The sequence below is a fragment of the Mangrovimonas sp. TPBH4 genome (assembly GCF_001280505.1).
Taxonomy (GTDB): Bacteria; Bacteroidota; Bacteroidia; order Flavobacteriales; family Flavobacteriaceae; genus Mangrovimonas_A.
This window is the reverse complement of sequence record NZ_LBIO01000044.1, coordinates 1-57,671: the sequence shown is the minus strand read 5'-3', so window position 1 is coordinate 57,671 and position 57,671 is coordinate 1. Positions and strand designations below refer to the sequence as shown.

Annotated in this window: 44 protein-coding genes (1 of these 44 running past the window's edge); 10 read left to right on the top strand and 34 right to left on the bottom strand. The window is 39.8% G+C overall.

Annotated features, from left to right (window positions below):
- Window positions 1–323, top strand: the final stretch of a protein-coding gene (locus ZA05_RS08300) for a LamG-like jellyroll fold domain-containing protein (RefSeq protein WP_053991233.1). 931 nt of this gene lie to the left of the window's left edge; only the last 323 of its 1,254 coding nucleotides appear in the window; the start codon falls outside the window, past its left edge; it ends in the stop codon at window positions 321–323.
- A 76-nt stretch (window positions 324–399) separates the two neighbouring features.
- On the opposite strand, the gene ZA05_RS08295 is transcribed toward ZA05_RS08300, so the two are convergent.
- A complete protein-coding gene (locus tag ZA05_RS08295) occupies window positions 400–1,119 on the bottom strand; it encodes a septal ring lytic transglycosylase RlpA family protein (protein WP_053991232.1) in 720 nt (239 codons plus the stop codon).
- A gap of 245 nt (window positions 1,120–1,364) precedes the next feature.
- On the opposite strand from ZA05_RS08295, the gene ZA05_RS08290 reads away from it, so the two are divergent.
- Entirely contained in the window at window positions 1,365–2,615 is a 1,251-nt protein-coding gene (locus ZA05_RS08290) for a LamG-like jellyroll fold domain-containing protein (protein WP_082333721.1), read from the top strand.
- Window positions 2,616–2,707: 92 nt separating this feature from the next.
- Here the strand turns inward: ZA05_RS08290 and ZA05_RS08285 are convergent, their stop codons facing one another.
- From ZA05_RS08285 to uvrA, 9 genes are all read right to left on the bottom strand, one after another.
- Window positions 2,708–3,184, bottom strand: coding sequence for a hypothetical protein (locus ZA05_RS08285; RefSeq protein ID WP_053991230.1), 477 nt, complete (start codon window positions 3,182–3,184; stop codon window positions 2,708–2,710).
- Window positions 3,185–3,197: 13 nt separating this feature from the next.
- Window positions 3,198–3,470: a DUF202 domain-containing protein gene (locus ZA05_RS08280; protein WP_053991229.1), complete on the bottom strand. Its 273-nt coding sequence runs from the start codon at window positions 3,468–3,470 to the stop codon at window positions 3,198–3,200.
- Window positions 3,467–3,850 carry a DoxX family protein gene (locus ZA05_RS08275; RefSeq protein ID WP_053991228.1) on the bottom strand — a complete coding sequence of 128 codons (384 nt, stop codon included), beginning with the start codon at window positions 3,848–3,850 and terminating at the stop codon, window positions 3,467–3,469. The genes ZA05_RS08280 and ZA05_RS08275 overlap by 4 nt, the downstream gene beginning before the upstream one ends.
- 7 nt (window positions 3,851–3,857) lie before the next feature.
- On the bottom strand, window positions 3,858–5,468 hold the full coding sequence (locus ZA05_RS08270) for a class I SAM-dependent methyltransferase (protein ID WP_053991227.1): 1,611 nt from the start codon (window positions 5,466–5,468) through the stop codon (window positions 3,858–3,860).
- Window positions 5,469–5,554: 86 nt separating this feature from the next.
- The gene (locus ZA05_RS08265) at window positions 5,555–7,966 is read right to left on the bottom strand and encodes a thiamine pyrophosphate-dependent enzyme (RefSeq protein WP_053991226.1); all 2,412 of its coding nucleotides are present in this window, start codon (window positions 7,964–7,966) and stop codon (window positions 5,555–5,557) included.
- 155 nt (window positions 7,967–8,121) lie between these two features.
- Window positions 8,122–10,881, bottom strand: coding sequence for a metalloprotease (locus tag ZA05_RS08260; protein ID WP_231632471.1), 2,760 nt, complete (start codon window positions 10,879–10,881; stop codon window positions 8,122–8,124).
- 308 nt (window positions 10,882–11,189) lie between these two features.
- The gene (locus ZA05_RS08255) at window positions 11,190–11,876 is read right to left on the bottom strand and encodes a TIGR00730 family Rossman fold protein (RefSeq protein WP_053991225.1); all 687 of its coding nucleotides are present in this window, start codon (window positions 11,874–11,876) and stop codon (window positions 11,190–11,192) included.
- Between the two features lie 221 nt (window positions 11,877–12,097).
- A complete protein-coding gene (locus ZA05_RS18200) occupies window positions 12,098–12,265 on the bottom strand; it encodes a lmo0937 family membrane protein (protein ID WP_157514619.1) in 168 nt (55 codons plus the stop codon).
- 117 nt (window positions 12,266–12,382) lie between these two features.
- Complete coding sequence (gene uvrA / locus ZA05_RS08250) at window positions 12,383–15,214, bottom strand: excinuclease ABC subunit UvrA (protein ID WP_053991224.1); 2,832 nt, start codon at window positions 15,212–15,214, stop codon at window positions 12,383–12,385.
- A gap of 266 nt (window positions 15,215–15,480) precedes the next feature.
- On the opposite strand from uvrA, the gene ZA05_RS08245 reads away from it, so the two are divergent.
- Window positions 15,481–16,008 (top strand): hypothetical protein, encoded by a 528-nt coding sequence (locus ZA05_RS08245; RefSeq protein ID WP_053991223.1) that lies wholly within the window; start codon window positions 15,481–15,483, stop codon window positions 16,006–16,008.
- 2 nt (window positions 16,009–16,010) lie between these two features.
- Here the strand turns inward: ZA05_RS08245 and ZA05_RS08240 are convergent, their stop codons facing one another.
- From ZA05_RS08240 to ZA05_RS08230, 3 genes are all read right to left on the bottom strand, one after another.
- Entirely contained in the window at window positions 16,011–16,712 is a 702-nt protein-coding gene (locus tag ZA05_RS08240; RefSeq protein ID WP_053991222.1) for a hypothetical protein, read from the bottom strand.
- 157 nt (window positions 16,713–16,869) lie between these two features.
- Window positions 16,870–18,558: a gamma-glutamyltransferase gene (gene ggt / locus ZA05_RS08235; RefSeq protein WP_053991221.1), complete on the bottom strand. Its 1,689-nt coding sequence runs from the start codon at window positions 18,556–18,558 to the stop codon at window positions 16,870–16,872.
- Window positions 18,555–19,163: an ACP phosphodiesterase gene (locus tag ZA05_RS08230; RefSeq protein WP_053991220.1), complete on the bottom strand. Its 609-nt coding sequence runs from the start codon at window positions 19,161–19,163 to the stop codon at window positions 18,555–18,557. Before ZA05_RS08230 ends, ggt begins: the two co-directional genes overlap by 4 nt.
- A gap of 89 nt (window positions 19,164–19,252) precedes the next feature.
- Between ZA05_RS08230 and glmM the strand changes: the two genes are divergently transcribed.
- Window positions 19,253–20,641 carry a phosphoglucosamine mutase gene (gene glmM, locus ZA05_RS08225; RefSeq protein ID WP_053991219.1) on the top strand — a complete coding sequence of 463 codons (1,389 nt, stop codon included), beginning with the start codon at window positions 19,253–19,255 and terminating at the stop codon, window positions 20,639–20,641.
- A gap of 53 nt (window positions 20,642–20,694) precedes the next feature.
- Here glmM and ZA05_RS08220 read toward each other — a convergent pair whose 3' ends face one another.
- The gene (locus ZA05_RS08220; protein ID WP_053991218.1) at window positions 20,695–21,588 is read right to left on the bottom strand and encodes a lysophospholipid acyltransferase family protein; all 894 of its coding nucleotides are present in this window, start codon (window positions 21,586–21,588) and stop codon (window positions 20,695–20,697) included.
- A gap of 62 nt (window positions 21,589–21,650) precedes the next feature.
- On the opposite strand from ZA05_RS08220, the gene ZA05_RS08215 reads away from it, so the two are divergent.
- Entirely contained in the window at window positions 21,651–22,298 is a 648-nt protein-coding gene (locus tag ZA05_RS08215; protein ID WP_053991217.1) for a rhomboid family intramembrane serine protease, read from the top strand.
- 54 nt (window positions 22,299–22,352) lie between these two features.
- Here ZA05_RS08215 and ZA05_RS08210 read toward each other — a convergent pair whose 3' ends face one another.
- Window positions 22,353–23,492: a TlpA disulfide reductase family protein gene (locus ZA05_RS08210; RefSeq protein WP_053991216.1), complete on the bottom strand. Its 1,140-nt coding sequence runs from the start codon at window positions 23,490–23,492 to the stop codon at window positions 22,353–22,355.
- Window positions 23,493–23,635: 143 nt separating this feature from the next.
- On the opposite strand from ZA05_RS08210, the gene mnmE reads away from it, so the two are divergent.
- Window positions 23,636–25,024 (top strand): tRNA uridine-5-carboxymethylaminomethyl(34) synthesis GTPase MnmE, encoded by a 1,389-nt coding sequence (gene mnmE / locus ZA05_RS08205; protein ID WP_053991215.1) that lies wholly within the window; start codon window positions 23,636–23,638, stop codon window positions 25,022–25,024.
- A gap of 141 nt (window positions 25,025–25,165) precedes the next feature.
- A complete protein-coding gene (locus ZA05_RS08200) occupies window positions 25,166–25,477 on the top strand; it encodes a hypothetical protein (protein ID WP_053991214.1) in 312 nt (103 codons plus the stop codon).
- Window positions 25,478–25,802: 325 nt separating this feature from the next.
- On the opposite strand, the gene eutB is transcribed toward ZA05_RS08200, so the two are convergent.
- From eutB to ZA05_RS08145, 11 genes are all read right to left on the bottom strand, one after another.
- Entirely contained in the window at window positions 25,803–28,121 is a 2,319-nt protein-coding gene (gene eutB, locus ZA05_RS08195) for an ethanolamine ammonia-lyase subunit EutB (RefSeq protein ID WP_053991213.1), read from the bottom strand.
- Window positions 28,122–28,188: 67 nt separating this feature from the next.
- Window positions 28,189–28,662 carry a hypothetical protein gene (locus ZA05_RS08190; RefSeq protein ID WP_053991212.1) on the bottom strand — a complete coding sequence of 158 codons (474 nt, stop codon included), beginning with the start codon at window positions 28,660–28,662 and terminating at the stop codon, window positions 28,189–28,191.
- Between the two features lie 71 nt (window positions 28,663–28,733).
- A complete protein-coding gene (locus ZA05_RS08185; RefSeq protein ID WP_053991211.1) occupies window positions 28,734–31,448 on the bottom strand; it encodes a phosphoenolpyruvate carboxylase in 2,715 nt (904 codons plus the stop codon).
- Window positions 31,449–31,714: 266 nt separating this feature from the next.
- Entirely contained in the window at window positions 31,715–32,896 is a 1,182-nt protein-coding gene (locus ZA05_RS08180; protein ID WP_053991210.1) for a TlpA disulfide reductase family protein, read from the bottom strand.
- A 130-nt stretch (window positions 32,897–33,026) separates the two neighbouring features.
- Entirely contained in the window at window positions 33,027–34,046 is a 1,020-nt protein-coding gene (locus ZA05_RS08175; RefSeq protein ID WP_053991209.1) for a TQO small subunit DoxD, read from the bottom strand.
- Between the two features lie 10 nt (window positions 34,047–34,056).
- Complete coding sequence (locus ZA05_RS08170; protein WP_053991208.1) at window positions 34,057–34,479, bottom strand: DsrE family protein; 423 nt, start codon at window positions 34,477–34,479, stop codon at window positions 34,057–34,059.
- Window positions 34,480–34,653: 174 nt separating this feature from the next.
- The gene (locus ZA05_RS08165) at window positions 34,654–35,040 is read right to left on the bottom strand and encodes a hypothetical protein (protein WP_053991207.1); all 387 of its coding nucleotides are present in this window, start codon (window positions 35,038–35,040) and stop codon (window positions 34,654–34,656) included.
- Between the two features lie 165 nt (window positions 35,041–35,205).
- Window positions 35,206–37,362, bottom strand: coding sequence for a S46 family peptidase (locus ZA05_RS08160; protein WP_053991206.1), 2,157 nt, complete (start codon window positions 37,360–37,362; stop codon window positions 35,206–35,208).
- Window positions 37,363–37,616: 254 nt separating this feature from the next.
- A complete protein-coding gene (locus ZA05_RS08155; protein ID WP_082333720.1) occupies window positions 37,617–38,663 on the bottom strand; it encodes a PepSY domain-containing protein in 1,047 nt (348 codons plus the stop codon).
- A gap of 97 nt (window positions 38,664–38,760) precedes the next feature.
- The gene (locus ZA05_RS18540; protein WP_082333719.1) at window positions 38,761–41,112 is read right to left on the bottom strand and encodes a TonB-dependent receptor; all 2,352 of its coding nucleotides are present in this window, start codon (window positions 41,110–41,112) and stop codon (window positions 38,761–38,763) included.
- A 146-nt stretch (window positions 41,113–41,258) separates the two neighbouring features.
- Window positions 41,259–43,040, bottom strand: coding sequence for an ABC transporter ATP-binding protein (locus ZA05_RS08145; RefSeq protein WP_053991288.1), 1,782 nt, complete (start codon window positions 43,038–43,040; stop codon window positions 41,259–41,261).
- Window positions 43,041–43,294: 254 nt separating this feature from the next.
- On the opposite strand from ZA05_RS08145, the gene meaB reads away from it, so the two are divergent.
- Complete coding sequence (gene meaB / locus ZA05_RS08140; RefSeq protein WP_053991203.1) at window positions 43,295–44,314, top strand: methylmalonyl Co-A mutase-associated GTPase MeaB; 1,020 nt, start codon at window positions 43,295–43,297, stop codon at window positions 44,312–44,314.
- Between the two features lie 160 nt (window positions 44,315–44,474).
- Here the strand turns inward: meaB and scpA are convergent, their stop codons facing one another.
- The 8 genes from scpA to mce form a co-directional block, all read right to left on the bottom strand.
- Window positions 44,475–46,604 (bottom strand): methylmalonyl-CoA mutase, encoded by a 2,130-nt coding sequence (scpA, locus tag ZA05_RS08135; RefSeq protein ID WP_053991202.1) that lies wholly within the window; start codon window positions 46,602–46,604, stop codon window positions 44,475–44,477.
- A 37-nt stretch (window positions 46,605–46,641) separates the two neighbouring features.
- A complete protein-coding gene (locus tag ZA05_RS08130; RefSeq protein ID WP_157514616.1) occupies window positions 46,642–48,450 on the bottom strand; it encodes a methylmalonyl-CoA mutase family protein in 1,809 nt (602 codons plus the stop codon).
- A gap of 34 nt (window positions 48,451–48,484) precedes the next feature.
- Window positions 48,485–49,795: an acetyl-CoA hydrolase/transferase family protein gene (locus ZA05_RS08125; protein ID WP_231632470.1), complete on the bottom strand. Its 1,311-nt coding sequence runs from the start codon at window positions 49,793–49,795 to the stop codon at window positions 48,485–48,487.
- Window positions 49,796–49,840: 45 nt separating this feature from the next.
- A complete protein-coding gene (locus ZA05_RS08120; RefSeq protein ID WP_053991199.1) occupies window positions 49,841–51,157 on the bottom strand; it encodes a sodium ion-translocating decarboxylase subunit beta in 1,317 nt (438 codons plus the stop codon).
- A gap of 67 nt (window positions 51,158–51,224) precedes the next feature.
- Complete coding sequence (locus ZA05_RS08115) at window positions 51,225–51,650, bottom strand: biotin/lipoyl-containing protein (RefSeq protein ID WP_053991198.1); 426 nt, start codon at window positions 51,648–51,650, stop codon at window positions 51,225–51,227.
- Between the two features lie 21 nt (window positions 51,651–51,671).
- Complete coding sequence (locus ZA05_RS08110; RefSeq protein ID WP_053991197.1) at window positions 51,672–52,040, bottom strand: OadG family protein; 369 nt, start codon at window positions 52,038–52,040, stop codon at window positions 51,672–51,674.
- Window positions 52,041–52,042: 2 nt separating this feature from the next.
- Complete coding sequence (locus ZA05_RS08105; protein WP_053991196.1) at window positions 52,043–53,602, bottom strand: acyl-CoA carboxylase subunit beta; 1,560 nt, start codon at window positions 53,600–53,602, stop codon at window positions 52,043–52,045.
- Window positions 53,603–53,639: 37 nt separating this feature from the next.
- Complete coding sequence (mce, locus tag ZA05_RS08100) at window positions 53,640–54,047, bottom strand: methylmalonyl-CoA epimerase (RefSeq protein WP_053991195.1); 408 nt, start codon at window positions 54,045–54,047, stop codon at window positions 53,640–53,642.
- Between the two features lie 481 nt (window positions 54,048–54,528).
- Between mce and ZA05_RS08090 the strand changes: the two genes are divergently transcribed.
- Window positions 54,529–57,030, top strand: a complete 2,502-nt coding sequence (locus ZA05_RS08090) for a heavy metal translocating P-type ATPase (RefSeq protein WP_053991193.1) — start codon at window positions 54,529–54,531, stop codon at window positions 57,028–57,030.
- A gap of 160 nt (window positions 57,031–57,190) precedes the next feature.
- Window positions 57,191–57,637 (top strand): hypothetical protein, encoded by a 447-nt coding sequence (locus tag ZA05_RS08085; RefSeq protein ID WP_053991192.1) that lies wholly within the window; start codon window positions 57,191–57,193, stop codon window positions 57,635–57,637.
- Window positions 57,638–57,671: the final 34 nt, after the last annotated feature.

The window sequence follows — 57,671 nt, the reverse complement described above, 5'->3', positions numbered from 1 at the left end:
TTACCGTTGGGGGATGTGTGGAAATGTCTGTGACGGTTTATTATGAAAATGATTCCTTAGGGATAGATGATGAGGTTTTTGCACAAGGTTTACAATTGTATCCTAACCCAACCTCAGGGGACTTAAATGTTTCTTTAAATGGTGTTTACCAAACCGTAGAGGCACAATTGGTGTCTATTACAGGGAAAGTAGTTGGACAATACCAATTCAGCAATACCAATGGTTTTTCCTTGGATCTTAGCAATGTTAATTCAGGAGTGTATTTCTTGAATTTAAAGGCGGGGCAATTGGAAGGGGTAACCATGAAAGTTGTTAAAATGTAGTTGAGAGAATTTACATTTAATAAAGAAGCCAATGCGTTTGCATTGGCTTTCTTTTTTTGTATGTTGAATATATGCTCTATGATGTGGTAAGATTCACGATAAAACAGTCGGGGTATCTCTCCTCAACACGATCTCTAAAATGTTCCGCTTTACTACGGGTGTTGAATTTTCCAAGAATCAGGGAATAGATTTTTACACCATTAATGGTTTTTACCTGAACGGTAACTTCTTTTTGATAACTTACCTTTAAGTTATCTGCCAAACGAATAAGATTGGCCAGCTCTTGGAAACTGCCTATCTGTACACCAATCCAATCTGGTTTTACTCTGTCAATCGTAAGTTCGTAAAACTCCGATTCTATGGGGGCTGCTGTTATTGGATTAGAAATCGTGGAAGTGTTTTCTGGTGCTGTACTAACAGTTGCTTCTGAATTTGGTGTAGACAAATCTCCCGCGTCCAATACTTCTATAACTACATCGGCTACTCCGGCGGCTACAAAATCCAATTTTTCAGCGATAGACTTTGACAAATCAATAATGCGGCCACTTACAAAGGGACCTCTGTCATTCACCTTGACATAGGCCGTTTTGTTGTTGGCAAGGTTGGTGACTTTTAACATGGTGCCAAAAGGCAAACTTCTATGGGCTGCCGTAGCATTCTTGTGGGAATAGGGCTCTCCACTTGCCGTTAAGCGTCCTTCAAACTTATCGCCGTAAAATGAGGCTTTACCAGTCTGTACCTGAGCGGTAAGGACTGTGGAGAACATAGCAAGTGCTAATAAAATAATAGGTTTCATGGGGTTTAGGGGCATTGATTAGTTAAACTGACCGGCAATATACAGAAAGTTGATAAGAAAATTCAAGCAGAAATTATAAGATTGTTTTAAAGAAATATCAAGAAATTCATAGAATAAATTTTTTAAATCGAAATGGTCTATAGCCTAGGAAATTTGCAAGGTTAAATAAGGGTTAATCGGTTTGTTCGAAGCTTTTCTATAGGGAGGAAAGTACTTCTTTTGCAAAAAAAATAACACTCCAAATTATGATGAAACAATTACACAAGAAATTAGCGATGTCTGCTTTTGTTGCGGGCTCGTTTTTAATGTCGAATGCACAAACAGGAATCCATTTTGATGGGGTTGATGATTATATTCAAGGACATGTAATTCCGGTAACAGCTACCAATCCTAGAACTGTTGAAGTGTGGATTAGAACCACTAAGAACTCGGAGGGTAATCAAAGTGTGATTAGCGATTGGGGTAAGAATAATGCAGGGAATCGGTTTACATTTAATATAAGAGATAATAATGCTTTAAGGCTTGAAGTTGGAGCGGGGGCTGTAAATGCCGTCACTGCTGTAAATGATGGCGTTTGGCATCATGTGGCTGTAGTTTTTGAATCTTTTACTTCGACCGAGCATTCTGTTAAATTTTATGTGGACGGAAATTTGGATGCAGAAGCCACTTTAAGTAAATATGCCTATATCCTTTCGACAAGCGATGATCTTAGAATAGGTGATAAGATAACAGGAGGCAAGAATTTTGAGGGTGATATGGACGAGTTCAGAATTTGGAACAGAGTATTGACACAAGAGGAAATTCAAAGTAGAATGTATACAAAACTTTGTGGGGATGAAGCAGGCTTGGTGGCGTATTATCCTTTTAGTGTAGGAACTCCTAACGGTGATAATACTGGTGTTGTGGATGCTATCGATGAAAGCCCTACAGGAGATTTAGGGACCTTAACCAATTTTGCTTTAACAGGAACTACTTCAAACTGGGTAATCGGTCATAGTGTATTGAGTTTGGATGGAACTACTTTAACGGCGACTCAAGAAAATGATGAAGATACTACTCCTGCGGAGTTGTTGGCGACATATCAATGGGTTGATTGTGATAATGGAAATGCAACTATAGAAGGGGCTACTGAACGAACTTTTACTCCTGAATCCTCCGGTAACTATGCTGTAGAAATTACCGTGGCAGGTTGCGTTACGACTTCAGAGTGTATGGAAGTTGACATTAATGCGTTAAGTATTGAAGATAACCTAATGGACAGTTTGAAGGTGTACCCAAACCCAACTTCAGGAAACTTAAATGTTGCTTTAAACGGCGTTTATCAAACAGTAGAGGCACAATTGGTATCTATTACAGGAAAAGTGGTAGGGCAATATCAATTTAGCAATACTAACGAGTTTCAAATTGAATTGAACCAGTTCAATTCTGGAGTATATTTCTTGAATTTAAAGGCAGACCAATTGGATGCCGTAACAATAAAAGTTGTTAAGTTGTAATCGAAAGATTACGCCTTTAGTGATGAAGCCAGTGCAATTGCATTGGCTTTTTTTGTTTGTGGATTTAAATTGAAAGAATAATTGGTATTGAATCATTCCATTAACGCTTCCAATTCTAAAGTGTAGTCGTATTGCAGGTCTTCGTGCAAAACGGAAATTTTCTTTTTGAGCCCATTGATTTGTCTTTCGAATAGATTGTTTAAGGTGACGTTTTCAAATATAGAAGGGCTAAAGTCCTTTAGTTTATGGCAGAAATACAGCAGTAATTCTACTTCGGTTTCTTTTTTAAGGGAATAGCGAATATACTTCTGAACACTTCTTAAAATTTTGCGCACGCTTTTTTTTATGTAGAAATAACTGTTGGTGTTGATCTGTTCAAATTGGGTGTCCATATCCATTTTTACAGCATTGATATAGCCCTGTTCGTCATGCGATTCAAAAAGCAGGTAGGTCAGTAACTCTTTATTCTCCTTTTTAAAGCGGGCTAAACGAAGGCATAGGTTGGTAAGCTCTTCATGGCTTCGGTGCTGCAATTCTTTTTTGATGTTTGAAACGGTTTCAGTGTGCATAAATAATCTTTAATCAAACATTGTAGTGTTTTCTAATCAATCGCCTTACATAAATTAGGCGGACAATCCCAATAGTAAGGATTATAGGTGCAACAGTAATAAGGATGATGCCAAAGGGCTTCATGCTATTGAACAGTTCAATCTTCAAAATGGTAATGCCTGTTCCCAAGAACACGATTGCGGTCCTGAAATAAGCCAAAAAGGTGCGCTCATTGGCAAGTTTGGTACGCTCAATGGCCAGCCAGTCACGAGTGATCAATTTTGGTGTGTTGTCGGGAGTGCTCATTTTTTCAATTGGTTATCTAATGAATATTTGCCAGGTCCTATTAAAAATATCACGATATAGGCGGTAAGATACAATAAGGCCTTTTCCTTGTTGCCAATAGGATCTTGCAAATGCACAATAAAGGCGGCAACCGCCATTGTGATGATTATAGGGATACTACTTAGTTTAGTTTTGAAACCTAAAATAACAAATATTGGGGCGAGAACTTCGGCTATCAAGGTCAATATTAGGGAAGTGGTGGCTCCCAAACCTATCGGGTCCGCAAATTCAATGGGTGAGGCAAATAACCTAGGAATCTTTGGAATACCATGGGTAAGCATTAACCCTGAAAATACGACTCTTAAAATTAATGATGCAAGGTCTAATTGTGGTTTCTTCATAAAAAACTCAGGACGAAACGCCTTTAAATAAATTAATACTAACGGTTGCTAACTCGTTATTTGGATATTTTGAGGCGTATTGTGCAACCGGAATCAATCCCGCCTCCTTTGCCAATGCCATAAAGATATCAATTTCCAAAATATATTGATCGCTATAGCCATGAGTGGCATCATATGCTGTTGCAGGAGTTTTACCTAAGTTTTTAGCAATCAATTTTGGAGCGATGGTGTGCAATTCTATAATGAGAAGCCCAAAACGTTCCACATAGGGTTTCCAACGTTGAAAATGTTCCAAGAGTGAATCTTCCACTAGGCTATTTTCAAGGCGTTCGCCTCTGTAGGCAAAGGCACCCGAAGAAGAGCTGGTTCTTTGGGTGGGATGTTGTGGAGCTGTCCAAATCCTATTGTGGTCCAAAAAGGTTCTTACGTTCAGCAAATCCCCCAAATCAATACCATAATCTTCTTTTAGATCTTGAGCCAATAAATCTGGTCTGCCCACATCGCCCCAAATCACTTTGGCCCAAATATCGGCAGAAATTAAATTGGCCCGGGTGACTTTCAATGCAGCTTGGTTCAAGTCGGCACCAACCAAAAGTAAAGGATGTTCCTCTAGTATTTTTCCCCTTAGGGTTTGGTGTTCGATGACATCGAAAATATGTTGAAGGAAAGCTCCGTTACCACAGCCCATGTCTAAAATTCCTTTGGGTTGCTCATCGATTGGTTTGTTGAACAGCTCAATAATCACTTCGTCTATGACCTTGAAATAGGTGGAATGGGCGCCACCGCTGCCCCAAACATTCATTTCTCTGTCTACATGCTTTTCCGTTTCGTTTATATTATCGGTTTTTAAGATGAGGGGATTTCCAAAAATAAGCTCTTCAAGATTTATAAAGGTAGGGAGGTAGGATACGGTAACGCCATAAGCAGTGGCTCGCTTGGCAAAAAACAGACCTGTATCAGTAAATTGATAAGTGTTCTTTTTTTTGGTAAACCATCCCAAATAGGCAAAAAAGTCAAGGATCTTTTTAAAACTTTCAGGGTTTCTATGGTATTCTTCTGCAGTAAAAGAGGCTTCCATAAAGTATTTGTGGAATAGTCCACGAACTCCCATCAGCACAATAATAGGAGCCACTATCACACCTTCAATATGTTTCAGAATTTGGAATTCTAGACTATCTTCTGAAGGCTTGTCCCATCCAAAATGATTTTCGTAGTTCTTGAAAATACGTTCCAATGCTAAAAAGGCATCCGGACCAATGCGTTCCTCTGGAAATTTCACGGAATAAGATAGAAGTTGAACAGCTTCTTTGTACAATGGGATGAGTTGAAAAGCCTTTTCACTTTGGTCATTAATAGCGTAGTGAATGGTATTGTTCTTTGTTATTGGTTCTTGGTTCAGCCAGCCTTGCGCACAAAGAATTCGCAGAGCCACATTTAAATAGCCCTCATTGGCCTTGAATTTTATTGTAAGTTGTTCTAGACCTACTTGTTGCTGTTCTAGAATATTATTGAGCACACCCTTTTCATGCAATGCATAGGCAGTGGTAGCCGTAGCAATACCGTCAAGATGCCTAAAAATAGTGCTTCTTAACCGCTGTTTGTCATGTTGAGTAAGCATACAAGGAATGTGAGTTCCTTATAAATATAAAAAAACCTTTTAGGAAGTCCTAAAAGGTTTTGTATATAAAGTTGATAATAAATTGTTTATCTCAAACTAGGGAAGTTTGTAGGGTTTGTTTCATGCATCATGTTGTAAACCGCTTCAAAAATGTCTTCGGCAGAAGGTTTTGAGAAATAGTCGCCATCGGTTCCGTAGGCAGGTCTGTGCTGTTTTGCTGCTAAGGTCTGCGGTTGACTGTCTAAATATTGGAATGCATTTTGGGTATTTAAAATTTCATCCAAAATATAGGATGAAGCACCTCCGGGAACATCTTCGTCTATGACCATCAAACGATTGGTTTTTTGAATACTTTTTAGGATGTCGTGGTTCAAATCGAATGGTAGCAATGACTGTACATCAATAACTTCAGCATCGATACCAACTTCCAACAAATCCTTAGCTGTTTGGGCTACGATATTTAAAGTCGATCCGTAAGACACCAAAGTAATATCTGCACCTTCCTTAACGGTTTCCACGACACCAATAGGTGTTTTGAACTCCCCAAGGTTTTCTGGCATTTTTTCTTTAAGTCTGTATCCGTTTAGGCATTCCACAATCAAAGCAGGCTCGTCACTTTCAAGTAAAGTGTTGTAGAAACCAGCAGCTTTGGTCATGTTACGTGGCACCAACACATGCATACCGCGAACCAAATTGATGATACCTCCCATTTGGGAACCAGAGTGCCAAATACCTTCCAGTCTGTGGCCACGGGTTCTCACAATTAAAGGTGCTTTTTGTCTACCTGCAGTACGATAATGTAGCGTAGCCAAATCGTCACTCATAATTTGAAGTGCGTACATTAGGTAGTCCAAATATTGGATTTCGGCAATTGGTCTTAAACCTCTCATGGCCATTCCAATACCTTGCCCTAAAATAGTGGCTTCCCTGATTCCTGCATCAGAAATACGAAGGTCTCCATATTTTTCCTGTAAGCCTTCCAGACCTTGGTTAACATCTCCAATATTTCCAGAATCTTCACCAAAAATTAAGGCATTTGGATATTTGTTGAAAATAGCATCGAAGTTATCTCGGATTACCAAACGGCCATCCACTTCGGTTGCAGTATCAGCATAATTAGGGGCAACCTCTTTAATATTCAATGCTGATTTTGCAGTTTCTGAATATAGGTGTGAACTGTATTTAGGCTGAACCTCTTCAAAGAAGTTGTTGATCCAGTTTTGAAGCGCTGTTTTTTCAGGAGTGTTTTCTGAAATTACATAGCGCAACGCCTTTCTTGCAACAGAAATGACATCCTTTCTAATAGGTTCTTTAACTGCTGTAAGGTCATTGGCCAATTTGATTATAAAAGCTTTGTTGTGGCTTGAGTTGGCCAATTGGTTAAGCAGGGCTATAGCTTGTTGTTGTTCTTCCTTTATAGGTTTTAGGTAAGCGTCCCAAGCCAAGTTTTTTGTATTTCTAACGTCCTTTTTTATGGTCTTTTCAATCTCACGCAATTCTTCTTCCGTTGCCACATTGTTTGCTAGCATCCAGTCGCGCATTTTTGAAATACAGTCATGTTCGCTCTCCCATTCCAAACGGTCTTTACTCTTGTAGCGCTCGTGAGATCCTGAAGTAGAGTGCCCTTGTGGTTGAGTTAACTCCAAAACGTGAATCAACACAGGAACGTGCTCTTCTCTGGCAATGCGTGCGGCTTCTTGATAGGTTTCAATCAAGGCTACATAATCCCAACCGTTTACTTTTAGAATTTCGTAACCATTTCCGTTTTCGTCTCTTTGGAATCCTTTTAAGATTTCTGAAATACTTTCCTTGGTAGTTTGATACTTGGCGTGTACAGAGATCCCGTATTCGTCATCCCAAACACTTATTACCATTGGTACTTGTAAAACACCAGCGGCATTCACGGTTTCAAAAAATAGGCCTTCACTGGTGCTTGCATTACCAATCGTACCCCATGCTACTTCATTTCCTTTTACCGAAAAGTTAGTAGTGTCAATACCTTCAACATTCCTGTAAATTTTGGAAGCTTGCGCCAATCCCAACAAACGTGGCATTTGACCTGCAGTTGGAGAGATATCGGCACTTGAGTTTTTTTGTTTGGTTAAGTCCTTCCAATTTCCTTGGGCATCCAAACTATGGGTACCAAAGTGGCCTCCCATTTGGCGACCAGCAGACATTGGGTCGGCTTCAAGGCTAGGGTGGGCATACAAACCGGCAAAAAATTGTTGAACAGTCAATTCGCCAATGGCCATCATAAAGGTTTGATCCCTGTAGTAGCCAGATCTAAAGTCTCCATTTTTGAACGCTTTAGCCCAAGCTAACTGAGGAACTTCCTTTCCGTCTCCAAAAATTCCAAACTTGGCTTTACCAGTAAGTACCTCTCGTCTTCCTAGCAAACTACACTCTCTGCTGGTAACAGCAGTTTTATAATCGTTGATAACTTCTTGCTTAAAATCATCAAAGGTTATGTCTTGTATAGTGTTAGGTTCAGTTTGCATAGTGTCGATTTTTTAGTTGTTGCAAATTTAGGTAATCTTTCCAATCTTTACAACCATAGAATGTGTTATAGTTTTGGTGATTTGATAAGAAAAATATGGTTTTTATGTAAAATAATTAAAATAATGCAAAAAAATGCATTTTGATTAAGAATTCATTAAAACCATCTTCTGCGGAACAAACCTAAAAGGGCTTGTGGGTCTACCGTAAACTTAAAGCGTATTTTTTGATCGTACCGGGGTTGTGCGATTTCCCATCCTAAATTGGAATATATTGGAAAATAGATTTCAAAGTAGTCGGTTACCAAGTCTAGTTTAATACCGGAGTCGTATACAAATTGAGGTTCATGATACTTGTTTTTTACAAAGCCAATGTCTCCATAAGCTTCGATGTAGCGCCAAAGTGTGGTACTAAAGTTCATGGTTGTCATCCATTGGTTTGAAAAGGCTGGAGTTAGTTTTGATTTAAAGCCTCCTTCCGCAATAATTATCTGTTGGCTAAAAATCCCTGATTGCTCAGACCGGCCCAGATAATCATAATCAAAAAGATAGTCGGTAGGTCTATCCAATGCAAAATTGAAGTAATTGGAATCTTCAGAGTTATTGTTGTAAATGAAGGTTCCTGCAAAGAATCTTAAATTAAACCGTCGGTTGTTTTCAAAGAGTTTTCTATACTCGTAGTTAATGGCGATTTTCCCAAATTTATCGGCCGCTTGAAAATCGGTATACCACCTCGAATAATTTACCAAACCGGGGTTGGCGTAAATGTAACGTATGTTGAAAACGGCATAATCCGGTTCTTCAGTCAAGACGATGTTAGGATCCTTTTGAGTTCTGGAAATATCTATATACCGAAGGTTGATGTACTGGGATTTATTGGACCTGAAGTTTTTGTCATCTCTAAAACTCAAGGTTAGGGACGGCGTAAATATGGTTGCAAAGGCGTCCTTAGCAAAGGATGAATAGCTGTAATGCAAACCATAGGTGATATTGTAAAGGTCCTTGTTTTCTAATTGGTGTGCATAAGATACAGATGCAGATCCCGTTAGAATATTAGAATGCGTGGCATATTTTGGGGACAATTTATAATTGAGCCGTTTTCGCAATAAGGTCTTGTTGTAAAGTTTGGTGCCCAGCGTTAAGCCATCGTAAATGTTGCGGTATTCTATAATGGGCATCACGAAAACCTGATTGTAGTTGGGGTCTTCAATGTCTTTGAACAAGCGAATCTGTAAAGGTTTGTTGTTGAAAAACCAGCCTTTGGGAGATTTCCAATTATCTCTTAAGTTGATTTCAGGGATGACTTTGTCGTAGTTCAAAACAAGTTTATCAACATCTTCTTCTGGAATTTTTAGCGTTCTATCACCGTGGATATTCTCGATCCATGTTTTACTAAGTACACTATCCTTGGACAAGGTAAAAAAGGATACTGGCATCTTGTTATGACGTTTGTTTTTGATGGTAAGCGTAATGGAATCGTCCTCGCGCTTTACATCTTTAATTTTGAAATCCAGTTTCTTTCTAGTGCTAATATAATCCTCAAAAAACCAGTCTATGTCTTTGGAGGTATTTTGTCTCAATAGGGCTTCAAAATCTTCGGAATCCGAAAGTTGAAGCTGGTTGTCTTCGAAGAATTGAGAGATTGTTTGCTCCAAAACTTCAGGTTGGATGAAATCCCCTAAATATTTTAAGCCTACCCCAGCTTTATATTTTCCGGCAATATTTGCATTGAACTTTAAAAGGGAGTCCTTAGGCATGGTTAGTGGTTGATCTCTGTTGGTACGTACCATTTGCATAAAAAACAAATTGTACTGCTCATTGTATTTAAGATCGGAAGCATGAAAGGCCCTTATCCCCCAAATATCTGCCAACATTCCCAAAAATTTCATGTCGGGGTAATACTCCTCTATGTACTTCATCAGGAAATAAACCTGTACACCATCTTTTAACCAGTAGTCGTCCCTGGGGTTAACCAAAAGCGTATTTTCAAGGTAATTGTTAAGAGCTGTCTTTAATAGTTTCAATTCATATTGGAATCCATCAGGGAAGGGCCTTATAAAATTGGGTAATTGGTTGAGTCCATAGAGAGGATTCTTTTTGTACTCGATTTCCGTAAGTAAAAGGCGTTCATGTGGATAAGGGACCATGTTATCGTTCATGAAACTGATGATTCTGTCTACGATCAAAGCTCTTTCATGAGGTTTTAAACCGCCGTCTTCTATGTTGGTGACAACGGTGACGTTGTCGGTTTTTACATATTTGTAGTTGGGGAATTTAGTTAAAACAAAATTGGTGTTTACTCGGTTTTTTCCATTCAAAACGACAGTCTGTGTAGTGTCGGTTTGCTGTAGGGAAATGGTATTTAATTCTGAAATAAGAGCATAATTTCTTGGATGTACTATTTCCAAGGTTAGTTCGGCAGGAGGAGTGTAGAAGTCGTCTAGGTTTTTGTTGCTATAATAATGCCATTGGCCATCATAAACGGCAGGAGCCAAATACCAATATTTAAGGTTGAAATCCATAGCATCCGAAACCCCATAGCCCGTAAAGGTGTTATTAGGAACAAATAAATTGTAATTTAGGATGATATTGTAGCTTTCTCCTGGGGCCAACGGTTCTTGGAGGTCTACTTTTAGAACGTCAATGTGGTCTTTCAGCCTATCGTAAGAAAGCTCAACACCAGTGGAATCCTTAACAGAGGTTACAATAGTATAGCCTCGCTCTTCACTTTTAGCAAAATGAAATTTATTGTTGAATTCTTCTGTAAACCGAGTGGCTAGCGGTGTTGTTTTAGTTGAGTAGCTATTATTCCAATCGTTCAGGTAGATGGTTTTTAGGGTGTCTTTTGAGGTGTTTTGGCAAGCAATGTATTGTTTTACCTTGATTGTTTTATTGGGGACATCAAAAACGGCTTGCATCTCAATTTTGTTTTGAGAAAAAGCAAAGGAGGTGGCAAGAAGCACGATAATGAGTTCTAAATGTATTTTCAATGTACTATAACAAACATTTAAGGTTAACAATGTCACTGTTCATTCTAAAAAGGTTATCTATTTATGAACGTGGTTTTTAGATGAATAGTTTTGAAGGGCCACAAAACACCCTATATGCTTCCATATAAAACATAATATTACAAAGTTTTAAGGGAAAAGAAAATCTTTAGGTTTATAGATTTTTAGACCAAAATAAAGCTTTTTACTATGTTGTTTTTATACAGGGGATTAACATGTTAGAAGTTTGGACTTAAGTTGAATTCTTTATAGAATTCGTCTAAAATTTGTACCACTTCTTCAGAAGTATCGACTATATGGATTAGGTCCAAATCCTCAGGACTGATATTGCCTGCCTCCAAAAGGGTGGATTTGACCCAATCGATTAGGCCATTCCAAAATTCACTTACCACTAAAATAATTGGGAAGCGTTCAATTTTATGGGTTTGAATAAGGGTGATGGACTCAAATAATTCGTCAAGTGTACCGAAACCCCCAGGCATTACCACAAAGCCTTGTGAGTATTTTACAAACATCACTTTTCTAACGAAAAAGTAGTCAAAATCCAAGCTCTTATCTGAGTCGATGTATGGGTTGTCATGTTGCTCAAACGGCAATTCTATATTCAGTCCCACCGATGTACCACCGGCAATGTGGGCCCCTTTATTACCGGCTTCCATTATACCTGGGCCACCACCGGTAATGATACCATAGCCTTGGGTCACAATTTTCTCTGCAATTTCTTCTGCAAGTTTGTAATATTTATGGTTGGGCTTTGTTCTAGCAGATCCAAAAATAGATACACAGGGCCCTATCAGGCTCAACTTTTCGTATCCGTTTACAAATTCGCCCATGATCTTAAAAATGGCCCATGAGTCATTGGTTTTTATTTCATTCCATCGTCTGTGATGCTGTTCTCTGGTCATAGATGTAAATTTAAAATAACATTAGTATTGAAGTACCTAAAACATGAAAGGGCTTTGAATTTGGCCTTTACAAAAGCTTTGGTACTTTATACCATTTAAGGATTTCAAGATACAAATTATAATTAGGTAAGCGTGTTAAAGCTATGTGACTTTAGGGTAAAAAAAGAGGCGGATTGTGTTCCGCCTTTTTCATTAGAGTATTAGTCTTATAAAGTAGTGTCTTATAGAGGTTTCCTGCCTGATATGATGTTGTAAAGAATTGCAATGACGGCAATAACAAGCAAAATATGAATTAAGCTGCTAGTTCCAATTCCTTCCACGATTCCGAAAAATCCCAGAACCCAAACAAGGATACAAATTACGGCTACAAGCCAAAGTATACTTCTCATAATAGTTGTGGTTTTGATGTTATGATACTAATATACTAAAGAATTTTCCTAAATAATAATAAAATCTTAGTTTTTATGTGTTTAAATTGTTGAAAATTAAATTTTTATAAACAAATGTTATTCCAGTTCTTTCTTAAGAAACCTTGCCGTATGGCTCTTTTTGTTTTTAATTAGTTCTTCAGGAGTACCTTTGGCAATAATCTGTCCTCCACCTTTTCCACCTTCATAGCCCACATCGATAATATGGTCTACGGTTTTAATGACATCTAGGTTGTGTTCTATGATCAATACAGTATTCCCTTTGTCTACCAGTTTATTGAGGACCAACATCAATACCCTAATATCTTCAAAGTGCAATCCTGTAGTTGGCTCGTCTAAAATGTAAAAAGTGTTTCCTGTATCGCGTTTGCTCAATTCTGTGGCCAATTTTATGCGTTGGGCTTCTCCTCCAGAAAGCGTTGTACTTTGCTGCCCAAGAGTAATGTATCCCAAACCAACATCCTTTATGGTTTTAAGCTTTTTGTGGATTTTTGGAATGTGCTCAAAAAACTCTGCCGCTTCATTAATGGTCATGTTCAAGACATCACTAATCGATTTGCCTTTGTAACGGATTTCTAAAGTTTCCCTGTTGAAACGCTTGCCTTGACAGGTTTCACATTCCACATACACATCCGGTAAAAAGTTCATTTCAATCACTCGAAGTCCACCTCCTTGACAAGTTTCACAACGGCCTCCTTTTACATTGAAGCTAAAACGCCCTGGTTTGTAGCCTCTAATCATGGCTTCCGGAACTTTGGCAAATAAACTGCGTATTTCACTAAAGGTCCCTGTGTAAGTGGCTGGGTTACTTCTTGGAGTACGTCCAATAGGGGATTGGTTGATATCGATAACTTTGTCAATATGCTCCAATCCTTTGATGCTTTTATAAGGCATCGGTTTTTTAACCCCGTTAAAATAATGGGCATTCATAATAGGGTAGAGGGTCTCGTTAACTAATGTGGATTTTCCGCTTCCAGAAACTCCGGTAACACCTATCATTTTTCCTAATGGAAAGGTCACCGATACATTTTTGAGGTTGTTTCCTGAACAGCCTTTCAATTCTATGGATTTTCCATTGCCTTCACGGCGCTTTTTTGGAATTTCAATTTCCTTACATCCATTAAGGTAATCTGCGGTAAGGCTATGATGGGTTTTTAATTCTTCGGGAGTGCCAATACTAATGATTTCTCCGCCGTGTTTTCCTGCTTTCGGACCAATATCGATTACATAATCGGCGCGTTCTATCATGTCCTTGTCGTGTTCTACCACAATTACCGAATTTCCAATATCTCTAAGGGATACTAGGGAATTGATCAATTTCTCGTTGTCCCGTTGGTGTAATCCTATACTTGGTTCATCCAAGATATAAAGCACCCCTACCAATTGTGAACCAATTTGTGTGGCCAAGCGAATACGCTGCGCTTCGCCTCCAGATAGCGATTTTGAGCTGCGGTTCAAGGACAGGTAATCCAATCCCACATCCAATAAAAACTGAAGACGGGCCTTGATTTCCTTAATGATTTCTTCCGAAATTTTAAGTTGCTTCTCACTAATGTGATTGTGTAAATCTGCAAACCATTGGGACAGATCTACAATGTCTTTATGTGCCAAATCGGCAATGCTCAATCCGTTGACCTTGAAATATAGGGATTCTTTTCTCAGTCGAGATCCTTCACATTCGTCACAAACCACTTTGTCCATATATTCCTTGGCCCATCTTTTTAGGGAGGTAGAATCGGAATTATGGTACTGACTTTCTATAAATTTGGCGACCCCTTCAAAATCAATTTTGTAATCACGGGTGACACCTAATGTTTTACTTTCAATTGAGAACTTTTCATTGCCTCCATAAAGAATCATTTGTTGGGCTTCCTCGGGAATGTCTTTATAAGGGGTGTTAAGATCGAAATTAAAGCGTTGACCAATAACTTCCAATTGTTTGAAAATCCAACTGTTTTTTTGTGGTCCATGAGGCGCTAAAGCGCCATTTTTAATGGAAAGTGTATCGTCTGGAACAATTTTCTTTTCATTGACTTGATACAGTCTTCCAATTCCATTACACTTTGGGCAGGCGCCTTTAGGAGAGTTGAATGAAAAGTTGTTGGGTTCTGGATTGGGGTAAGAAATACCAGAAGACGGACACATTAAATTTCTACTGAAATAACGGGCTTCCTGAGTATCTTGGTCCAAAATCATCAAGACATCATCACCATGGTACATGGCTGTATTGATGGTTTCTGTCAAGCGTTTATCGTTGTCGGCCGAAGCATCAATTTTTAATCTATCAATGACAATCTCGATATCATGAGTTTTGTAGCGGTCAAGTTTCATGCCTTTCACAAGATCCTTAATTTCTCCATCAGTACGTACTTTTACAAAGCCTTGTTTGGCAATCTGCTCGAATAGCTCACGGTAGTGTCCTTTCCGCGATCTGATGACCGGCGCCAAAATATTGATGCGTTTGCCTTCATAACTTTCAGTAATAAGTGCTTTGATTTGCTCATCGCTATAGCTCACCATTTTTTCACCCGTGTTGTAGCTATAGGCATCACTAGCCCTGGCAAAAAGGAGCCTTAAGAAATCATAAATCTCGGTGATGGTTCCCACGGTGGATCTTGGCGATTTACTGGTGGTTTTTTGCTCTATGGCAATCACAGGGGAAAGGCCGTCAATCTTATCTACATCGGGGCGTTCCAAGCCACCCAAAAATTGGCGGGCATAGGCCGAAAAGGTTTCAATATAGCGACGCTGTCCTTCGGCATAAATGGTGTCGAAAGCCAAAGACGACTTCCCACTTCCAGAAAGTCCAGTAATGACTACCAACTGCTCCCTTGGGATGGTAACATCGATGTTTTTTAAATTGTGCACACGGGCACCCTTAACTTCAATATGTTCTTCAAATGCGCTCATAAAATTGGCAAAGTTGCAAAGGTACAGATTATGAACTGAAAAAGGAAGTATCCCTTATTTTGTATACTGTTAATTATTGTATAACTGAGGTAGATAAGTTCTGTTTTTAAAGCCAATTAAAACAGTGAAAAACTACTGTATTCAGGTTTAAAGCTCTTAGAAAATGCCTCAAAAATTGTTATACTTGTGCTGGTGCATAGTTAATGTGTCAACTATATTTAAAAATTAATCAAAACCTGTGAAAAACAGGTCGAAAAATAAAGCATATGAAATTATTGGGAATAGGGTCTAGAATAGACCATCCGGAATTGGGAAAAGGGGTCGTAACCAACGTGACTTCCAAGCATTATTGGGTGACTTTTATTGAAAATGGATTGGAAACGATTGATTTGGATAGTGAGTTTGAAATTATCGAAGCTATGGAAGATGATGTGGACACCATTAGTTTTGTTGAAGTGGAGAGTAGCTTGGTGCAAATTTTAAAACGTTGGAGTGATGTGACCGAAGTGGTGCCAATTGGTGATAAATGGAAAGGAGGGACCATGATTTTGCAACCAGAAGATAATTCGTTGCAAAGTAAGGAAATTCCAATTGACAGTTTTTTCCATAAAATTACCATGGTGCGTGATCGCTTGCGAGTAATGGAACAAAAGATCAATAGTAGTAATTTGGATGAGGCCGAAAAGATAGATTTACAGCAATACATTACCCGTATTTATGGGAGCTTAACTACTTTTAATGTCTTGTTTAAGTTGAAAAATCATCAATTCGTAGGTCAGAAATCTGCAAAGTAGGGTTATTTGGTAGCCGTAATATGGTTAAGTTGGATTCCAAATACCAAGAATTTGTGAAAGGTAGGCAATTGGGCCCCACTTTCGGTGGTGGTCCAATCTTTCCAAGACATTTCAATACCTCCAAAAGGAAGTTTGTTGGTCCACATTTTTAAGCTTTTTGGAACGTTATCGGTGTCCAGTTTCCATACATAGGATTCTTTGGGGGAGTAGGTGGCCATTAAGCCTTTGCTGCCATCTTCCAGAGTTACGATGCTTCTAGTAACGCCTTCATCAAAAATGGTATAGGGCGCTACCAACCAAAAAGAATCATTTTCAAAATAGGAAATAGCGTCTTCCAGCAGGTCATCGCCAGTGTCCCCTTCAACCTGAAAATTATGCACGTAACATTTACTTTTGTTATAATCGGAAAGGTTTAGGTCTACTTTGTAGTCTTTCCAGTAAACTGTACAACTGCCTTCCTTTTTTTTCCATTTGTAATGTCGACGTTTCTTGTGGGTCCACTCAATAAAGTTTGTTTCTTTGTATGCTTCATAATTAAGTGCGTCCAACATTTTTTTTGCCATAATATCGGCAGCTTCACTTTGGGAAGCTACAGGCAAAGGTTCGCCATATTTAAAGTAGGCGAAACCAAAGAGCAAGAGGCTAGGCAAAGTAAAAAAGATGATGACACCTAAGATTATTTTCAAGGGCTTGCTCAATCGCATACACGTTGGTTTTGATCTTTACTAGAGATTTTAAGGTTTTGAGGCATATCTCGGAATTCCCTACTTAGAAGACTTTTTCTGAAGCAGTTTTCTTTTAAATGTAATAGTTTTTTTTTGATTGTTTTAAATTAATACGCTCAGCATCCAAATGCATCGATTAATAACCAGCCGCAGTATCGTCGCCTCTGTGATCCGCCCCGGCTTCCAAATTACCGTTGTCAAGGACTAAAATTGCATCAACCCTAGCGGAGATTGGAGGCGCTTTTTCATTGATAGGGTAGCCGTGGGTTTCGAGTTGGCTTTTAAGGGATTCTGGAAATAAATTCACCTCCATTCTAATTTCATCTGGTAACCATTGGTGGTGAAAACGCGGGGCATCTACAGCTTCCTGCATGCCCATTCGAAATTCTTCAACATTTAAAATAGTTTGCAACACCGAAGTAATGATGGTGGAGCCTCCTGGTGTGCCCAACACCATAAACAGTTTTCCGTTTTTTTCTATAATGGTTGGAGTCATGGCGCTTAGCATCCTTTTTTGTGGGGCAATGCTGTTGGCTTCGGCGCCTAAGAGGCCATAGCTGTTGGGGACTCCCGGTTTACTGCTAAAATCGTCCATTTCGTTGTTTAGGAAAAAACCAAGTTCATCCACATACAGTTTGGAGCCATATGCTCCGTTAAGGGTAGTTGTGACTGATACCGCATTTCCAAAAGCATCTACAATAGAATAATGAGTGGTTTCATTGCTGCCAAAACCGGTAATATTGCCATAGGAAAGTTCTTCAGATTTGGTGGGGGTTTCAAAAGAAAAATTGGCCATGCGTTCTTTTAAATAGTCAGTATCCAAAAGTGTTTCGGTTGGGATCTCAACAAAATCGGGATCTCCCAAATAAAAACTTCTATCGGCATAGGCTCGCCGTTCGGATTCAACCAAAACTTGAATGGTTTTTAGGGAATTATGACCATAAGATTTGAGGTCGAAGGGCTCGACCATTTTCAGGATCTGTCCCAAACAAATACCGCCGCTGGATGGAGGAGACATGGAGCTAATCTGTAAATCTTTATACTGAAATGTAATGGGGTCACGCCACTTAGCTTCGTATAGCGCTAAATCTTCTATGGTGATGATGCCTCCCTTTTCCTGCAAATATTTCACTAGTTGCTGGCCAGTTTGGCCTTCGTAGAATTCTTTTTTGCCATTTTGGGCAATGCGTTTCAAAGTGTTGGCGAGGGCCATATTTTTAATGGTATCTCCAGCTTTAATCGCGGATGAATACAAGATGTCTTTTCCGTTTACCGCTTTAAAAATACTGTCGTAGGTATCGAAGCGTTCTTCTTGGTATTTGGTGACCTTAAACCCTTTCTTTGCCAGTTCAATCACAGGGGCTAAAATGTCTTTCACAGGAAGTGAACCAAATTTTTCATGAGCTGTAAACAAACCAGCAACAGTACCGGGGACACCAACCGCAAAAGCGCCAACCGTACTTTTGTTGGGAATGACATTGCCAAGAGAATCCAAATACATATCTCTAGAGGCTGCTAAGGGGGCCTTTTCCCGAAAATCCAAAGCACCTGTTTCTCCAGTGTTCAATCGGTAGACCATAAACCCGCCACCACCTAAATTTCCTGCATAGGGAAAGGTGACAGCCAAAGCCATTTCGGTAGCCATCATAGCGTCGAAAGCATTGCCGCCTTTTTTCAGAATTTCTACCCCAATTTTGGAGGCTTCTTCTCTTGCGGAAACCACCATAGCGTTTTCAGTAACCAACCCTCTTGGGGAATTTTTGGAAGATTTAGTGCAGGAAAATATAAAAATACTGAGGAGTATGTAGGGCAAAAGTTGTTTCATGGAGAAGGATAGTATTGTTGTTGCAATTGATGGAGCTTGTTGTTGGAAAAAGCCCTGAGTTCCTCAAAGAACTCGGTGAATTCAGTTTCAAATTCAGTGTAATATAGTTTCAGTTCGTAGGTGGCCGTATGCATTCCGGATTTATGGTTGGTACGTCTGTTCATACCGTTCAAAACCCGCTGTATCCCTTCAATTTTGGCATAGCTTAGGAGCCAATTATCGGCAATCATATAGGGAGTTAAATGTTTTATCCTAGAGGTGAGCAATTCTCCATTGTTGGTAAGGCTGTCATAAAAATCATCTACAAAAACGCTCAAAGGCGTATCGGAATAGCGTGTCCAGTTTCGGGCCAAAAAATGATCGTAAAGAATATCCACAATCACAGAGCTGTAGTGGCTGTAATTAGGGTGCAAGCGTTTGGTGCTCTGTCTCACAATGGGATGCGAGTCTGTAAAGGTGTCGATTTCACGGTGCAGTAAAATACCAATTTGAATGTCTGTAGGGAAATTTTTGTATTGGGAACCTTTAATGCCATCGGCCATAAAATTACCAATGCGGATAAGTTCGTCGTCCCCAGAAAGATAGATATGTGCGAGAAAATTCATTAGGGTAATTTACAAATTAGAAGCGATACTTTGCCGATAGTTTTAAGAATTTGAATTGTTATCTTTGCTGAAATCAAGAATACAAACATATGACACTTATAAAATCAATTTCAGGAATTCGTGGTACTATCGGCGGTGCAGTTGGTGATAATTTAACACCGATTGATGCCGTAAAATTTGCTTCGGCTTATGGTACTTGGCTCAAACAACAACGTCAAAAAGATCAGCATACAGTAGTAGTTGGAAGAGATGCCAGAATTTCGGGAGACATGATTCAAAATTTGGTGATGAACACTTTGGTAGGGCTTGGGATCCATGTAGTGGACTTAGGCTTGTCTACCACCCCAACGGTGGAGGTAGCAGTGCCTTTGGAACATGCCGATGGGGGAATCATCCTTACGGCGAGTCATAACCCAAAACAATGGAATGCCCTAAAATTATTGAATGCCAAAGGTGAATTTTTAAATGGTGCTGAAGGCGCTAAAATTTTGGAAATTGCCGAACAGGACCGTATGACTTTTGCTGATGTGGACAGTTTAGGGTATATCACTAAAAACGATGCCTATATCGACATGCATATCGATGAAGTTTTGAAATTGAATTTGGTGGATGCCAATGCCATTAAGGCGGCTAAATTTAAAGTGGTTGTAGATGGTGTAAATTCAACGGGAGGAATAGCCGTGCCTTTGTTGTTGGAGCGTTTGGGAGTGGAAACCGTAAAATTGTATTGTGAGCCTAATGGGCATTTCCCGCACAACCCAGAACCACTGAAAGAACATTTAACCGATCTTTCTGAAGCTGTGGTTAAAGAACATGCCGATTTGGGTATTGTGGTAGATCCAGATGTAGACCGTTTGGCCTTTATGGATGAGCGAGGCGAGATGTTTGGGGAGGAATATACCCTTGTGGCCTGTGCCGATTATGTGTTGGGTAAAACACCTGGGAATACCGTAAGCAATATGAGTTCTACGCGAGCTTTGAATGATGTCACCAAACAACACGGTGGGACTTATGAGGCCAGTGCTGTTGGGGAAGTGAACGTTGTGGAATTGATGAAACAAAACAATGCCATTATTGGAGGCGAAGGTAATGGTGGCATCATTTATCCTGAATTGCATTACGGAAGGGATGCTTTGGTAGGGATTGCTTTGTTCTTGAGTTTGTTGGCAGAAAAGAAATTATCGGTTAGTGATTTAAGAGCCTCTTATCCAAACTACTTTATGAGCAAAAAGAAAATAGAGTTGACCCCAGATTTGGATGTGGATGCTATTTTGAAAACCATGGCAGAAACGTATGCCAGTGAAAAAATCACAACTATTGATGGTGTAAAGATCGACTTTGCAAACTCATGGGTGCATTTAAGAAAAAGTAACACGGAGCCTATCATTAGAATCTATACAGAAGCTCCTTCACAAGAAGAAGCGGATACTTTAGCCGATAGATTTATTGCTGAAATCAAGGCAATTGCTAATAGCTAAAAGCTTGTGTTTATATGAAATAAAAGAGCTCCAATTTGGAGCTCTTTTTATTTTTAGGATTGATATTCCTCAGGGACACTGTCTCGGTGTTTCCAACGCTTATGTGTCCACAAGTAGTATTCTGGGGCTTCTTCGATTTGTGCTTCTACCAACTTGAAATAATGGTCGGTAATATCGTAATTATCGTATTCTTTCGGGTTTAGGGTAATGGTTTCAAAAGTGGTTTGGTAATACCCGCGCTTGAGGCGTTTCACTTTAAAGAAAATAACCGCTAGATCAAGACGCTTTGCCAACATTTCAGCACCTGTATGCATTGGTACTTTAATGTCCATAAAGTCACCCCAATGAAAGGCCTTACTTGGTTTTGGAGTTTGGTCTGCTACAAACCCACAAATGATTTGCTGCTTGTTGGCCTTGGCTTTCATCAAAACCGGAATGGTTTCCTTGGTAGTAATTAAATAACTGTTGTATTTGGCTCTGATTTTTTTGACCAACCTGTCAAAATATTTGTTCTCCAAACGTTTGTACACAGCATAGCCTTTAACGTCGCAATAGGTTTGCAATACAAAAATCCATTCCCAACTTCCGTAGTGTGCACACATTAAGGCAATACTTTTTCCATTGTTTACAGTATCCAAAATAAGATCTACATTGGTAAATGTGAAGCGTTTTCTCATTTCTTTCTCAGTAATCGACATCGATTTAAGCGCTTCTACAATCATATCACATAAATGATGGTAAAACTTCTTGGTAATGGTGTTGATTTCTTCTTTGGACTTATTGGGGAATACCAAATTGAGATTTTCTTTCACTACTTTTTTGCGGTAGCCCACAACGTAGTATAGCAGAACGAAAATACAGTCGGAGAGGGCGTAAAGGAGTCTAAAAGGAAGTTTGGAAATGAACCAGATAATTGGGTAAACCAAAATGTAGACAAGAAATTGCATTTTTTAGTATTAGATTTGCAGGAGCAAATATATGCTATAATATAAATATACCTCTTGAGTTTATGAATTTAAGTTTAGTGACCATCATTATCATTGCGGCCAATGTAATAGTTTCTTATAAAGGTTTTGGAGATTACGGCTTTTTTGAACGCTATAAATTTAATGTAGGAGGCATCAAGAGGGGAGAGCAGATCAGGATGTTCAGTTCGGGGTTTTTGCATGTGGATACAGCTCATTTGTTTTTTAACATGTTTACCTTGTACTTTTTTGCCGATGTGGTAATTAACTATCTTGGAACACTTCATTTTATCATTATTTATATCTGTAGTTTGATCTTGGGAAGCTTGTTTTCCCTATTTTTTCATAAGGATGAATATTATTATAGTGCAGTTGGTGCTAGTGGGGCAGTAACCGGGGTCTTGTATTCCGCAATTTTGTTGGAGCCAGGAATGAGCTTGTATATGTTTTTTATTCCTATTCCAATTCCTGCCTATATATTCGGTATAGGTTATTTGTTGTATTCCATCTACGGAATGAAAAACAAAGTTGGAAATATTGGTCATGATGCCCATTTTGGTGGGGCTGTTGGCGGTTATTTGGTAACCCTAATTTTGGCCCCTTATTTATTAGACGTCAATCGATCGATGGTCTTGTTATTGGCCGTTCCTATTGTCATACTATACGGGATGCACAAAACAGGAAAGTTATAAAACAAAAAAGTCTTCAATAGTGAAGACTTTTTTGTTTGTGTATGTTTAGAAAACTTAATCCAAAAGCTCAGCAATCTTAGCTTCCAATGCTGGACCTCTCAAATTTTTGGCAACGATAATTCCGTTTTCATCCAAAATGTAGGTTGAAGGGATCGAACGGATGTTGTACTGTTGCGCCACAGGATCCTGGAAATACTTTAGGTTAGAAACATGGTTCCAAGTTAAGTTGTCAGTTTCAATCGCTTTTAACCACCGATCTTTTTGTCCTTCTTTATCCAAAGACACTCCAATAATTTCTAAACCTTTGTCGTGATATTTTTCATAAACCTTAACCACATTAGGGTTTTCTCTACGACAAGGACCGCACCAAGATGCCCAAAAATCGATGATAGTGGCTTTACCTCTAAGGTCTTTCAAAGCAACCACATTTCCATTGGTATCTGGAGCCGAAAATTCAGGAGCCGGTTTTCCTATTTCCAAATACGCGGTTTTAGCAGCCTCTTGTTCTTTTTGTTTGATTTTTCCACCAACAACAACACCATATTCCGAGTTTTTGATGTCGGCATCCAAGGCGTTGTAAGCTTTGGTAAGTTTGGCTAAATCAATGTCTCTTCCTTGTATCAAGGATTCAATCAACAACAAAGAGAAGAATGAAGGCTCTCCTGTTTTTAGGAAATCGTATGGGTAATTTTGCATTCTGGTAGTAAGCTCAGAAAGGTCTTTTCTGGCCTTTGCAATGGCAGCGGTATCTTTAGCCTGACTGGCTTTTCTGAAATCGGAAGTGATATTTTGGCGCTCCATAGACATGGTTTTCATCGCTTCGTTGTAATCAGAAAATATTTCGTTGGAATGACTTCCGGTTACTTTGGAAGCATGTAGGCTGTCCTTGTAAACAGTAGCTTCAAAGAGGGCATTCTCCATTAAAATAGGTTTTAAACCATTTACATTATCGATGGAAAGGAACCATAATTTTGGAGAGGCAATAGAACCTTCAAATTTAAATTTACCATCCATTACCACGGCTGTGTCCTGAGCTACGGGTCTTCCGCGGTCGTCCATGGTATTTAGGTAAACCCTAATGCCATTGGTAATGCCGTCTGCGGTTCCATCAATTACATAGCCATCGTGTTTCTCTGGCGATTTACATGCCGTAATAAGTAGGGAAAGAGATAATACACTAAGTATTTTTTTCATTGTTATTTATGTTTTTGAGTTGCACAAATATAGGAAGTCTGCCTTTAGAAAGTCAACCCTTTTATGGTGAAACCCTAAAGAAATGGTGCTCAATTGGGCAGAAACAGCAATTTTGCAATACATTTGCTTAAAAATTATCCATCATGTCTCATAATGATACTATAGTGGCTTTGGCAACGCCTTCGGGCAGTGGCGCCATTGCGGTGATCCGTTTATCTGGGCCGGAGGCCATCAATATTGCCTCAGGCGTGTTTCGCTCTGTTTCTGGGAAGGAATTATCCAAACAGCGTACCCATACGGTTCACCTAGGTCATATTGTGGAGAATGAAAAAGTGGTGGATGAAGCTTTGGTGACCATTTTTAAAAATCCAAATTCCTATACGGGTGAAGATGTGATTGAAGTGTCTTGCCACGGAAGTGTCTACATTCAGCAGGAAATTATCCAATTGTTCTTGCGTCGTGGTTGTAGAATGGCCAATGCAGGAGAGTTTACCCTAAGGGCTTTTTTAAATGGTAAACTCGATTTAAGTCAAGCAGAAGCTGTAGCCGATTTGATTGCCAGTGACAATGAAGCATCGCATCAAGTAGCCATGCAGCAGATGCGTGGTGGTTTTTCTTCGGAAATTGCCAAACTGAGAGAGGAACTTTTGAATTTTGCTTCACTGATTGAACTGGAATTGGATTTTTCGGAAGAAGATGTAGAGTTTGCGGATAGAAGTCAGTTTAAGGAATTGGTGGAGCGCATTGTGTTTGTATTGAAACGACTGATAGATTCCTTTGCGGTTGGAAATGTGATCAAAAATGGGATTCCTGTGGCAATTGTAGGGGAGCCCAACGTTGGAAAGTCCACCTTATTAAATGCTTTATTGAATGAAGAACGCGCTATTGTAAGTGATATTGCGGGAACTACCAGGGATACCATTGAGGATGAAATTTCCATTGGCGGTATTGGTTTTAGGTTTATTGACACGGCAGGAATTCGCGATACGAAAGACGTGGTGGAGAGTATTGGGATTAAAAAGACCTTTGAAAAAATAGAGCAGGCTCAAGTGGTGATTTATTTGTTTGACAGTACACAATACCAAGAGCAAAGTGACAAGTTTAAGGTGGAACTTGAAAAAATTAAAAATAAATACCCACAAAAACCACTGATTATTCTAGCCAATAAGGTGGATAAAATCGATGCCGACCAACAGGCTAAAATGAGAGCTGAAATTCCTGAAATACAAATGCTGTCAGCCAAAACAGGGGAAGGTGTGGAAGACTTGACCAAAAAACTTCTCGATTTGATCAATACAGGAGCCTTACGAAATAACGAAACCATCGTTACCAATTCACGCCACTACGATGCCCTGTTAAAAGCTTTTGAGGAAATTCAAAAGGTAAAATACGGTTTGGAAACAGGCTTGTCAGGCGATTTATTGGCCATTGATATACGACAGGCCTTATATCACTTTGGAGAAATTACGGGACAAGTCACCAATGACGAATTATTGGGTAATATCTTTGCTAATTTCTGTATCGGGAAGTAATTATTAAGGTTTTTATTGGACAAATTAAAGGCTTCATCTTTTTTACAAGGTCCAATATTAAATTTTCCTTCTGCCTGTAAACTTAACATTGCCCTTTTGTTAATTCGATGTATTTTTGCGAGCCAAAATTAACTAATCGTTATGAAAACCTTAGATACAGCCCTTTTAAATTTAATTACCTCAAAGATTTGCAATTTTGAAAAATTGGATAATATTGAGTTTTTGAAAGAGGATAGCAGTGAGGATTATCAATGTTTTAAAATGTCGTATTTCACTAGCCCCAGCGGTGTTCATGTTTGTCGAGTGGAAGTTAATTTTAAAAAGGAGAAATTTTCTATTGGTGTAGAGGGTGATTCGTTTTTGGGTACTTTCAAGTTTTCAGGAGCCAATATAGATGAAAAGAGTGTTGAGGCTTGTACTTGCGAGACCGAGGAGTTTAGTTTGTTTTGCTAGTGTTCATTGTGATTTGTATTTAAATAGTTATAGGCATAACTTTTCATTGTAATAATTCTACTTCAAAATTTCTAGAGATATTCTCAAAACAAAAATAGTTGTAGGCTCTAGTTTCAACAATGTCTCCGCTTCAGAAGTATTTTGTAATTTCAAGTATTCACAAGGGCCAAAAAGGTGTCTGTAGGTAGGAAATAGCCGTGAAAATTTGTACCCCTTTTAATGTAAAAGGCCTTAACCTGCCTCCAGTTACTTCATAGCTTTAATTTTATGGTTATAGGTATAGAGATTCCATGCAAATGAAAAATTTGATGGAACCTTTGGAATATTAGCCAGTCCTATAGGTTTGAAATAATGCATTTAAAATGTTGACAGTATCGGTAATGGCCAATTTCGGTGTGAGTGCAGTATCGGAAATGCCGGAAACAACCTTGGATATATTGTGGTCTACAATGCCTTTAGTATGCCAAATGGAACTAGACGCAACTGTTAAATAGGCCGAAAAATTGTGATGACCTGAACCAGGGCGTTCCCCAATAATATGAATAATACCATGGGATTTTAATTTGTTGGTAGTGTTCCCAAATAAAAGCTCCCCACAGGCATAGCCAGCCCGTACACGTCCGTTGGTTATGACAATAGGATGTGAACTTAGATTATAATCCTGGGATTTCAGTTCTTTTGTAAGGCCTCTTAAGTAAGGATTCAAATGGCCTTCATCCATCAATGCTCTGGCATTAAGTCCGTCTGAAATGATGATTTGAATATCAGGAGCCGATTCCCAAGTATTTTTTAGGGAGTTAACTTTGTTTATGGCATCTGGGCTTAAAGCTTCACCCGATTCTGGATGGTAGATGTAATCTTTTCGGTTTTGGGAGGCGGTAGCAATCGCAATGGAAGTGGGGAGACTATGTACAAACACGGGAGACATTTCGGTCCACAAACTTACTTTGGCGTCATCATATAAATATTGCACTTGCTTCTCAAGTTCTGGATCCAAATCGGAATAGGTTTTTCCATATCCATGAGCAATTGGCACTCCTCGTTTTTCTATTCGTTCAATGGCTGCTTTCCCTTCTTCATAAATAACCGATTTTGGTCTTTGGTCATTGTTTGCTTGTCGGAATTTATAATACACCCAAATGGGGTCGCCAAAATGTTTGGTAGGATTCCCTTCTCCATCAATAATTTCCAACTTCTTAAAAAAGTCCCACATGGCGTCATTCACTTTATAGCCAAACTCTTCGCGTATTTTTATATGGTTATTAAAGGCGGTCGTTAAATAACTGAGCATGGGATCATTTTTGGTGGGAAGAGCCATTAAGTAGGCTGGATTTGCAGGCATGACCTGAGAAATACACCAGTCCAAATCCTGAAGATTCACATCCATATGCAGGGTGGAACAGATGTCTAGCCCTATGGTGAGGCCGTGAAGTTTGCCCATGACCGTATCTTCCAAACAACAGCGCACCAATTGTTCCTTGGTTCTAAATACTTCCGGACCAATAAATCCGGCTACATCATTTACATGTACCCAAGAATTGTTGTCACCCTTTAAAGCACTTATTTTTTGTTTGAGTACTCTAAGAAAGCCATATTTTCTTGATTCATGCATCACCATGTCAAAGCCTTCGGCATGGCCGTTGGTGAAATCGGCACCTTGCCCTGTTTCTGCATAAAATCCAAAATGCCCATTGCGAAGGGAGGCGTACTGTAGCATTTTATCTATGGTGACATCAAAGGTGTTGTTGGCATTCACCGTACCAGCAATGCTCTGAAACCAAATCCCTGTAGTTCCTGGATGTTGTTGTTCCACTTCGGACTGTACATCTACATGAGAAAGAACGCAGTTAGGAATGGTGGTTTCTAAACCGAAACTAGAGATAATGTCGAATAAGGACTTTTCAATAGCAGCTACAGATTTTGGATTACTGGAAACGGGGTTGGTACCCAATACTACATCTCCCACAGCATAGGACCAAGCATTAAACACCTGCCAAGAAATATCTTCGGTGTTATCGGTTGGTGAGTTTGGTTGAACTCTGGCGCCCATGTAGCCTTTACTACCAATATTGCTGTTGGGTAGCGGATTGAAAACTTTACTTCCAATAGCTATCAATTCTTCATTAGACATTAATTTTACCACACAGGCTATAGTATCACTGTTTAGGCATGGCAATATGGTTTTGATTTCAGCTTCAGTACTGTTCAATAAAAAGTCTTTGAACTGTTGTAGTGTCCAAGAAGGGAGTTCTGTATTCGACTGAAGGGAGTTGTTGATAAGTTCGGAAAGCTCATCTATGTAGACATTGTGGGAGTATAGGTCTTTTATTGTGGTGTTGCCCAGTAATACTCGGGCGTGACTTCTAGATTGCTCATTGGCTGCAGCGATGTTCAATGTTTGGTCGCCTTCTTTGAACGCATTGGCCGCTCCTAAAATCTGTTTGTAAAGTGTACTGTCAAAAGTTCCTTTAATCCTGCTGATATACCCAAAAATATCCTCACCCTTTTTGGGTTGCACAATGTTAGGGGCTTTTACGCCTGGAACCTCCATTTTAGACTCAGAGGATAGAAGGGGAGTGCCATTCAGTAACAGAAGGGAGGCTCCAGTCATACCTACTTGTTTTAAAAATTCTTGTCTGGTCATGGCGGCACGGAATTTTTAGTTGCATATCCAATATAGTCAATTTCATCATAATCTCCGAAATAGGAGGTTATTCAATTAACTTTTCACTGTATTTAAGATAATGATTGATAGCTTTTTCCCAGCCCTTCATGGTTTGTTCAAAGGCCTTGTCAAGTTCTTTAGCGATCCATTTATTTTTAGCTTCGTTAAGTCCTGTATATTCATAAGTAATGTTAGCCGTTGAACTGCCGTTGTGATTATTTTCCAGGAAAATGTATATCCTTACCACTTCTTCATTGGGGGTAATTCTAACAAATTCTACCTTGTACAGTTCTGGGTCATGCTGGGTGACGTACCAAATGGTTGGTTGCTCCCCATGATGGGGCGTAGAAAAAATGCAACCTTTTTCAACAAGGCCCGACTTGGAGAAAATCATGCTGTAATCCCAGCCTTCTATCCAGTCTTTTTCCCTAACAGGACACAATAGGGGGAATACCACGTTTGGAGGGGCATTGTTGATTTGTTGATAGGACTTTGTTACCCTAATTCCTTTAAAATCCATAGTTTTGGATTAAATGGTCCTTAAAAAATAGTCTTCTAAAATCTATAAATGAAGCATCATTCATTTTTGAATCAACCTGTGCCTTTTAGGCCTGTTGATAGGGCATTGATTAGGATTAATAGCTGCACCAAGTAATGATCGGCCTGTTTTGGATCGGTTTCACGAATGGATCTCCATTTTTTGAGATGGTCCACTTGAAGTTCGCTTAAAGACTTTAGTGCATGCTTTCGTAATTTCATATCCTCTAGTTTGGAAATTCGACGTGTCTCAATGGATTCTCCAAAGATGTTATCAATTTCTTGAAGGCAAGAATGGTAATCATCAATAATAAGGTTTGTGAGCTCTTCTTTGGTTTGCGAGTCTTTAATCAATTCAGCAAACTTTTTCATAATGTCAATATCAGAATCCATCAGATTGGATTCAATTTGGATAAGGAGATACTTCCAAAATGGCCATTCTTGTACTAATTGCTTCAGTTGTTCATAATCTTTAGGGTGTTCCTGTTGAAATTCGTCTAATGCAGCACCTAGTCCAAACCAACCACTAAGGTTGAACCTGGATTGACTCCAACTAAACACCCAAGGTATCGACCTTAGGTCGTTTAAAGTTCGCTGGCCTGTTCTGCGAGCTGGTCTGGAGCCAATTTTACTTAACTCCAAAACATCTATTGGGGTGGCATGCGAATATAGTTCCATGAATTTGGGATGATCGAGCAACTTTCGGTAATGAATTCTACTCAATTCAGCCAAAACATCCATCATTTGGTAACGTTTTGAATCCTTTGTTTTAGGAGGTGTTTTCATGGTTTGCCTTGCCGTTCCTGCTAAAAACATTTCGAGATTATAGGTGGCCGTTAACCTATTGGCAAATTGATTGGCAATGGTCTCTCCTTGAACTGTCATTTTAATATGACCGCTTAAAGATCCTGGAGGCATGCTATCTAAAAACCGATGCACTTTTCCTCCGCCACGACTAATGGTGCCTCCGCGGCCGTGGAAAAAACAGACTTTTACACCTAATAGCTTGGCTGCTTCCGTTAAATTTTCTTCGGCTTTGTAAATGTTCCAACGACTGGTTAAGATGCCTCCATCTTTGTTGCTATCGCTATAACCTAACATGACTTCTTGGGTAAAACTATCTGAAGCCTCACGCTGATGTTTAACAATTGGATGGTTTAAATAGGTGGTCAAAATTTCTGGCGCAGCATTTAAATCGTCTATGGTTTCAAAAAGAGGCACTACCATTAATCCAGCATCTTTCAGGCCAACTTCTCTCAAAAACAAATACACCAAAAGCAAGTCGCTCAAGGACCGCGTCATACTTACAATAATGGAACCAATGCCGTCCGTACCATATAGGTCTACATATTGCTTTACTTCCTGTAAGTAGCCTAAAACGTTATCTGCTTCAAGTCCACAAGAGGTGCCCGCTACCAAAAATGGACGGTTACTAGTGAGTTCGTTATTTAAAAAGTCTACACGTTTGTCTTCATCCCATTGGGCATAGTCTGAGTCTTGATAACCCGAACTCGCCAACATCTGGCTAATGGCCTTTTCGTGGTAGGCACTGTTTTGTCTAATATCCAACTTCGCCAAATGAAACCCGAAGCATTGCACCAGACGCTCAATAGGAAATAGCCACTGCTTGGCCATCTGTTTGGCTCCCAAATCGATAAGTACTTGTCTTAACTTTCGGAGTTCCAAAATCAAATCGTTTGAGGTTTTGAAATAGCCGGCTTCTCCCAAGGCATGATTGTCCTCAATGGTGTGTTCCAAACGTACCAACAGTAAGTTGACATATTGACGGAACGGCTCTGATGGGTTACGGTCCATAGCTTTTTGCCCTTCATCCCCAAACAAATTGGCGGCAGTTTCAATGTCTTTTAAAAAGTCCTTTGGAATAGGGGTGGTATAGCTTGAAATACTAAGTTCTGCGGCCAGTTCAAAAAGCTGTTCATGAATGACTTTAAGTATGGCTTTTCGATGTAACCGTAAGGTAGAGGCCGTAAATTCTGCAGTTACAAATGGATGCCCATCCCGATCGCCACCAACCCAACTGCCAAATTGGATTAAAGGAAAGTCTTCGGGCCATTCCAGTAGCTCTGAAGAATATCCAAAGGTACTCCAGGCATGCTGTAGCCGTTGGTCTGTGAGGCGTACTGCTTCAGGAAATACATTTACAAAATAATGCATAAGATTTCCCCTTTCGTCTTCAAGGCGTGGCTTTTGCAGATATATTTCACCTGTCCGCCACCAACGCTCCATTAAACTGATCATTTCCTGTTTTAACTGGGCTTGTTCGGAAGTTGACCAGTTGGGGTTTTCCCGTTTCACCAAAAGTAGGTAGAGTTCTCTGTGAATGTCCAGTACTGTTAAACGTTTAGCTTCTGTAGGGTGGGCCGTCAATACGGGCATAACGAGTATTTCTTGCAATTTCTCAGCTATTTTTTTTTCATCCAATCCTTCGGTTTTCCATTGGAGTAAGGTTTCTCCCCAGGAACCGCGGGTTGTTTCAATACCAAATTGGGTCTCGGATTCTCTTCTGTATTGGGTTGCGGCATTTTCTTCTGCTAAGTTTAAAAGCTCAAAACAGATACCAATGGCTTGAGTCATTTTTTCGTTTGAACTGTGTTTTTTTGCTGCAATTTCCAAATTGTCAAATGGCAACATATCGACTACATCCTCTTCTCCAATTGAAACAAGCATTTCTTTGAAGACGGATAATAAATATTGAAAATCAAGTTTTATCTTCTCAAATCCTTTTTGCTGAAGTACTACTTTTATCATTTTTTAGTGTTTTTAATCTATAGTATTATGATGCTAACTTATAATTGAAATGCTCAAAAGTGGATAAAAACTAAGCCTTAAAATGTTTTTGTTTGTCCGATGGATGGGGTTCCTAAATACATCGTGGTTTGATGCGTAAATATAGTGATTTTAAAGGGATTAAATTTCATTTTGGCATTAAGTTAATATGAAAGGGATTGGCTAGGCATCTTAAAATTTCTTAATTACGAACCAAATATGAAAACTATCAAATTTACTATGAAAAGCTATTCTTTTCTTATTTGACTTTTTACAAATTCCACCAAATCCTCCCCATGCAAATTTTTGGCAATCACCACACCGTTTTCATCCAAGATAAAATTGGCCGGAATGGTCTGTACGCGAATATGTTTTAAGAAATCAGCATTGTCCCCTTGTAAATCTGATACCTGTAGCCAACGGTCGGCGCCATCAAGTTCAGCAGCGGCTTTCCATGAGGCGGCATGGCTTTCCAGGGCATAGGCAACAATCTGTAAACCATCGTCGTGATAGGTGTTCCATAGTGGAGCCAAAACTTCTCGATTTTCCTTGCGGCATGGGGCACACCAAGAGGCCCAAAGATCTATAATGGTGAGTTTATTACCTAAATGTTCCCTGAGCTTAATTGTGTCCTTTGTTAAGGTAGGAAGTGTTGCGTCTGGAAATACATCGCCCACCAATACAGGCAAATTGGAGGCATCACTCATTTTACACAATTTTTGTGTCCAAACATGTTCAGCTTGTGCTTTACTCCATGTGTTGCATTGTCTTACCAAAAATTCCGGGACACGTTCATAGTCGTTTTCGGGGCTTACCCAGCGTAGGGCTACTAATGCGGGCAAAAAGTGTTGAGTGGTATCAGCAAAGTGGATCAATTCCCTTTGGTAGTTTAAGATGGCATGTTCTTTTTCCAACAATTCACTTCCGTCTTCAACCTGCCATTCTTTACCTGCTAGATAATTATTGTAAGCTTGGTATTTTATGTCTCTAAGGTTTAGGAGTGCTTTGTTGGCTTCGGAAGGATTTACCAATTGAAAGCTCTTTTGGAATGCACCCCATTGTGCGGAAATTGTAAGAGCTTCTCCGGTTTGCCATACAATGGGCATATAGTTACTGCTTTCTGGGACTTCAGTTTCTAAATAATTAGGAGCTTTTCCTGTAGGTTGCACGGCCAATTCCAGTAATATCCCTGAAGTAGATAGAGGCATATTTCGGAACTCAAAACTTCCATCATCCTTGATGGTTGCCGAATCTAACACCTTTCCAAAATAAGGGGCTGCTAGGTCTTTTAGGTTTTCTGGTTGGATAAGGTAGACTTTTGAACCTTTTTGCTCAGTTCTAGCAATTGTTCCTGAAATGTCAGCAGGCGATTGACAAGCCACTATGGTTAAGGAGGTGTATGCAAATAGGATGGAGTGTTTTAGGCTCATGAGTTGTTGGGTTTGTTTTGTACAACAAATCTAAGATTTTTGGTTTGTTGCATAGCTGTTTATAAGTGGATAAATGGAATCAAAAATCAAAACGGTTTAGCCAATCGGCCAAACCGTTCTGAATTTAGGCTTAAGGTTTTCGTAGATCATAGGTCCAAAAAGCACCGCTGATATCGGTTAGTTTTAGAGTGTATTGACCACTTGGTAAAGTTGCAAGGGCTTCATGGGGTAATTGTAACTTAGCTTTAGCTCCCAAAGGGATAAGCAAACTATGCTGACCGGGCTTTATTTTGGCAATATAATAATTGTCAATAGAGGTTTCTGGCAATGAAGCCAAGGCTTCCTGCGAGTACTCTACAACGGCATTGTTTTGTGCGTCCAACAATTCTATACCTATGAGCCATGATCCATACACATCAACACCCTCGGTTCTAAATACGTCAAAAGATACGGTATCGCTATCCAGTGTACCATTGCTAATTTCTAGTTTGGGTTTTACGGATTTATTGTGCAAAGATCCCCATAAGCCTCCATGGAATACTTGATTGGTCATTAAGGTAATCCCTAAAATGCAGAGAGAACCTATCAACACAAATTTTGGAAACAGACGGTCCTTAATAGGTAAAACACCAGAGCCTAACCAAGTAAACCATGATTTTTTGGTGAGAGAGAAGTTTCGTTTCCTTAAATAGTTGTCCAACGAATATTGACCGCTTCCAGTAAGGAATAGCACAAAGCCAGCCGCAATGCCAAGTACACCAATTTGCCATTCGTCCAAGCAGGTAGTGCCTATCCAACCAGATCCCAAAAGAATCCCCATAGCCAAACCAAAGACTCCAATACTCATGAGCCGGGTGAACAGTCCCAGTAAAATAAACAAGCCTACAATGCCTTCAATGATGGTGAAAATGACCATGTTTAGCCAAAGCACATCAGGGTTTTCAAGCAAATATTGAATAATGGGTTTGATGCCTAGGGCATGGGGTAAAAAGTGATTGAATTTCTCACCGATATAACCAGCTACTACAGGGTCTAGTTTATCCGCTAAAATGGTGCGCCTCCAAAAGGCCGAAAAATAGGTCCAACCTACGACTAATCTCAGTGCTAGGGACAAAAGTCCTGGGTCATTTTTTATTTGGGTGTTTTGCATGTTGTGGGCCTTAAATGGTGAGCGTATTAAATCCTTGTTTGGTAAGTTGAAATCCGTATAGAATGCCGTTTTCAACCACTGTTATGTTTTTTGGTAACTGTTTCTTGTTTACATTGAATTTTTTCATGGAAATACCACAAATAAAAACTTTGACATTCTGGGATTTGGCCTTCTTCAAAAGTTTTTCAAATTCCGTGTTGTTTGGAATGTCACTCACTGTTTTTCCGCAGAGGATTACGTAAAAATCACCATAGGTTTTGCCATCTTCCTTTTCAAGATCATTGGCTGTTATTAGTACGGGATTGAGTTGTTGGATGTTTTTTGAAAGGATTAAATAATTGTTCTTTTCAGGGTCGAAATCCTGTGCAAATAAGCTGTTGCTGCCTATTGACAAGAGGCATATAAAGGCGATATAAAAAAGTTTATGTTTCATGACTTTCTAAGTTTTGATTGTATTAAAAAGGGGAATGCCCACAGTTGGGATTCCTGTTGTGTTCAATATATCCTAAGAGGACGCCTGCAGTGTATGCGAGCCATTGTTATAGGGTATAAAGAGACATCGTACCAAAGAATTTCCTTGGTAGCCTAAATTAAAAACGAAGAGAACTTAGAGGTAGTTCTTAAAATTACGGTACAGAATATAGAGTGGAACTGAAGTTCCCAAAGGGGCTTTGGTTTCTGAAGAAACGAAGGCTTTGTTGTCTGTTTCCGGAACCCAAAGCGTTGGGGAAAAAGATGCCATTCCAGCGTTAGCCAATCTATCCTTAGCAGTCTTTTCTTTGGAAGACGACAGTATCGTTTTGGCAATCTCAAAGTCACTGCAAGTACTTTTACTAAGAGTAGATTTACTCTTATTGGAAGCTTCTGTGGTGGTTATGCCAAATTCGGTTTGAATATAATTGCGAACCTTGCACGGAGATAGCAACAGCAAAAGCATAAGCCCTAAAATAGGGACGATATAGCTTATTGATTTGATGTTGCTTTTGTTTTCCATGTGTCAAAACTAACAAAAGAAAATAAACCAAAGGCTGTGGTACTTCTTAATAAATGTTAAAGTAGTGGAGATCTATGAAAATGAAAGTTGTGTATATCATAAAAAAAACCGAGAGCATGTGCTCTCGGTTTTTTTTATGAATGTTTGCTATTTCAACGAAGTAATCTAGCTTTGGTTGTCGGTAGCTATGATAGTTAACTCATCGATGATGTTTGATGCATTGGAGTAGGTGTCTATTAACCAAAGCAGGTATCTAACATCTACATTGATGGTACGTTGCAAATCTTTGTCAAAAATAACATCACCGGCCATTGCCTCAATGTTGCCATCAAAGGCCAAACCAATTAACTCTCCCTTACCATTAAGTACTGGTGATCCAGAATTACCGCCAGTAATATCATTGTCTGTTAAGAAATTTATAGGAAGTTGCCCTTGGCTGTTGGCGTATCTCCCGTAATTTTTCTTTTCGAACATCTCAAGCATCTTTGCAGGCAAATCAAACTCTTCATCATTAGGCTTGTATTTGTTTACCATACCTTCTAAGGTAGTGTAATTGTTGATGCTGGCATCGTTTCTTGAATCTTTTGGCAAAGCTCTTACTTTTCCATAGGTTAAACGAAGTGTTGAGTTGGCATCTGGATAACTGATCTTGCTCAAACCAGATTTGCGCAAACCATCAACTAGCAATCTGAAAGATGCTTGGTAGTCGTTTAAAGGCTGAACAAGATGCTCTGGTTGCTCTCTATACTTGGTCAATAGGGCTTCAGAAAGAATATAGAGTGGGTCGTTTGCCAATAATTCGGCATTAGGGTAATCCAAGAAGGCCAATGCTCCTTCTTTGGTAGTAAACATACTTAGTTGGAAACAAGCATTGACATAGGTGTCTAGGTTGTCCTCAGCCTTTACATCGGCAATGACTTCTGGCAATTGGTAATTGGATTTTGAAGCATACAATTTGAGTTGCTCTGCCAATATTTCCTTTTCAAGTGGTAAATAGTGGTCCTTGTACAAAGCTTCAATATAGGCTTTGATTTTTGGAGACAATTCTGCACGTTTGGCCTCATTTGATGAGATGTAGGTTTCAAAAATCTGACCTATTCTATATGGTAAATTAGAAAATGTACTGGAGCGTAGAATAACCCTTAGGTAGTTGTCGTGTTTCGCCTTGTCATTCGTTAAACTGTAATAGTTATTGATATTCGAAACAACATTTCCATAGGTGTCTTTGTTTGCAGATTTGTTGGCCCATTTGTTGAACTTGCTTTCGGTTTTACGCTTGGTTTCGGCAGTTTTATGAGCCGTTAGGGCGTCAATCATTCCTTGACGGTTTTTCCAATAATTCGCAATAACGGCATATTTGGAGGCGTACATTAAGTTGATGGACTCGTCTTGGTCCATATACTTTTTCATGACATCCATGCTTAATTTAGAGCCTTCCACCCAAGCAGGGTAAGCGTAATTAACGTTTTGCTCGATCCCTTCGGCCGGCATCCAACGGTTGGTTCTTCCCGGATAGCCCAAAATCATGGCGAAATCATTTTCTTCCACACCATCAATATTCACTGGTAAATGATGTTTGGCCTTTAAAGGAACATTGTTGGTTGAATACTCTGCAGGCTGTCCGTTGGCATCTCCATAGACTCTGAAAAGAGAGAAGTCTGCTGTGTGGCGTGGCCATTCCCAGTTATCGGTGTCACCACCATATTTTCCTAGACTTTTTGGAGGCGTTCCAACCAATCTTACGTCGGTATAATCTTCATATACAAAATAGTAATACTCATTTCCTTGAAAGAAGGAACGTACAGACACTTTGTATTTACCATTCTCGCTATTTTCCTGTTCAATTTTTGCAATCTCTTGATTGATGATGGCTTCACGCTCTATTTCTGTCATTGAAGCATTTACTTTAGACAAAATACGTTCAGACACATCGTCCATTCTCACAAAGAATCTTACATATAGTTGTTCAGGTTTCAACTCGTCGTTTAAAGACTTGGCCCAAAACCCATTTTTAAGGTGGTTTTGCTCTGCTGAAGATAGTTCGGCAATAGCATCATAACCACAGTGGTGATTGGTAAGTAAAAGCCCGTTTTCTGAAATAATACTGGCCGTACATCCTCCATTGAACTGGACAATGGCATCCTTTAAGCTTTGGTTATTAATGCTGTATATTTCCTCAGGTGTTAGTTGAAGCCCCATTTTTTGCATATCTCGGTGGTTAAGCCTTTCGATATGCATCAAAAACCACATGCCTTCATTGGCAAATATGGAGACTGGAAATGAAATCCAAAAAACAAGAATTAGCAGATTAATTTTCTTCATTTTTATTTTGTATTTAGTTTAATATTAAGTGCATTCAAGACAAAGGTTTGCTTTTGAGCTCCAGGCGCCTGTGAACAAGGCGCAAAAATAGGGTTAATATTTTGATTCTGGCCGTACTTTGTGTAATCATTAACGCTTGGCAGATTGATGTTTGTAAAGCGGTTTTTAAGTGCAATTCAACTCATTCAAAGTATTCGAAATTTTTCCCATAGTTTAATACGTTGTGGTTAAAATACTGAATCCGTTTACGTGGCTCATTTTTTTGATTTTTTGCGTTTCTGCTTCCAAATGATAAATCCGGTGACGGATAGAAAAGGCCCTGAAATACCGATAAAACAGTACAGTATTTTTATAAGCAAGCCTCCAAATTGTCCAAAGTGTAAAGGAGATACCATACTGTCCAAACGGGTGAGGAGTGTGGCTTCCGATACTTTGGTAACTGAAGAAATTTCTCCGGTATTACTGTCTATAAGGATCTTGTTGAAATATTTGCTGTAATAAAACGGATCGGAATCAAATGTACCGTTCACAGTGATTGGCGCTTCTTTTGTTTTAGGTAAACGCAAATACGAAGGAGTGAAATCAGTGTAGTTATCCGTGATGGTTTTTAAACTCTCTTCAACAGAAATAGTAATTTGTGGGGGTTCTGGAAGTTTAGGCGTCTGTAATGCCGATCTAGACACCTTAAAGGCCAAAACGGTTCCTGTAATCACCAATACTAAATTTAACAACAAAGCCCAAACGCCTACATATCTGTGTAAAGCTGAATAGAAATTACGACTGCGGGAGCGTTTTATCTTCACTTTAAACAGCAAGGTTTTAAGTAAAACTTTACGGTATAAGATAAGCCCTGTGATTAAGGAAAGAAAAAAGAGAACCCCGATAATAAATACCAAAATTCGGCCATATACTCCAGCATGAAAGGTATAGTGCAATTTCAAAATCCATTTGGCAACGGTGCTGTTGGCATCAATGTTGGCAATGATGGTTCCTGTTTCTGGATGTACAAATACAAAACGTCTGGCATTAGGCAATCGCAAATTAAATAGAATGGATTCCCCTGGTTGAAAATGAACAATTCTGGTTTCCCATTCTGGAAATTGGCCTTGCACGGTATGAATGGCCTGATCCAAATTTAGTGTGCTTTCAGAGCTAACCTCAGCTCTATAGGCTCTAAAAGTAATATCATCTATGTCTTCATTAAAGGCCAAAATTGCACCGGTAAGTCCTATTACCAATAGAAAAAGTCCAGAGATCAACCCTAGATACGAATGATATTTTAAAAGGCGTCTGTTATTCACGTTTCAATTAAAGTGCAAACATTGGGATAAAATGGCTCATAACAAAAAAACATCCTGCAAATATATTACAGGATGTTTTAATGAGATAGGGAGTGGTTTAAAGTTTCACGGTAAGTGATACATTAAAACGGGCTCCGTTGGCTTTTATATAATCGTTATTACGTGCTGCAAATTGTGACAATAGGTTATAGTAATCTTCATTAAGAAGGTTTTCAATTCCTAAACCAATAGTTGTAGATGGCGACATCTGGTAGCTAGTGCTTAGGTTGACTAGGTTGAAACTGGAGATAGGCCCTTGTCCGTATGAATAATCACCATTTTCGTTAGCCTCGAAGTGATCTCTGCTTCCTGAGTAGATGTAAGAGATTCTGGCATTAAAGGCATTACTTAAGTTATACCCTAAATATAGCACGCCTTTCACAGGAGGAATACGGTCACTGTTCATGTAAGTGTCGTAGTTGTCGTTGTTTTCTACATCCAATTTACCTTCAGTATAGGAGAAGGATCCTCCCAAGTTGAAATGCAGGGATAACTTGGTGTCGGCAGCTACTTCAAATCCATAAACGCGTTCTGGCTGGCGGGCAATTTCGAAGATACCGCTTGGTAATTCAGTATAAGTGGCTCCAAATTTTGAAGTACTGATAAAATATGCACCGCTAAAATTGGTTTGTCCAATACGGCTGTTGAATCCAATTTCGTAGTTGTTGGCAATCACCGCATCCGAATTGATTTGGCTTACCGTACTTTCTGTAGCCGAACGCAACGTACGTCCTAAATCGGCAATAGAGAAACTTTGCGAGAAGCTCACAAATGGTTTGAATACCGACCATTTGTTGTAACGTAATCCCGCGTTAAAAGTCGTGGCATTATAATCCAAATCGCCACCATCAACAGCAACACCACCACTACTAGGCGTTGTCGCTCCGGCTGCGTATCGGGTTAGGGTTACGTAATCAGGAATGTGGATTCCAATGTTCTCAAAACGGATACCTGCTTTAAATACAAAGTTCTTGTAAAGTGTTTTCAACTGTGCATAAGGTGCAATGTTAGTCATGTCGGTTTCTGGAACCCATGGTCTGCCGTCTATTAATTCTTGAGCAGTCACATCGTTCAACACGTCCAATCCGTATAAAACGTTTCCAGATACCTCACCAAATTGGTAAGTAGTATTGAAATTGAAACGCGCTCCCATTTTGGTAGAGATGATAGACGATTGTCCACCGTCAAACCCTAAATTAGGATCGTAGAAACTTGTTGTATATCCGTAAACAGTTCTAAAATCCTGAGCATACAAGTTCAGTTTAAAATCGGTGTTTTTAAAGATATTTGTGAAATCGTAGGTCAGCTGCGCATTGTGGTTGTATCGGTTTCCTTGGTCTACAGCCAAATCTTCTCCCAATACACCAATAGAAGGGGTAACACCGTATTCACCAACCTGTGCCACATAGTCCGAATTTTGGTTGCTGCTGAAGTAGTTGTACATCAATTCTACCTTGTGGTTGTTTGCAATTTGATAGTTCAATTTTCCAAACAAACTGTATTGGTCAGTTTCTCCAATTCCGTAATACGGAGAAATAACTTCCCCGTCCGCATCGCGGAATACACCTGTTTGTCTGAAGGTTCCGTTGACTACATAGCCCAATTTATCCAAATTTCCAGAGAAAGTTTGGGAGATGTTGGCGCCTACAGTTTTTTCAATGGTTTTTAAGGCTCCAGTGCTTCCAATCATGGTAGTGCTTTCAAAAGCCTTGGCAGCATCTGTTTTCTTAGTAATATAGTTGACAATACCACCATCGGCACCGTTTCCATAAATAGCGGTAGCACCTTTAATCACCTCAATGCGTTCAATAGTATTAGGGTCTATGGTATTGATATCTCTACTTCCGTTACGTAATGGCGTAGATTGAGGAATTCCGTCAATCAAGATTAACATTTTTCTACCTCTCAAGGTTTGCCCTGTATTACTGGTTAGATTGGTGCTTAGGGAAATTCCCGGAATTTCCAACAATACGTCAGCAATATTGGTACTGGTTTGTTGGTAGCTTTCAATTTGTTTGGAAGAAAGCACAGAAACAGAAGATGGTACTTCATCCAAAGTTTCGCGAACTCGGTTCGAAGTAATCACCACTTCGTTCAAGGCTTCTAAATCGGTTTGTAAGGTGAAGTTGATCTCTAAGCTTTCGTTGGCTTTTAAGTCAATTTGCTGAGCTGCCTTAAAGTAGCCTACTGCTGAAAATACAAGCGTATATTGGCCTGCTTCAAGCTGCTCCAAACGGTAGCTTCCTTGGTCATTGGCCATGGTGCCTTGAGAGGTTCCTTTTAAGCTTATGGTAGCATAAGGTACAGGTTGGTTGTTTTCATCGGAAATGGTTCCGTAAATGGAAGCGTTTTGGGCATACAGGCCGAAAACACTCAAAAAAAACATACAAAAAAGTAGATGTTTCATCATTGTATTTATTTAGACTTATTATAAATGACTGCAAAAATAGGATATTATTCAGTCTAAAAAGCATAAAAATGTGACTTTGTAATTGGAATTTATTAGTTAGGTAAAAGTGAAAGACTTATAAATGGAAATAGAAAACAGGGATTGGGCTACTCATTCAACGTATCCGAAATTTTCTCTAGGTTTAAACTGTTGGCAGCGGCCTGAAAGATCTCGTAATAGGTGGATTGATTTTTGTACAGTTCGTCGTGTGTGCCTTGTTCAATAACACGACCATGGTCTAGAACTATCACATTTTCGGCATCGATAATCTGCGAAATGCTATGGGAAATAATTATTACTGTACGCCCTTGTTTAATGGCATCGAGACTTTTCTTTATTTGCTCTGTGGCTACCGCATCCAGACTGGCGGTAGGTTCGTCTAAAAAGATAATAGGCGGATTTTTTAAAAACAGACGGGCTATGGAAATACGTTGTTGCTGCCCTCCAGACAGCAATTTGGCTTTGGAGGCATACCCATTGGGCAAAGCCATAATGTCGTTATGGATATAGGCCTTTTTTGCGGCAAGTTCTATGTCCTCTTGTGTAGCTGCTTCGTCCCCATACCTAATGTTTTCGGAGATGCTGCCGTTAAAAATATGGTTTTTCTGAAGCACCAAACCTATATGTTGGCGTAGCCATTCGGTATTGTATTCCTGTAAGTCCACATTGTCCAGAGTGATGCTTCCGGTAGTTGGTTGGTAAAATTTATCCAGCAGGTTCACCACCGTACTTTTTCCAGCACCGCTTAATCCCACCAAAGCTGTAATTTTATTGGCGGGAATCTCCATAGAAACATCATGCAATGCTTTGGTGCCGTTGGGATATTTAAAATCGACGTGGCTCAATTTGATGTTGCCAAGAATGCTGTCGGGTATATAATTACCAGAGGTTTCCTGTTCGTCGTCGGCGTCAAGAATATTAAAAAAGGCTTCAGAATAAATTAAGGCATCGTTCACTTCGTCATAAATCATATGCAGTCTGCGTATGGGGGCGGAGACGTTGTTGAACAACATGATATGAAACATGATCATCCCAATGCTCATAGTGCCGTTAAGCACAAAGTAGGCCGTTAGAATAATAATGAGCACGACTCCAAATTGTTCCAAAAAGGTTTTTAAACTGTCAAACAGAAACCCAATTTGATGGGTTTTCATTTGGTTCTCGGTAATATCGTATTGGATCTTTTCGTGTTTGTCTGCCTCCAAATTTTCTCTGGTAAATGATTTAATCACCGAAATAGAGTCAATAATACTAATAATGACATTGCTTTTGGTTTCGCGATAATGTCGCATTCGCCGTCTAAAACCACTCAGTTTATGCGCCTGAACCACACTCACCCAATAATAAATGGGGATGATGGCCAAGCTCACCATGCCTATCCAAAAATTGGCAGTAAACATAGCAATCAAGGCAATGAGGGCATTGGCAAATAAGGGGAGGATGTCGATAAAGAAATTTCTAACCAATCGTGTCAAACTGCTAATGCCAAGATCTATTCTAGCCTGCAATTTTCCACTTTCATTTTCCGAAGAGGTATAAAATGCCATTCGATAGGAGAGGATGCGCTCTACCACGGTTTGGGAAAAATCACGTGAAATATAAATACGGAGTTTTTCACCAAAAAATTTCTGTCCGTATTGTACGGCGGCATAAATCAATTCTTTGCCCAATAAAATGGCGCTGATGAGAAATAGTAGGTTCATGCCCTTTTTTAAGGGCTCGTGCTGCTCCACCAAAATTGTGATTTCATCTACGGTATAGCGCAAAATATAGGCGTTTACCTGAGCCATCACCGAACCTATCAAAGTAAGAATCAAAGTTGCCAATACCAATAAGCGATAAGGTTTTACAAATGCCCAAATCTCCCGGAAAAGCTCGGAGATACTCATGGTTTCTGGCTTTTCTATGTGCATTTGTGGCTGCGGCATGTTTTAATTGAAGGTCTGGTTTTAAGATAGTTGAAAGATACTAAATAAAAGAATGTCAATTGGTTATAGGGGTTGATTCATTTGTTTAGCAGTTTAATAAGTTCTCTTAGGGGACTGCCAGAATAAATCCAATTAAAGAACAATGTGCTTAATTATGGATAGATGTCATATTATAAGTGAAGTTCACTTCTTATTTTTGTACTAACACTTTTACTATGAAACACTACAAACCTAAAAATAGACTGTCTGCCCAAGCCTACATCGATGGGGTACTTAAAGGAGACCGTATGGTGTTATCGCGTGCCATTACGGTTATTGAAAGTAATCTGGAAAGTGATAAAATCCTCGCAAAGGAAATCATTCAAAAAATCTTGCCAGCGTCCGGTAACTCCATGCGCATAGGGGTGACAGGTGTTCCCGGAGTGGGGAAAAGTACCTTTATTGAAGCGTTTGGGAAATACCTCATTTCCCAAGGTCATAAAGTGGCTATTCTATCTATAGATCCAAGTAGCCAACGTTCCAAAGGAAGTATACTAGGTGACAAAACCCGTATGGAAGAACTCAGTGGGATGGAAGCCGCATACATCCGACCTTCGGCCTCAGGGGAAACGCTTGGGGGTGTAGCCAATAAAACCGCCGAAAGTATGTTGCTCTGTGAAGCGGCCGGTTACGACATTATTTTAATTGAAACTGTAGGGGTAGGACAATCCGAAACTGCGGTGCATGGCATGACCGACTTTTTTTTACTGCTTATGTTAGCCGGCGCCGGCGACGAATTGCAGGGGATTAAAAAGGGCATCATGGAAATGGCCGATATGGTAGTGATCAACAAAGCCGATGGTGATAATATGAAGCAAAGTGATAAAGCTAGACTTCAATATCAAAATGCACTTCATTTATTTCCGCCTTCAGAATCGGGGTGGACTCCAACAGTGACAAAAGCATCTGCTTTGCATAACACGGGGATTGAGACTGTTTGGGAAAATATCTTGAATTATCGAGATTTGGTTGCTTCAAATGGGTATTTTATAAAAAATAGAAACCATCAAAAAATACAATGGATGTATGATACCATTAATGAGGAACTGAAGCAACTGTTCTACGGTTCTGAAGCTATCGCCAATCAACTGCCAAAATTGGAAAGTCAAATCATTTCATCTCAAATTTCTCCAGTAAAAGCAGCGGAGGATATGATTACTCAGTTTAAGGAAACACTGAGCCTTAAAACCGATTAAGGTTTAAATTTTTCAACAATAAAACTATTTATTGAAAGAGCTTCATAAGCTCTTTTTTTATGGAATTTGTTTTATAAAACATATTAAAGGAGAAAGCTCCAAGATTTAATATCATCCTGGAGCTTTCAATTAAAACAGATTTAAACAAAAAAAAGTGCTATTAATCGAGTGCTAGATATTTGTCCATAATGGTGATGGCCGACTTGGCAATCACGGTTCCTGGACCAAATACAGCAGCTACTTTACGGTCTAACAAATATTGGTAATCTTGTTCAGGAATCACCCCTCCGGCAAAGACCAAAATATCAGGTCTTCCCAAGCGTTCCAATTCCTCTATTAACTGCGGAATTAGGGTTTTATGTCCAGCCGCCAAACTAGAGGCGCCCACAAAGTGCACGTCGTTTTCTATGGCTTGTTTGGCAACTTCCTCAGGGGTTTGGAATAAGGGGCCCATATCCACATCAAAGCCAAGATCGGCAAAACTGGAGGCGACTACCTTAGCGCCTCTATCGTGTCCATCTTGTCCCATTTTGGCAATCATAACTCTTGGGCGACGGCCTTCAATTTCAGAAAACTTGTCTGCCAATTGTTGGGCTTCCTCAAAGGTGTAATCATCTTTCACCTCTTTTCTGTAGACACCACTGATAAGTCTGGTGTCTGCTTTGTGGCGTCCAAAGTGAGCTTCTAAAGCATCGGAGATTTCACCCAAAGTGGCAAAGTTTTCAGCAGCATCTACAGCTAATTCCAGCAGATTGCCCTTGCCTGTTTCGGCACAATTGGAAAGTGCTTTTAGTTTGGTGTCTACCACAGCTTGATCTCTGTTAGCTTTAAGGCTGTTCAAACGTTCGATTTGAGACGTTCTCACCGCGGAATTATCCACTTCCAAGATTTCAATATCCGATTTTTCGTCGGTTTGGTATTTATTCACACCCACCAAAATATCTTGACCAGAATCCAATCTGGCTTGTTTTCTTGCGGCAGCTTCTTCAATACGCATTTTAGGAACGCCAGTTTCAATGGCTTTGGCCATACCACCCAATTCCTCAACTTCTTCAATAAGTTTCCACGCTTTTTTGGCGATTTCTTGGGTAAGGTACTCAACATAATAGGAGCCTGCCCATGGGTCTACCGCTTTGGTGATTTGTGTTTCCTCTTGAATGTAAATTTGGGTGTTACGTGCAATTCTCGCGGAGAAGTCCGTAGGAAGTGCAATGGCTTCGTCTAAGGCATTGGTGTGTAGGGATTGTGTGCCTCCCAAACCAGCAGCCATAGCTTCAATACAGGTTCTGGCCACATTGTTGAACGGATCCTGTTCACTCAAGCTCCAACCCGAAGTTTGGCTATGGGTACGCAATGCCATCGACTTCGGATTTTTTGGGTTGAACTGTTTAATGATTTTTGCCCAAAGCATACGCGCGGCACGCATTTTGGCAATCTCCATAAAATGGTTCATTCCAACGGCCCAGAAGAAAGAAAGCCTTGGTGCGAATTCATCAATTTTTAGGCCCGCAGCCAATCCTGTTTTGATGTACTCCAAACCATCTGCCAAGGTATAGGCCAATTCAATATCTGCCGTGGCACCTGCTTCCTGCATGTGGTACCCGCTAATAGAAATAGAATTGAACTTTGGCATGTGTTGGGTGGTGTATTCAAAAATATCCCCAATAATCTTCATGGAAGGTAATGGTGGATAAATGTAGGTGTTACGCACCATAAACTCCTTTAGGATGTCATTTTGAATGGTACCACTCAGTTGGTCCAAAGCTACTCCTTGTTTTTTGGCAGCGGCAATATAAAAGGCCATAATAGGAAGTACGGCACCGTTCATAGTCATGGAAACCGACATTTTATCCAAGGGAATCTGGTCGAATAAAATTTCCATATCCAAAATGGAATCGATGGCAACCCCGGCTTTTCCAACATCACCGGTTACCCTTGGGTGATCGGAATCGTAGCCTCTGTGTGTGGCCAAATCAAAGGCTACCGAAAGTCCTTTTTGACCTGCGGCAAGGTTTCTTCTGTAAAAGGCATTGGATTCTTCCGCAGTGGAGAAACCGGCATATTGACGAATGGTCCATGGGCGTAAGGCGTACATGGCGCTATACGGCCCTCTGGTAAAAGGTGGTAAGCCTGCCACAAAGTTTAAGTGCTCAGCTTCGGCAATGTCTTTTTTATTAAAATGGGTTTTCACAGGGATGCCTTCAGGGGTATTCCAAATGGCCTTTTTACCTGTAGCTTTGGTTTCCTGTGAGTTATGGTCTAAACTTAGAGTTGAAAAATCTCGTTTCATAAGTCATTGTTTTTGTGATTCAATGGTCTTTCACAGGTTAGTGTGCAACTAGGCCATTTAGTTTTTGTTGTATCCCTGAAATAGTTTGAATGACATCCGATTTGATATGGATGCAATCATCCAAGCCTGCTTCTTTGAGGGCATCTATAAGTGCTACTGGATTTCCAGCCAGTAACAGAATTTTGTCTTTGTTTAGAGCTCTAAAGGTGCTTACAAAGTCTAGGGCATCCGTTTCGTAATCCTGGTCGGAGCTACAGATCACTACGACATCAGAATTTGATGTGGCACTGCTTTCGGCTGCTTCTTGAGCCGAATTATAACTTTTCTCCTGCCAAACTTCAAAGCCTGAAACTCCTAGAAAGTCATATGAAAAGGCAGCTCTCGCTTTTCTCATGGTGAGATTTCCGAAACTGCTGAGCTCTACAATAGGACGTTTTTTACTGGTTTCTACAAGTTCTTCAGTGGTTCTTCTAAGGGCTTCAATTTCCTGAGTAGCACGTCGCGGTGTCAATAGTTTGCTGGATTGGCTACTTCCCTCGGATAAAATATTGGAAGGAATGCTTTCCATAAGGTTGGGGTATTTGTTGACTCCTACCATGGCCAAACGACGCTGACTTAAAAGTGTTAGTTTTCTCTGGCGGATTTCCGCGATTTGCTGTTGGATATAGTCGCTTTCAAAAGCGTCATAAAAACCACCTCGAGTTTCTACTTCCTTAAATAGGGCAAGTGCTTTTTCTGCTATTTTTGAAGTGACATCTTCTATGTAATAAGAACCGTCCACAGGGTTAGCCACTTTCCCGAAATAGGATTCTTCTCTTAATATCGTTGAAATATTGCCTGCAATTCTATTTGAAAACGCTGAAGTTTCCTTAAACTCCTTGTCGAACGGATCAATAACCACAGCATCGACGTTGCCTAACAAGGCCGACATGGCCTCTGTGGTGGCACGTAACAAGTTGGTGTGAGGATCTGTGACCGATTTGCTCCAAACCGATGTTTTAGCAGTTAAACTATGTTTGTATTCAGTTACGCCATAAGTTTTGGCAATGGCTGCCAACAAGCTGTTGAAAGCTCTAAATTTTCCTATTTCAACAAAGTACTCAGAACTAATTCCCAATTGGAAGTGCAGGTTGTTGAATAAGGTTTCGAGATTACCTTCATTTTTTAAACAGTTTTCAATAACATAAACTAAGGCGTTTAGGGTAAATGCAACCTCTTGTACCTGATTGCTTCCAGAATCCAAAAATGCAGTTCCGGAAATACTCAAGGTTTTATAATTAGGGAAGGCGCTACCTAGTTCCACCAAGCGGTTAAGGTCATTTAGCTTAGACTGTGGAAGGTTTCCGGTAGTCACGTATTCCGTAATGAGATTAAGGTCGATAAAACCTTTTAAGTTTTCTGGAGCAATCAAATGGTTGTTGGCGTAGGCAAAGAAATTTGTTGCAAATTCCAATAGTTCATCTTCCAATTGGAAGGACACACTAATGGTGTTGAGGTCAATATCCTTTAACAGTTGTACTACAGAAGCCTCTGTTGTTACTTCAAAAATCAATCCTGTAATCCCTTCTGCGATGGCCTTTAAAGCTTGAGTGTTGGCCTCTGTAGCAGAATTAACCTTGATATGTCTGTAGTTTACAAATGCCGCTGCATTTTCACCGGTATTGGACAGTTGTGTAATGGCATCTTCCGGCGTATAAAGAGGAGGGAGCGTAATGTCGTTTAAATTTCTCCAAACCAATCTTTTGTCAAAATCGGCTCCTTTTAAGTCGATGTTCACCTTTTCCAACCATTGCTCTTTGGTAATGGGCGCAAAGTTGGAAAAGAGTGTGTTATTTTGAGTGTTCATACGTTTGTTTTTATGTTGAACTTTGCTGTCTTGCTTATCTTCCGAAACGTTCAAAAATGGCTTTGTCCAATTCTTCTCTATGGTCTGGGTGCGCAATGTTTCTGAGTGCTTCCGCACGTTTTTTCAAGGTTTTGCCAAATAATTCGGCTACCCCAAATTCGGTAACTACATATCTAGCATGGGCTCTGGTTGTCACAACTCCGGCACCTGGTTTTAAAATAGGCGCAATTTTAGACACACCTTTCAAAGTGGTTGAAGTCATGGCAATGATAGGTTTACCTCCTTTGGATAGGGCAGCTCCACGCATAAAGTCCATTTGGCCTCCTACACCTGAGAACATTCTGGTTCCTATGGAATCGGCACATACTTGGCCTGTAATATCTATTTCAATCGCCGAGTTGATTGCGGTCACTTTTGGGTTTTGACGAATGACGGCCGTATCGTTAACATAGGCGATATCACGCATTTCAATTTCGGCATTGTCATCCATAAAGTCATAAAGACGTTGGGTTCCCATGGCAAAACCAGACACTATTTTGTAGGGATTTAGTTTTTTATTAGAACCATTAATAATGCCTTTTTCGACTAAGCTTACAATACCATCGGAGAACATTTCTGTATGGATTCCCAAGTTTTTGTGGTTGGTCAAATACGATAATACGGCGTTTGGAATTCCTCCAATTCCCATTTGTAAAGTCGCACCATCGTCGATAATCTCTGCAATGTTTTTTCCAATGGTAGCTTCTTCTTTGGTAGGCGGAGCCAATTGCATTTCGTAGATAGGTTCGTCTACTTCCACACAGGCTGTAAAGTTGCTGATGTGTACAATGCCATCTCCAAAGGTACGAGGCATTCTAGAGTTGATTTGTGCGATGACGGTTTTCCCTGTTTCAATGGCAGACACAATAATATCTACAGAGACTCCCAAAGAACAAAATCCGTGTTTGTCTGGTGGAGAAACATTTACCAAAACGATATCCAGTTCCATATAACCTTCTCTAAAAAGGCTAGGGATATCACTTAAAAAAATAGGGATGTAATCTGCGGTGTCACCAATGCTTTTACGGATGTTGCCCCCAATAAAAAAGGCACTTGTGTGGAAGTTATCTCTTAGCTCTGGCGACACATAGCCGCATTCGCCTTCTGTATGTAGGTGTACAATTTCTACGCCTTTAAGTTCTGGTCCTCTTGCCACTAAAGCCTTAACCAATGCCTGAGGTGTAGCTGAAGCTCCTTGAATGAGTACGGTGTCTCCAGATTTTACCAGTTTTACAGCTTCATCTGCAGTCATTAAATTTGGTAAGCTAGACACTTGTGGTGGATTCATTACATTTGATAAACTCATAACAATATCATTTTAGTTCGTTGCTTTCATTTTACTAATCAGTGTTTAAGCTAAAAAGCTCAAAAGAATACCTGCTGCAATGGCCGATCCTATAACACCAGCAACGTTTGGTGCCATAGCGTGCATGAGCAAATAGTTGGTAGGGTCTGCCTTTAGACCTTCGGCATGTACCACGCGCGCACTATCTGGAACTGCAGATACACCGGAAGCTCCAATTAGTGGGTTTATTTTTTCGTCTCCCTTAAGGAATACGTTCATAAGTTTCGCAAACAAGAGCCCTCCCATAGTAGCAATCACGAAGGAAATAGCTCCCAATCCAAAGATGAGCATAGAGTCTTTTGTGATAAAGATGTCTGCTTGTGTAGAAGCTCCCACCGTTACACCTAACAGAATGGTTACGATATCGATAAGTTTGGTTCTTGCGGTTTCAGCCAAACGTTCGGTACGTCCTGATTCTTTTAATAGGTTACCAAAGAACAACATACCTAAAAGTGGTAGGGCACTAGGGGAGATGAACGTTGTCAATAATAAGGCGGCCACAGGGAAGATCATTTTTTCCTTTTGGGATACCGCTCTAGGAGGTTTCATCTTGATGAGACGTTCCTTTTTGGTAGTCAACAACTTCATGATTGGCGGTTGGATTACTGGTACCAATGCCATATAAGAGTAGGCGGCAATGGCGATAGGACCAATCAGGTTTTTAACCGTGGTGCCATCGGGCAGGATATTAATACCATTGGCTAATTTGGAGGATAGGAAGATTGCCGTAGGGCCATCAGCACCTCCAATAATTCCTATCGCACCTGCCTCGGGAAGGGCAAAACCAAGGTAGAGGGCTCCTAAAAAAGTTCCGAATACCCCTATTTGGGCAGCGGCTCCCAATAACATAAGTTTTGGATTGGCAATCAGGGAAGAAAAATCGGTCATGGCTCCAATTCCTAGGAATATCAAGGGCGGGTAAATTCCCTTGACGACGCCAAAATACAGGTAATTAAGTACAGATCCGGTTTCATAAATACCGGTTTGATTTCCTACGACGAAGGGGATATTTCCTATTATAACCCCGGTGCCTATTGGGATTAGCAACAATGGTTCATAATCAAATTTGATACCTAGGTATATAAATACAATACCTATAATAATCATGATGATATGTCCCGATTGGGCATTGGCAAAACCAGTGTAAGCGTAAAACTGCTTGATGCCATCAAAGGCTTCTGTTATAAAATTTTCCTCACTGGTTGTGGTTGTGGTAGATATTTCTGTGGTGGTTGTATTGGTAGCGCTTGTGGTGAGTCCTAGGACTGGTTTTATGAAAAGCAATATCGATATAACTCCAAATATTAATGCTAATTTTTTCATTTTCTTTAGTTTTGGGCCTGTTAAGTAGTTGTGCTACTTTGTGAATTCCTAAGAAAACATGGCTGGTTTATTCTATTTCTATCAAAGCATCACCTTGCAGTACTTGTTTTCCAACGGCCACATGGATAGCAGTTACAACCCCGGCCTTATTGGCAACGATGCTATTTTCCATTTTCATGGCTTCCAATATCAATAGCTGATCGTTTTCTTTTACTTGATCTCCAACTTGTACATTTAAAGCTAAGATTACACCAGGGATAGGTGCAGTAATAGCTCGCTTGTTTGAAGAACTAGGGTTGACCACTTTGGGCTTTTCTGTGTTGGCAGAAGAGGATCTTCTGGCTAGAACAGGCGTTTTTTGTTTTTTGATTTCCTGCTCTAGTTCTACCGAGTAGCTAGTCCCGTTAACTTCAAGGTTTATGGTATTATCCTCGTGAGATAGAATTTTAACCTTATAGCTGTTTTTATTTATGTTGAATGTGAAATTTTTCATGATTTAGCTGTCTAGTGATTCTTAAAATCTATTATTGTATGCTCCGTAAATTTTAGAACTCCAAGGGGAGTACATTTTACGTGCCTGTTTAATGGTTAACACGGCATTTTCGTTATCATGTTGTTCATCAAGGTAGAGATGGATTCCCATGGAAATAGCGGCAGCAACCTCACCTGTAAATGCATTGCCAAGGTCTTTGTTGACTATGCTCTCTTTGTTTTTTTTCTTTGGTTTCCCTGGTTTTAATCCATTGTAAAATTTTAGGAGTAGGGGCAGCCCGAACTTAAAGAACAAGGTTAGGGTAAGAAGGCCTGAAAATACAATCAACAACCCCGTTAAAAGGATGACATAGCCTTCATCTATATTGCTTATGGATAGTGGTATATTCATGATTACAATGGGATATTAGAGTGTTTTTTAGGTGGATTCACCTCTTTCTTGTTGGCCAGCAATTCCAGACCTCGGATAATTCGGAATCGCGTATTTCTAGGTTCGATTACATCGTCTATAAAACCATATTTGGCAGCCACGTATGGATTGGCAAATTTGGTGGTGTATTCATTCTCTTTTTCTTCGATGTAGTTTAATTTCTCATCGGCATCAGTAATTTTTCTAATGTTTGAACCTTCCAATACTTCAACGGCTCCTTTAGCTCCCATTACGGCAATTTCCGCTGTTGGCCATGCATAATTCAAGTCGCCTCGTAGTTGTTTACAGCTCATTACGTCATGGGCTCCACCATATGATTTTCTTAGAGTAATGGTTACTTTAGGTACCGTAGCTTCTCCGTAAGCAAATAGCAGTTTGGCTCCATGAAGAATAATACCGGCATACTCTTGACCTGTTCCAGGTAAGAATCCTGGAACATCAACCAACGTTACCAATGGAATATTGAATCCATCGCAGAAACGAACAAAGCGCGCTGCTTTTCTAGAAGATTCACAATCTAGAACTCCGGCATAAAATTTAGGTTGATTGGCAACAATACCAACCGGATGTCCATTAAAACGAGCAAATCCTACCACAATGTTTTTGGCGTAATTGGAATGGACTTCCAAAAATTCTCCATTGTCGGTAATAATTGAGATTACATCCAGAATATCATAGGGTTGATTTGGATTCTCTGGAATGATGCTATTTAGCTCATCGTCTAATCTGTCAATAGGATCGGAAGTTGAAATTGTTGGCGGCTCCTCAAGGTTGTTGGAAGGTAGGTAGCTTAAAAGCTTTCTTATCAACATTAAGTTTTCTTCATCATTTTCTGCTAAAAAGTGAGATACCCCAGATTTGGTAGAATGGATAGTGGCGCCTCCTAATTGCTCGGTGGTCACCTCTTCACCAGTAACCGATTTAACTACTTTAGGTCCTGTAACGAACATATAGCTGGTTTGATCGGTCATGATGGTAAAATCGGTGAGGGCAGGAGAGTATACGGCTCCTCCAGCGCAAGGCCCCAAGATGGATGAGATTTGGGGAATGACTCCAGAGGCCATAATGTTTCTTTGGAAAATTTCAGCATAACCTGCCAGAGAGCGTACACCTTCCTGTATACGGGCCCCACCACTATCATTCAGTCCTATAACGGGAACTCCAATTTTCATGGCCATATCCATGATCTTACAAATTTTTAGGGCATAGGTTTCTGATAGGGATCCACCAAAAACCGTAAAATCTTGGGAGAACACATACACGATACGACCATCTATAGTACCATGGCCGGTAACCACACCATCCGATAGATAGCGCTCTTTGTCCAGGCCAAAGGATTTGGTTCTGTGCGTGACGAACATATCAAATTCTTCAAAACTGTCTTCATCCAAAAGGATTTCAATACGTTCGCGAGCGGTTAGTTTTCCTTTAGCGTGTTGTGAGTCGATGCGTTTTTCTCCGCCTCCTAATCGAGCTTCAGCGCGTTTGGCGATGAGCTCATTAATTTTATCTTGATTTGCCATGGGGTATGTTTTTGTTACCGTCTGATTTTTTTGGTACTTATTTTGAACAGAGTTCGGTTAGGACTCCTAAGGTAGATTTTGGATGCAGGAAGCCTATGTTGAGACCTTCTGCTCCTTTGCGCGACTGTTGGTCTATTAATTGTACGCCTCTGTCGCCTGCCAATTGTAAGGCTTCGGTAGCGTCGTTTACGGCAAAGGCTATATGGTGAATTCCCGGTCCCTTTTTAGCGATAAATTTTCCAATGGGGCCATCGGGAGAAGTACTCTCTAATAATTCGATTTTGGTTTGACTAGCACCGACCAAAAAAAAGGCTGTCTTCACTTTTTGATCGACAACCTCTTCTATAGCATAGCACTCCATTCCTAAAACCTGTTCATAATATTTTATGGCTTCTTCTAGGTTTTCAACAGCAATTCCAATATGCTCAATGTGTGAGATATCCATGATTCAAAGTTTATGTTACAATTCCGTTTGTTACATCAAAGCTATTGTAGGATTCCATTTTATATTATGATATATATCATGTTATTCTTGATTTCTTTAGGAAATATTTAACGAAAACGTAATAGTTGACAACTTTTTACCGATTTTGAAAAATAATTTTTCCTTTTTTATGGTCGCCATGACCAAAACAGTGTTTTTGTAGCTATTTATAGAAGAAGATTTCTTGGTTTTGGTTTTTTTTCTGAAGGTGTCTAAAAATAATTTAGAGGAGCTCTCTTTAATATAGTATCCCCATAGCAACCCTATGTATATCCTATGGAAATAATTGATGCCAGAGAAGTGCAAAAGAATAAGGTGATGTGCGTGTGAAAATCTTCTAAGGTCCCAAAAAGATATAGTACCTTTATGGTCTATTTAGAAATTTTCTTTAGAAGCTTGCCTTCGTGAAATTCTCAACAATATTCAATATAATATATATAGTATGGTTCATACCTATCACATAAATGGCATGTCCTGCAATGGCTGCAGAAAGCATGTGGAAGGCACCTTGTCCAAGGTGCCAAATGTTTCTAAGGTTGTAGTTGATTTAGAAGCAGCTGAAGCCACGATTGAAATGACGTCACATATTCCTATTGAAACCTTTCAAGATGCTCTTAAGGCAGACGGAGGACGTTATAGTATCCATATGCCAGGCGAAAGACAAGAACAGCCGCCAAAAAATGAAACGCTTCCCAAAGGACAGGGGACAGGAGTGTTTTATTGCCCCATGCATTGTGAAGGCGATAAAACCTACGACAAACCTGGCGATTGTCCTGTTTGTGGAATGGATTTAGTGGAAGAACAAAACTTGTCTGCAGTGGCAACTCAGCAATGGACATGCCCTATGCACCCAGAAGTTTTTAAAGATGAAGCGGGTGATTGTCCTATTTGTGGAATGGATCTGGTGCCTGTGAAACCACAACTGTCTGCCGAAGAACAGACCTATAAAAAGCTTTTGAAAAAGTTTTGGTTGGCGGTAGCCTTTACACTTCCTATTTTCTTGATAGCGATGAGCGATATGTGGCATAATAATCCTTTACATAATATAATGGATCAAAAATATTGGAACTGGGGGCAGTTTGCCCTGTCCTTGCCTGTCGTGTTTTATGCCGCTTGGATGTTCTTTGAGCGTGCTTATAGGAGTATCAAAACATGGAACTTAAATATGTTTACCTTAATAGGTATAGGAGCAGGTGTAGCTTGGGTGTTTAGTGTGGCCGGTTTGTTAGTGCCAAATATGTTTCCAGAGCAGTTCAAAACAGCATCAGGAGTGGTGCATGTGTATTTTGAAGCCACTACCGTGATATTGACTTTGGTGTTACTAGGGCAATTATTGGAGGCAAAAGCTCACAGTAAAACCAATTCGGCAGTAAAGGAGTTGTTGAAATTAGCGCCTAACAAGGCTATAAAAGTTGTGGATGGAGAAGAACTAGAGGTGAGCATTGATAAAATTGTCCTTGGAGATTTACTGAAGGTGAAGCCCGGAGATAAAATTCCAGTGGATGGGGTAATTGTACAGGGAGAATCGGCTGTAGACGAATCCATGATAACCGGAGAACCCATCCCAGTGAATAAAGTAAAAGGAGATAAAGTAAATAGTGGGACTATTAATGGGAACCAAGTCTTTATTATGAAAGCTGAAAAGGTGGGGAGCGATACACTTTTGTCTCAAATTGTACAAATGGTAAATGAGGCTAGTAGGAGTCGAGCGCCTATTCAAAAATTGGCTGACCGTATTTCTGCGTACTTTGTTCCCATTGTGGTTTTGGTATCAATCATCACCTTTATAGTTTGGGTGGTTTGGGGGCCACAGCCAGCCTATGTATACGCCCTGATCAATGCTATTGCGGTTTTGATCATTGCGTGTCCTTGTGCTTTGGGATTGGCAACACCCATGTCCGTAATGGTGGGAGTGGGAAAAGGTGCCCAAAATGGCGTGCTCATAAAAAATGCCCAAGCATTGGAAACCATGGACAAGGTAGACACCTTAATAATAGATAAAACAGGAACTATCACTGAAGGAAAACCTACCGTAGAGAAAATAGTAGGTTTTGGTGAAGAAAGTAACGGCCACGACGTGTTGGTGCAATATGCAGCCTCCCTAAATAGCAATAGTGGGCACCCCTTGGCAGACGCTATTGTAAGCCATGCGAAGAAGCAACATATAAAGGTGTTTGATGTCTATAAGTTTGAATCCTTGACAGGAAAAGGGGTTCAGGGAATAGTGAATGGAGTAGCTGTGGTTTTGGGAAATTTAAAATTGATGAAGGAAATAGGGGCTGAGGTCTCCCGTGAAATGCAAAAGGAAGTTCAAACTTTTCAGGAGCAGGGAAAAACAGTGTCCTTTTTAGCAATGGATGAAAAAGTGAAGGGCTATGTCGTTATTGCGGATAAAATAAAGGAGACTAGTGCCAAAGCTATCAAGGAGCTTCAGGATTTGGGAGTAGACGTTCTAATGCTTACAGGGGATAATGAAAAGACGGCTCAAGCTGTGGCTTCGGAGCTTGGTGGTATTCACTTTAAGGCTGGGTTGATGCCAGAGGATAAGCTTAAGGAGGTGGAAGGCTTACAAAATGAAGGAAAAGTAGTGGCTGTGGCTGGTGATGGTATTAATGATGCTCCTGCATTGGCCAAAAGTGATGTAGGGATTGCTATGGGGACAGGTACTGATGTAGCTATTGAAAGCGCCATGATTACTTTGGTAAAGGGAGATTTACAGAGTATTGTTAAGGCTAAAAATCTTAGTCACGCCGTAATGAAGAACATCAAACAAAATCTATTTTTCGCACTCATTTATAATACCATTGGAGTGCCTGTTGCAGCAGGAGTGTTGTATCCATTTTTCGGGGTATTATTGTCGCCTATGTTGGCTGCTCTGGCCATGAGTTTTAGTTCGGTATCTGTAATAGGCAATGCCTTAAGGTTGCGTAAAGTTCATGTTTAAATTATGGTATTTTATTGATTGTAAATAAAGTATGGGAACGTGGAGATTATTTAGTGTCTAGATGAAATTTATGTAAATTTTACGAAAAAAATCGATGAAATGCTTGTTTTTTACGTTTAATTGCATAAATTTGCTACAGTTAACGCCTTAAATCTAAACTATGAAAACTAAATTTACCCTATTAAGTATTGTTTTTATACTTGTTACGGGCATTGGTTTTGCCCAAAAGAATAAAGAGGAATCTCCTAGCATTATTAGCGGTAAGGTCTCTATTGCAAAGTATCACGACAGAGATCAATTGGAACATATGCAAAAGGGAGAGTTGTTGGAGCTCTATAAAGAGCGTATTGAAGTTATTGTAAAAATCTTGCCAAATATTGCCTTCGCTACCAAGCCAGGTGTTACAATGGCATCTATGGGAATTCCGGAGACGAAGGATAACAAAAAAGCACTGGAAGATAATATTGAAGCTTCCAAAGACTATTTTGAAAGTACCATTGAATTTCAAAAGCGTATTTTACCTTATTCAGATAAATCAAATTTAATTATGGCTATTTTGTTTTATGAAGAAACATTAAAGTCATTGCATACTTATGATGATTTTTAAAAATTCATTATAATATATATGTAGTTGTTAAGCT

Coding starts and splice junctions, on each gene's coding strand:
- ZA05_RS08295 (WP_053991232.1), bottom strand. CDS start 1,119: ATGAAACCTATTATTTTATTAGCACTTGCTATGTTCTCCACAGTCCTT.
- ZA05_RS08290 (WP_082333721.1), top strand. CDS start 1,365: ATGATGAAACAATTACACAAGAAATTAGCGATGTCTGCTTTTGTTGCG.
- ZA05_RS08285 (WP_053991230.1), bottom strand. CDS start 3,184: ATGCACACTGAAACCGTTTCAAACATCAAAAAAGAATTGCAGCACCGA.
- ZA05_RS08280 (WP_053991229.1), bottom strand. CDS start 3,470: ATGAGCACTCCCGACAACACACCAAAATTGATCACTCGTGACTGGCTG.
- ZA05_RS08275 (WP_053991228.1), bottom strand. CDS start 3,850: ATGAAGAAACCACAATTAGACCTTGCATCATTAATTTTAAGAGTCGTA.
- ZA05_RS08270 (WP_053991227.1), bottom strand. CDS start 5,468: ATGCTTACTCAACATGACAAACAGCGGTTAAGAAGCACTATTTTTAGG.
- ZA05_RS08265 (WP_053991226.1), bottom strand. CDS start 7,966: ATGCAAACTGAACCTAACACTATACAAGACATAACCTTTGATGATTTT.
- ZA05_RS08260 (WP_231632471.1), bottom strand. CDS start 10,881: ATGCAAGCCGTTTTTGATGTCCCCAATAAAACAATCAAGGTAAAACAA.
- ZA05_RS08255 (WP_053991225.1), bottom strand. CDS start 11,876: ATGACCAGAGAACAGCATCACAGACGATGGAATGAAATAAAAACCAAT.
- ZA05_RS18200 (WP_157514619.1), bottom strand. CDS start 12,265: ATGAGAAGTATACTTTGGCTTGTAGCCGTAATTTGTATCCTTGTTTGG.
- uvrA (WP_053991224.1), bottom strand. CDS start 15,214: ATGAGCGCATTTGAAGAACATATTGAAGTTAAGGGTGCCCGTGTGCAC.
- ZA05_RS08245 (WP_053991223.1), top strand. CDS start 15,481: ATGAAATTATTGGGAATAGGGTCTAGAATAGACCATCCGGAATTGGGA.
- ZA05_RS08240 (WP_053991222.1), bottom strand. CDS start 16,712: ATGCGATTGAGCAAGCCCTTGAAAATAATCTTAGGTGTCATCATCTTT.
- ggt (WP_053991221.1), bottom strand. CDS start 18,558: ATGAAACAACTTTTGCCCTACATACTCCTCAGTATTTTTATATTTTCC.
- ZA05_RS08230 (WP_053991220.1), bottom strand. CDS start 19,163: ATGAATTTTCTCGCACATATCTATCTTTCTGGGGACGACGAACTTATC.
- glmM (WP_053991219.1), top strand. CDS start 19,253: ATGACACTTATAAAATCAATTTCAGGAATTCGTGGTACTATCGGCGGT.
- ZA05_RS08220 (WP_053991218.1), bottom strand. CDS start 21,588: ATGCAATTTCTTGTCTACATTTTGGTTTACCCAATTATCTGGTTCATT.
- ZA05_RS08215 (WP_053991217.1), top strand. CDS start 21,651: ATGAATTTAAGTTTAGTGACCATCATTATCATTGCGGCCAATGTAATA.
- ZA05_RS08210 (WP_053991216.1), bottom strand. CDS start 23,492: ATGAAAAAAATACTTAGTGTATTATCTCTTTCCCTACTTATTACGGCA.
- mnmE (WP_053991215.1), top strand. CDS start 23,636: ATGTCTCATAATGATACTATAGTGGCTTTGGCAACGCCTTCGGGCAGT.
- ZA05_RS08200 (WP_053991214.1), top strand. CDS start 25,166: ATGAAAACCTTAGATACAGCCCTTTTAAATTTAATTACCTCAAAGATT.
- eutB (WP_053991213.1), bottom strand. CDS start 28,121: ATGACCAGACAAGAATTTTTAAAACAAGTAGGTATGACTGGAGCCTCC.
- ZA05_RS08190 (WP_053991212.1), bottom strand. CDS start 28,662: ATGGATTTTAAAGGAATTAGGGTAACAAAGTCCTATCAACAAATCAAC.
- ZA05_RS08185 (WP_053991211.1), bottom strand. CDS start 31,448: ATGATAAAAGTAGTACTTCAGCAAAAAGGATTTGAGAAGATAAAACTT.
- ZA05_RS08180 (WP_053991210.1), bottom strand. CDS start 32,896: ATGAGCCTAAAACACTCCATCCTATTTGCATACACCTCCTTAACCATA.
- ZA05_RS08175 (WP_053991209.1), bottom strand. CDS start 34,046: ATGCAAAACACCCAAATAAAAAATGACCCAGGACTTTTGTCCCTAGCA.
- ZA05_RS08170 (WP_053991208.1), bottom strand. CDS start 34,479: ATGAAACATAAACTTTTTTATATCGCCTTTATATGCCTCTTGTCAATA.
- ZA05_RS08165 (WP_053991207.1), bottom strand. CDS start 35,040: ATGGAAAACAAAAGCAACATCAAATCAATAAGCTATATCGTCCCTATT.
- ZA05_RS08160 (WP_053991206.1), bottom strand. CDS start 37,362: ATGAAGAAAATTAATCTGCTAATTCTTGTTTTTTGGATTTCATTTCCA.
- ZA05_RS18540 (WP_082333719.1), bottom strand. CDS start 41,112: ATGATGAAACATCTACTTTTTTGTATGTTTTTTTTGAGTGTTTTCGGC.
- ZA05_RS08145 (WP_053991288.1), bottom strand. CDS start 43,040: ATGAGTATCTCCGAGCTTTTCCGGGAGATTTGGGCATTTGTAAAACCT.
- meaB (WP_053991203.1), top strand. CDS start 43,295: ATGAAACACTACAAACCTAAAAATAGACTGTCTGCCCAAGCCTACATC.
- scpA (WP_053991202.1), bottom strand. CDS start 46,604: ATGAAACGAGATTTTTCAACTCTAAGTTTAGACCATAACTCACAGGAA.
- ZA05_RS08130 (WP_157514616.1), bottom strand. CDS start 48,450: ATGAACACTCAAAATAACACACTCTTTTCCAACTTTGCGCCCATTACC.
- ZA05_RS08125 (WP_231632470.1), bottom strand. CDS start 49,795: ATGAGTTTATCAAATGTAATGAATCCACCACAAGTGTCTAGCTTACCA.
- ZA05_RS08120 (WP_053991199.1), bottom strand. CDS start 51,157: ATGAAAAAATTAGCATTAATATTTGGAGTTATATCGATATTGCTTTTC.
- ZA05_RS08115 (WP_053991198.1), bottom strand. CDS start 51,650: ATGAAAAATTTCACATTCAACATAAATAAAAACAGCTATAAGGTTAAA.
- ZA05_RS08110 (WP_053991197.1), bottom strand. CDS start 52,040: ATGAATATACCACTATCCATAAGCAATATAGATGAAGGCTATGTCATC.
- ZA05_RS08105 (WP_053991196.1), bottom strand. CDS start 53,602: ATGGCAAATCAAGATAAAATTAATGAGCTCATCGCCAAACGCGCTGAA.
- mce (WP_053991195.1), bottom strand. CDS start 54,047: ATGGATATCTCACACATTGAGCATATTGGAATTGCTGTTGAAAACCTA.
- ZA05_RS08090 (WP_053991193.1), top strand. CDS start 54,529: ATGGTTCATACCTATCACATAAATGGCATGTCCTGCAATGGCTGCAGA.
- ZA05_RS08085 (WP_053991192.1), top strand. CDS start 57,191: ATGAAAACTAAATTTACCCTATTAAGTATTGTTTTTATACTTGTTACG.